General features: G+C 71.5%; 60 protein-coding genes. 20 read left to right on the top strand and 40 right to left on the bottom strand.

Going from position 1 to position 53,970, the window contains the following annotated elements:
• Window positions 1-101: 101 nt before the first annotated feature.
• Window positions 102-1,274, top strand: coding sequence for an ABC transporter ATP-binding protein (locus ACIQU6_RS21790; protein ID WP_403483307.1), 1,173 nt, complete (start codon window positions 102-104; stop codon window positions 1,272-1,274).
• Window positions 1,275-1,317: 43 nt separating this feature from the next.
• On the opposite strand, the gene ACIQU6_RS21785 is transcribed toward ACIQU6_RS21790, so the two are convergent.
• The 6 genes from ACIQU6_RS21785 to ACIQU6_RS21760 form a co-directional block, all read right to left on the bottom strand.
• Window positions 1,318-1,806, bottom strand: a complete 489-nt coding sequence (locus tag ACIQU6_RS21785) for a DUF3180 domain-containing protein (protein WP_403483306.1) — start codon at window positions 1,804-1,806, stop codon at window positions 1,318-1,320.
• Window positions 1,807-2,021: 215 nt separating this feature from the next.
• Window positions 2,022-2,663, bottom strand: a complete 642-nt coding sequence (gene folK, locus ACIQU6_RS21780) for a 2-amino-4-hydroxy-6-hydroxymethyldihydropteridine diphosphokinase (protein ID WP_403483305.1) — start codon at window positions 2,661-2,663, stop codon at window positions 2,022-2,024.
• On the bottom strand, window positions 2,660-3,019 hold the full coding sequence (gene folB, locus ACIQU6_RS21775) for a dihydroneopterin aldolase (RefSeq protein WP_016574864.1): 360 nt from the start codon (window positions 3,017-3,019) through the stop codon (window positions 2,660-2,662). Before folB ends, folK begins: the two co-directional genes overlap by 4 nt.
• 415 nt (window positions 3,020-3,434) lie before the next feature.
• On the bottom strand, window positions 3,435-3,914 hold the full coding sequence (locus ACIQU6_RS21770; protein ID WP_376565417.1) for a nuclear transport factor 2 family protein: 480 nt from the start codon (window positions 3,912-3,914) through the stop codon (window positions 3,435-3,437).
• Between the two features lie 5 nt (window positions 3,915-3,919).
• The gene (gene folP / locus ACIQU6_RS21765; protein ID WP_403483304.1) at window positions 3,920-4,816 is read right to left on the bottom strand and encodes a dihydropteroate synthase; all 897 of its coding nucleotides are present in this window, start codon (window positions 4,814-4,816) and stop codon (window positions 3,920-3,922) included.
• Between the two features lie 119 nt (window positions 4,817-4,935).
• Window positions 4,936-6,777, bottom strand: a complete 1,842-nt coding sequence (locus ACIQU6_RS21760; RefSeq protein WP_403483303.1) for a phosphatidylglycerol lysyltransferase domain-containing protein — start codon at window positions 6,775-6,777, stop codon at window positions 4,936-4,938.
• A gap of 141 nt (window positions 6,778-6,918) precedes the next feature.
• Here ACIQU6_RS21760 and ACIQU6_RS21755 point away from each other — a divergent pair, with 141 nt between their 5' ends.
• Entirely contained in the window at window positions 6,919-8,034 is a 1,116-nt protein-coding gene (locus tag ACIQU6_RS21755) for an alpha/beta hydrolase (protein WP_403483302.1), read from the top strand.
• A 123-nt stretch (window positions 8,035-8,157) separates the two neighbouring features.
• Here ACIQU6_RS21755 and folE read toward each other — a convergent pair whose 3' ends face one another.
• From folE to dacB, 6 genes are all read right to left on the bottom strand, one after another.
• Window positions 8,158-8,763 carry a GTP cyclohydrolase I FolE gene (gene folE, locus ACIQU6_RS21750; protein ID WP_403483301.1) on the bottom strand — a complete coding sequence of 202 codons (606 nt, stop codon included), beginning with the start codon at window positions 8,761-8,763 and terminating at the stop codon, window positions 8,158-8,160.
• Window positions 8,764-8,870: 107 nt separating this feature from the next.
• The gene (ftsH, locus tag ACIQU6_RS21745; protein WP_403483300.1) at window positions 8,871-10,889 is read right to left on the bottom strand and encodes an ATP-dependent zinc metalloprotease FtsH; all 2,019 of its coding nucleotides are present in this window, start codon (window positions 10,887-10,889) and stop codon (window positions 8,871-8,873) included.
• Between the two features lie 283 nt (window positions 10,890-11,172).
• A complete protein-coding gene (hpt, locus tag ACIQU6_RS21740; RefSeq protein ID WP_274919086.1) occupies window positions 11,173-11,712 on the bottom strand; it encodes a hypoxanthine phosphoribosyltransferase in 540 nt (179 codons plus the stop codon).
• Window positions 11,713-11,828: 116 nt separating this feature from the next.
• Window positions 11,829-12,836 carry a tRNA lysidine(34) synthetase TilS gene (gene tilS / locus ACIQU6_RS21735; RefSeq protein WP_403483299.1) on the bottom strand — a complete coding sequence of 336 codons (1,008 nt, stop codon included), beginning with the start codon at window positions 12,834-12,836 and terminating at the stop codon, window positions 11,829-11,831.
• 195 nt (window positions 12,837-13,031) lie between these two features.
• Window positions 13,032-14,204 carry a zinc-dependent metalloprotease gene (locus tag ACIQU6_RS21730; RefSeq protein WP_403483298.1) on the bottom strand — a complete coding sequence of 391 codons (1,173 nt, stop codon included), beginning with the start codon at window positions 14,202-14,204 and terminating at the stop codon, window positions 13,032-13,034.
• A gap of 188 nt (window positions 14,205-14,392) precedes the next feature.
• Window positions 14,393-15,991, bottom strand: coding sequence for a D-alanyl-D-alanine carboxypeptidase/D-alanyl-D-alanine-endopeptidase (dacB, locus tag ACIQU6_RS21725; protein ID WP_403483356.1), 1,599 nt, complete (start codon window positions 15,989-15,991; stop codon window positions 14,393-14,395).
• Between the two features lie 101 nt (window positions 15,992-16,092).
• Between dacB and ACIQU6_RS21720 the strand changes: the two genes are divergently transcribed.
• Window positions 16,093-16,584: an inorganic diphosphatase gene (locus ACIQU6_RS21720; RefSeq protein WP_016570635.1), complete on the top strand. Its 492-nt coding sequence runs from the start codon at window positions 16,093-16,095 to the stop codon at window positions 16,582-16,584.
• Between the two features lie 133 nt (window positions 16,585-16,717).
• On the opposite strand, the gene ACIQU6_RS21715 is transcribed toward ACIQU6_RS21720, so the two are convergent.
• Both ACIQU6_RS21715 and ACIQU6_RS21710 read right to left on the bottom strand, forming a co-directional pair.
• A complete protein-coding gene (locus ACIQU6_RS21715; protein ID WP_403483297.1) occupies window positions 16,718-18,403 on the bottom strand; it encodes a threonine/serine exporter ThrE family protein in 1,686 nt (561 codons plus the stop codon).
• Between the two features lie 476 nt (window positions 18,404-18,879).
• A complete protein-coding gene (locus ACIQU6_RS21710; protein WP_403483296.1) occupies window positions 18,880-19,581 on the bottom strand; it encodes a DedA family protein in 702 nt (233 codons plus the stop codon).
• A 298-nt stretch (window positions 19,582-19,879) separates the two neighbouring features.
• On the opposite strand from ACIQU6_RS21710, the gene ACIQU6_RS21705 reads away from it, so the two are divergent.
• Window positions 19,880-20,248: a YbjQ family protein gene (locus ACIQU6_RS21705; RefSeq protein WP_403483295.1), complete on the top strand. Its 369-nt coding sequence runs from the start codon at window positions 19,880-19,882 to the stop codon at window positions 20,246-20,248.
• Window positions 20,249-20,281: 33 nt separating this feature from the next.
• Here the strand turns inward: ACIQU6_RS21705 and ACIQU6_RS21700 are convergent, their stop codons facing one another.
• Window positions 20,282-21,040: a MerR family transcriptional regulator gene (locus ACIQU6_RS21700; RefSeq protein ID WP_403483294.1), complete on the bottom strand. Its 759-nt coding sequence runs from the start codon at window positions 21,038-21,040 to the stop codon at window positions 20,282-20,284.
• A gap of 121 nt (window positions 21,041-21,161) precedes the next feature.
• Between ACIQU6_RS21700 and leuE the strand changes: the two genes are divergently transcribed.
• The 3 genes from leuE to ACIQU6_RS21685 all read left to right on the top strand — a co-directional run bounded on the left by leuE (window position 21,162) and on the right by ACIQU6_RS21685 (window position 24,037).
• On the top strand, window positions 21,162-21,851 hold the full coding sequence (leuE, locus tag ACIQU6_RS21695) for a leucine efflux protein LeuE (RefSeq protein ID WP_403483293.1): 690 nt from the start codon (window positions 21,162-21,164) through the stop codon (window positions 21,849-21,851).
• Between the two features lie 133 nt (window positions 21,852-21,984).
• Entirely contained in the window at window positions 21,985-22,608 is a 624-nt protein-coding gene (gene wrbA, locus ACIQU6_RS21690) for an NAD(P)H:quinone oxidoreductase (RefSeq protein WP_403483292.1), read from the top strand.
• Window positions 22,609-22,624: 16 nt separating this feature from the next.
• Window positions 22,625-24,037, top strand: a complete 1,413-nt coding sequence (locus tag ACIQU6_RS21685) for a glutamate decarboxylase (RefSeq protein ID WP_403483291.1) — start codon at window positions 22,625-22,627, stop codon at window positions 24,035-24,037.
• 24 nt (window positions 24,038-24,061) lie between these two features.
• On the opposite strand, the gene ACIQU6_RS21680 is transcribed toward ACIQU6_RS21685, so the two are convergent.
• The 4 genes from ACIQU6_RS21680 to ACIQU6_RS21665 form a co-directional block, all read right to left on the bottom strand.
• Window positions 24,062-24,694, bottom strand: a complete 633-nt coding sequence (locus ACIQU6_RS21680; RefSeq protein WP_403483290.1) for a PadR family transcriptional regulator — start codon at window positions 24,692-24,694, stop codon at window positions 24,062-24,064.
• 75 nt (window positions 24,695-24,769) lie between these two features.
• Window positions 24,770-25,318, bottom strand: coding sequence for a DinB family protein (locus ACIQU6_RS21675; protein WP_403483289.1), 549 nt, complete (start codon window positions 25,316-25,318; stop codon window positions 24,770-24,772).
• Window positions 25,319-25,462: 144 nt separating this feature from the next.
• A complete protein-coding gene (locus ACIQU6_RS21670) occupies window positions 25,463-26,920 on the bottom strand; it encodes an aldehyde dehydrogenase family protein (protein WP_403483288.1) in 1,458 nt (485 codons plus the stop codon).
• Between the two features lie 65 nt (window positions 26,921-26,985).
• Window positions 26,986-27,849, bottom strand: a complete 864-nt coding sequence (locus ACIQU6_RS21665) for a helix-turn-helix domain-containing protein (RefSeq protein WP_403483287.1) — start codon at window positions 27,847-27,849, stop codon at window positions 26,986-26,988.
• A 316-nt stretch (window positions 27,850-28,165) separates the two neighbouring features.
• Here ACIQU6_RS21665 and ACIQU6_RS21660 point away from each other — a divergent pair, with 316 nt between their 5' ends.
• Window positions 28,166-28,675, top strand: a complete 510-nt coding sequence (locus ACIQU6_RS21660) for an ATP-binding protein (RefSeq protein WP_403483286.1) — start codon at window positions 28,166-28,168, stop codon at window positions 28,673-28,675.
• 83 nt (window positions 28,676-28,758) lie between these two features.
• On the opposite strand, the gene ACIQU6_RS21655 is transcribed toward ACIQU6_RS21660, so the two are convergent.
• From ACIQU6_RS21655 to rpmG, 7 genes are all read right to left on the bottom strand, one after another.
• Entirely contained in the window at window positions 28,759-28,998 is a 240-nt protein-coding gene (locus tag ACIQU6_RS21655; RefSeq protein WP_274914233.1) for a DUF397 domain-containing protein, read from the bottom strand.
• A gap of 116 nt (window positions 28,999-29,114) precedes the next feature.
• Complete coding sequence (locus ACIQU6_RS21650; RefSeq protein ID WP_403483285.1) at window positions 29,115-29,597, bottom strand: SRPBCC domain-containing protein; 483 nt, start codon at window positions 29,595-29,597, stop codon at window positions 29,115-29,117.
• Window positions 29,594-29,965 (bottom strand): metalloregulator ArsR/SmtB family transcription factor, encoded by a 372-nt coding sequence (locus tag ACIQU6_RS21645; RefSeq protein WP_274914236.1) that lies wholly within the window; start codon window positions 29,963-29,965, stop codon window positions 29,594-29,596. The genes ACIQU6_RS21650 and ACIQU6_RS21645 overlap by 4 nt, the downstream gene beginning before the upstream one ends.
• 109 nt (window positions 29,966-30,074) lie before the next feature.
• Entirely contained in the window at window positions 30,075-30,311 is a 237-nt protein-coding gene (gene rpsR, locus ACIQU6_RS21640; RefSeq protein ID WP_274914237.1) for a 30S ribosomal protein S18, read from the bottom strand.
• Between the two features lie 123 nt (window positions 30,312-30,434).
• Window positions 30,435-31,583 (bottom strand): GTP-binding protein, encoded by a 1,149-nt coding sequence (locus ACIQU6_RS21635; RefSeq protein ID WP_403483284.1) that lies wholly within the window; start codon window positions 31,581-31,583, stop codon window positions 30,435-30,437.
• Window positions 31,583-31,837, bottom strand: a complete 255-nt coding sequence (locus ACIQU6_RS21630; RefSeq protein ID WP_403483283.1) for a type B 50S ribosomal protein L31 — start codon at window positions 31,835-31,837, stop codon at window positions 31,583-31,585. The genes ACIQU6_RS21635 and ACIQU6_RS21630 overlap by 1 nt, the downstream gene beginning before the upstream one ends.
• Window positions 31,838-31,843: 6 nt before the next feature.
• On the bottom strand, window positions 31,844-32,008 hold the full coding sequence (rpmG, locus tag ACIQU6_RS21625; RefSeq protein ID WP_030414947.1) for a 50S ribosomal protein L33: 165 nt from the start codon (window positions 32,006-32,008) through the stop codon (window positions 31,844-31,846).
• Window positions 32,009-32,082: 74 nt separating this feature from the next.
• Between rpmG and rpmB the strand changes: the two genes are divergently transcribed.
• The 3 genes from rpmB to tatA all read left to right on the top strand — a co-directional run bounded on the left by rpmB (window position 32,083) and on the right by tatA (window position 32,955).
• Window positions 32,083-32,319, top strand: a complete 237-nt coding sequence (gene rpmB / locus ACIQU6_RS21620; protein WP_403483282.1) for a 50S ribosomal protein L28 — start codon at window positions 32,083-32,085, stop codon at window positions 32,317-32,319.
• Window positions 32,319-32,624, top strand: a complete 306-nt coding sequence (rpsN, locus tag ACIQU6_RS21615) for a 30S ribosomal protein S14 (RefSeq protein WP_403483281.1) — start codon at window positions 32,319-32,321, stop codon at window positions 32,622-32,624. Before rpmB ends, rpsN begins: the two co-directional genes overlap by 1 nt.
• Window positions 32,625-32,733: 109 nt before the next feature.
• The gene (gene tatA, locus ACIQU6_RS21610) at window positions 32,734-32,955 is read left to right on the top strand and encodes a Sec-independent protein translocase subunit TatA (RefSeq protein ID WP_403483280.1); all 222 of its coding nucleotides are present in this window, start codon (window positions 32,734-32,736) and stop codon (window positions 32,953-32,955) included.
• A gap of 19 nt (window positions 32,956-32,974) precedes the next feature.
• On the opposite strand, the gene ACIQU6_RS21605 is transcribed toward tatA, so the two are convergent.
• From ACIQU6_RS21605 to ACIQU6_RS21570, 8 genes are all read right to left on the bottom strand, one after another.
• Window positions 32,975-33,820, bottom strand: a complete 846-nt coding sequence (locus tag ACIQU6_RS21605; RefSeq protein ID WP_403483279.1) for a nitrilase-related carbon-nitrogen hydrolase — start codon at window positions 33,818-33,820, stop codon at window positions 32,975-32,977.
• Window positions 33,821-34,190: 370 nt separating this feature from the next.
• On the bottom strand, window positions 34,191-34,598 hold the full coding sequence (locus ACIQU6_RS21600) for a hypothetical protein (RefSeq protein ID WP_403483278.1): 408 nt from the start codon (window positions 34,596-34,598) through the stop codon (window positions 34,191-34,193).
• Between the two features lie 141 nt (window positions 34,599-34,739).
• Window positions 34,740-35,162, bottom strand: coding sequence for a rodlin (locus ACIQU6_RS21595; protein ID WP_403483277.1), 423 nt, complete (start codon window positions 35,160-35,162; stop codon window positions 34,740-34,742).
• A 387-nt stretch (window positions 35,163-35,549) separates the two neighbouring features.
• Window positions 35,550-35,963 (bottom strand): rodlin, encoded by a 414-nt coding sequence (locus ACIQU6_RS21590; RefSeq protein WP_403483276.1) that lies wholly within the window; start codon window positions 35,961-35,963, stop codon window positions 35,550-35,552.
• Between the two features lie 292 nt (window positions 35,964-36,255).
• Window positions 36,256-36,555 (bottom strand): hypothetical protein, encoded by a 300-nt coding sequence (locus tag ACIQU6_RS21585; RefSeq protein ID WP_403483275.1) that lies wholly within the window; start codon window positions 36,553-36,555, stop codon window positions 36,256-36,258.
• 270 nt (window positions 36,556-36,825) lie between these two features.
• On the bottom strand, window positions 36,826-37,059 hold the full coding sequence (locus ACIQU6_RS21580) for a chaplin (protein ID WP_403483274.1): 234 nt from the start codon (window positions 37,057-37,059) through the stop codon (window positions 36,826-36,828).
• A 361-nt stretch (window positions 37,060-37,420) separates the two neighbouring features.
• Complete coding sequence (locus tag ACIQU6_RS21575; protein WP_403483273.1) at window positions 37,421-37,837, bottom strand: rodlin; 417 nt, start codon at window positions 37,835-37,837, stop codon at window positions 37,421-37,423.
• Between the two features lie 249 nt (window positions 37,838-38,086).
• On the bottom strand, window positions 38,087-38,338 hold the full coding sequence (locus ACIQU6_RS21570) for a chaplin (RefSeq protein WP_403483272.1): 252 nt from the start codon (window positions 38,336-38,338) through the stop codon (window positions 38,087-38,089).
• Window positions 38,339-38,663: 325 nt separating this feature from the next.
• Here ACIQU6_RS21570 and ACIQU6_RS21565 point away from each other — a divergent pair, with 325 nt between their 5' ends.
• From ACIQU6_RS21565 to ACIQU6_RS21550, 4 genes are all read left to right on the top strand, one after another.
• A complete protein-coding gene (locus tag ACIQU6_RS21565; protein ID WP_403483271.1) occupies window positions 38,664-40,343 on the top strand; it encodes a bifunctional 3'-5' exonuclease/DNA polymerase in 1,680 nt (559 codons plus the stop codon).
• A gap of 139 nt (window positions 40,344-40,482) precedes the next feature.
• Entirely contained in the window at window positions 40,483-40,686 is a 204-nt protein-coding gene (locus ACIQU6_RS21560; protein WP_403483270.1) for a hypothetical protein, read from the top strand.
• 131 nt (window positions 40,687-40,817) lie between these two features.
• The gene (locus ACIQU6_RS21555; protein WP_403483269.1) at window positions 40,818-41,654 is read left to right on the top strand and encodes a DeoR/GlpR family DNA-binding transcription regulator; all 837 of its coding nucleotides are present in this window, start codon (window positions 40,818-40,820) and stop codon (window positions 41,652-41,654) included.
• Window positions 41,651-42,106: a RidA family protein gene (locus ACIQU6_RS21550; RefSeq protein WP_403483268.1), complete on the top strand. Its 456-nt coding sequence runs from the start codon at window positions 41,651-41,653 to the stop codon at window positions 42,104-42,106. The genes ACIQU6_RS21555 and ACIQU6_RS21550 overlap by 4 nt, the downstream gene beginning before the upstream one ends.
• Window positions 42,107-42,138: 32 nt before the next feature.
• On the opposite strand, the gene ACIQU6_RS21545 is transcribed toward ACIQU6_RS21550, so the two are convergent.
• The 5 genes from ACIQU6_RS21545 to ACIQU6_RS21525 all read right to left on the bottom strand — a co-directional run bounded on the left by ACIQU6_RS21545 (window position 42,139) and on the right by ACIQU6_RS21525 (window position 47,352).
• A complete protein-coding gene (locus ACIQU6_RS21545) occupies window positions 42,139-42,966 on the bottom strand; it encodes an arylamine N-acetyltransferase (protein WP_403483267.1) in 828 nt (275 codons plus the stop codon).
• A gap of 169 nt (window positions 42,967-43,135) precedes the next feature.
• Entirely contained in the window at window positions 43,136-44,383 is a 1,248-nt protein-coding gene (locus ACIQU6_RS21540; protein ID WP_403483266.1) for an acyltransferase family protein, read from the bottom strand.
• 340 nt (window positions 44,384-44,723) lie between these two features.
• Window positions 44,724-45,632: a glycerophosphodiester phosphodiesterase gene (locus ACIQU6_RS21535; RefSeq protein WP_403483265.1), complete on the bottom strand. Its 909-nt coding sequence runs from the start codon at window positions 45,630-45,632 to the stop codon at window positions 44,724-44,726.
• 205 nt (window positions 45,633-45,837) lie between these two features.
• Entirely contained in the window at window positions 45,838-46,449 is a 612-nt protein-coding gene (locus tag ACIQU6_RS21530; RefSeq protein ID WP_403483264.1) for an LmbU family transcriptional regulator, read from the bottom strand.
• 201 nt (window positions 46,450-46,650) lie between these two features.
• The gene (locus ACIQU6_RS21525; RefSeq protein ID WP_403483263.1) at window positions 46,651-47,352 is read right to left on the bottom strand and encodes a response regulator; all 702 of its coding nucleotides are present in this window, start codon (window positions 47,350-47,352) and stop codon (window positions 46,651-46,653) included.
• A 163-nt stretch (window positions 47,353-47,515) separates the two neighbouring features.
• Between ACIQU6_RS21525 and ACIQU6_RS21520 the strand changes: the two genes are divergently transcribed.
• Window positions 47,516-47,752 (top strand): hypothetical protein, encoded by a 237-nt coding sequence (locus ACIQU6_RS21520; protein WP_403483262.1) that lies wholly within the window; start codon window positions 47,516-47,518, stop codon window positions 47,750-47,752.
• On the opposite strand, the gene ACIQU6_RS21515 is transcribed toward ACIQU6_RS21520, so the two are convergent.
• Window positions 47,665-49,566, bottom strand: a complete 1,902-nt coding sequence (locus tag ACIQU6_RS21515; protein ID WP_403483261.1) for a BTAD domain-containing putative transcriptional regulator — start codon at window positions 49,564-49,566, stop codon at window positions 47,665-47,667. The genes ACIQU6_RS21520 and ACIQU6_RS21515 overlap by 88 nt on opposite strands.
• A gap of 409 nt (window positions 49,567-49,975) precedes the next feature.
• Here ACIQU6_RS21515 and ACIQU6_RS21510 point away from each other — a divergent pair, with 409 nt between their 5' ends.
• The 4 genes from ACIQU6_RS21510 to ACIQU6_RS21495 all read left to right on the top strand — a co-directional run bounded on the left by ACIQU6_RS21510 (window position 49,976) and on the right by ACIQU6_RS21495 (window position 53,879).
• Window positions 49,976-50,518, top strand: a complete 543-nt coding sequence (locus ACIQU6_RS21510; RefSeq protein ID WP_403483260.1) for an LmbU family transcriptional regulator — start codon at window positions 49,976-49,978, stop codon at window positions 50,516-50,518.
• Window positions 50,519-50,579: 61 nt separating this feature from the next.
• Complete coding sequence (locus ACIQU6_RS21505; RefSeq protein WP_403483259.1) at window positions 50,580-51,113, top strand: PH domain-containing protein; 534 nt, start codon at window positions 50,580-50,582, stop codon at window positions 51,111-51,113.
• A complete protein-coding gene (locus tag ACIQU6_RS21500; RefSeq protein WP_403483258.1) occupies window positions 51,110-52,678 on the top strand; it encodes a PH domain-containing protein in 1,569 nt (522 codons plus the stop codon). Before ACIQU6_RS21505 ends, ACIQU6_RS21500 begins: the two co-directional genes overlap by 4 nt.
• A gap of 181 nt (window positions 52,679-52,859) precedes the next feature.
• Window positions 52,860-53,879 (top strand): aldo/keto reductase, encoded by a 1,020-nt coding sequence (locus ACIQU6_RS21495; RefSeq protein WP_403483257.1) that lies wholly within the window; start codon window positions 52,860-52,862, stop codon window positions 53,877-53,879.
• Window positions 53,880-53,970: the final 91 nt, after the last annotated feature.

Raw genomic sequence — 53,970 nt, 5'->3', positions numbered from 1 at the left:
CCACTGACAAACGTTCGACCCGGCATCCACTCGCAACACCGCGTTCACGGCACCCGCGCAGGACGCGTACACAATGGGGGCCGTCCACACAGGGGGATTCCATGATCCGCTTCGAGCACGTCACCAAGCGCTACGCCGACGGCACCACGGCCGTCGACGACCTCTCCTTCGAGGTCGCCAAGGGGGAACTCATCACCCTCGTCGGCCCGTCGGGCTGCGGCAAGACGACGACCATGAAGATGGTGAACCGGCTCATCGAGCCCACCAGCGGCCGCATCCTCCTCGACGGCGAGGACATCGCCGACGCCGACCCGGTCGAACTCCGCCGCCACATCGGCTACGTCATCCAGCAGGTCGGCCTCTTCCCCCACAAGACCGTCCTCGACAACACCGCCACCGTCCCGCACCTGCTCGGTCGCCCGCGCAAGCAGGCCCGGGCCCGCGCCGCCGAACTCCTCGACCTGGTCGGCCTGGACCCGTCCGTCTACGGCGACCGCTACCCCGACCAGCTCTCCGGCGGCCAGCGCCAACGCGTCGGCGTGGCCCGCGCGCTCGCCGCCGACCCGCCGGTGCTGCTGATGGACGAGCCCTTCGGCGCGGTCGACCCGGTCGTCCGCGAGCACCTCCAGAACGAGTTCCTGCGGCTCCAGTCCACGCTCCACAAGACGGTGCTCTTCGTCACCCACGACATCGAGGAGGCGGTCCGGCTCGGCGACCGCATCGCCGTCTACGGCCACGGGCGGATCGAGCAACTCGACACCCCCGCAACGGTCCTGGGCGCCCCGGCCACCCCGTACACCGCGGAGTTCGTCGGCGCCGACCGCGGCCTGAAGCGGCTCGCGGTCACCCCCGTCGAGTCCGCCGACCTCGAAGAGCCGCCCGTGGTCCGACTGGACGACCCGGCCGCCCGGGCCGGCGAGGCGCTCGTCGACGCCCCCTGGGCCGTCGTCCTGGACGCCGACGGCGCGCCGTACGGCTGGCTGGCGGCCGACGCGCTCGGGGACCCCGACGGCCCCGCGGCCGACGCCCCGCGCACCGTCCGCGACCTGGCCCGCCCGATGCCCGCCACCGTGTCGCTCGGCGACCCGCTCCGACAGGCGCTCAGCACGCTGCTCCAGCACGACGCCGGCTGGCTCGCGGTCCTCGACGGCGACCGCTACCGGGGCGTCCTCACGCCCGCCGCGCTGCACAGCGCGCTCCGCCGGGCGACCACCGCCGACGCGGCCAACCTGCCCCGCGACGAGGTCGCCCTGGACACCGTCCCGAGCGCCTGAAGGAATCCACAAGGCCCGGCCGGACCGCTCCGGCCGGGCGTCGTCACGCCCGCGTCGCCCCGGGCCCGTCTTCCCCGTCGTCGCCCTCGGGCAGCTTGCAGACCCGCTCCAGGAAGATCGCCGCGGCGACCACGGCCGCACCGGTCAGCACCGAGAACCCGGCGTACACCGCCTGCGCGCGGCGCGCCCCGTCCACCCCCGACGTCAGCAGGAACACCCCGACGCCGCCGTAGAGCCCGGCCACCAGCGCCGCCACCAGGGCGCTCGCCTGCCCGAAGACCACCGCACGGGCGGCCACCAGCGGATCGACGCCCTTGGCGTCGGCGAGTCGCTCGCGCTGCGCCTTCAACCGGGACCGCAGGGAGAGGGCGGTGGCGCCCAGCACCGCGGCGATCAGCGCCAGCACGATCGGCGCCGCCACCGGCACGCTGGGGAGGGTGCCGAACGAGTCCCACAACCGGGCGCCCGCCCAGGCCAGGATCCCGGCCACCACGAACAGCCCGACCAGGACCTTGACCCGTAGCTGCTTCACCGAGCGATCGCCCCTCGCACCGTCCCGGTCACCCCTGCCGCGGTGACCGCATCTGCTCTTTTGACCGCACCGTGTGGTGCGGCCGCCGTGTGTCCGTCCGGTCCGCCCGCGCACCCGTGGCTGCGCGGCCGACGACGTCCACGCGCCAGTACATCAGCGCGCGCGGCGTCCACCGCGCATCGTCGCCGTGCACGACCGGCCCGCAACCCTAACGACTACTCGGGCAGCCGCAGTTCCAGGTCCGCCCGGAGACTCACGCCCTCGGTGCCGACCTCGGTCAACAGGGAGGCCACCTCGCCCCGCCCCGGAACCTCCGCCTCCGGGTCCACGTCGTGCCACGGCACCAGGACGAACGCCCGCTCATGGGCGCGCGGGTGCGGCAGCGTCAGCCGCGGGTCGTCGGAGACCACGTTCTGGTAGGTGAGGATGTCGACGTCGATGGTGCGCGGGCCCCAGCGCTCGTCCCGCACCCGCTCGAACGCCTCCTCGATGGCGTGCCCGCGCTCCAGCAGGGACTCCGGCGGCAGCGTCGTCTTGATCAGCACCACGGCGTTGAAGTACGCGGGCTGGGAGCCCGGTTCGACGCCCCACGGCTCGGTCTCGTACACCGGGGAGACCGCCTTGACGCGGACGCCCGGGGTGTCCTCCAGCGCGTCGATGGCGCCCTGGAGCGTCTCCAGGCGGTTGCCGAGGTTGCTGCCCAGCGAGATCACTGCGCGCTTGGGGTTGGAGAGCGTGACGTCCGCCGCGTCCACCTGCTGCACCACGGAGACGGGCACCGGCTGGACGGTCGGGTCGTTGACGGGGTTGGCGTGGGAGGTGCGAGAGGCGGGGGCCGGCTGCTGGGTGGTTTTCATACTCGGCTCCGAGTGATGGTGATGGTCACGTCATCGAAGGGGACGGTGATCGGTGCGTCCGGCTTGTGGACCACCACTTCCACCTCCTGCACCCCCTCGTGCTTCAGGCACTGGTCGGCGATCCGCTCCGCCAGGGTCTCGATGAGGTCGACGGGCTCGCCTTCCACGACGGCCACCACCTCCTCGGCGACGATGCCGTAGTGGACGGTCTTCGCCAGATCGTCGGAAGCCGCCGCCGGGCGGGTGTCCAGGCCGAGGACCAGGTCGACGATGAAGGTCTGGCCTTCCTCGCGTTCCCGGGGGAACACCCCGTGGTGTCCTCGGGCCTTCAGCCCACGCAGCGCGACACGATCCACGCGAATCACTCCCACTGGTCCGGCGGCGCCTCGGGGCGCCACTGTTCGTCGGATCCGGGCAGGCGCCTGAAGTCGGCCGGCGACACTGCCCCACTCGAATCTACCTGCGAGCACCGACAGCGCTCGCCCATGGGGGCTATGGACAAGGCCCCGTTCTGCTGCTAGGCCGTGTCGCGCGGGCAGCCTCGCAGAGCGCGGGAGATCGTCCGCGCGGCCTCTTACCCCCGCACGCCTCACCCACCCCTACCCAGGCCGCACTTGGCTCGAACGGGTGCGCCCCGCTCGGAAGGCTGACGCCGGGCGCACCGGCCCGCGCCCCCCGCTCGCCGGGCGGCTTGTGAAGCCACTCACACGTCCGCGGACTGGGACACCGGGGAACCCGCGCCAGGACACCGACCGGGCCGCACACCGGGGTTCACACCCGGCCGGCCGGCCCGTCCTCCTCGTCCTCGTCGGCGTCGTCGCCCTCGTCGTCCTCGCGGTCCGCGAGCACCGGCGAGCCGTGGTGCGACCAGACCCGCCAACCATCCTCGGTCCGCTTGAAGACATTGGTCGCCACGACCAACTGGCCGATCAACGGCCCCACGGAGCCGTCGTCCTCGGCCGGTCCCCCGCTGAGGATGTTCTCCGTGCACGTCACCAGCGCGGTGTCGCCGATGACGTCGATCTCCACGTCGGTCAGGAAGAACTGGATGTACTCGGTGTTGGCCATGATCAACGCGTACGAGCGGAGCACCTCCCCGCGCCCGCGCAGCACCGGCCACCCCGGGTGGACCACGCTCACCTGACCGTCCAACCACAGCTCGGACAGCGCCTCGTGGTCGCCGCGCTCGATGGTCTCGTACAGCGCCGTGTTCGCCTGCTCGACCAGCTCGATGTCCGTCCGCGGGCCCAAGCCGCTCACGTCGTCCCCGTCGTCTTCGCCGTCGCACCGCTCGCCTGCATCGCGCTCTCCACGGCGCGGGCCACCCGCACCGCGTCCGCGCTCGCCCTGACCTCATGCACCCGCACCGCCCAGGCCCCCTCTCGCGCCACGATCGCCGATACCGCCGCCGTCGCCGCGTCCCGCTCCCGGGCCGGCGGTGGGGCAGCGCCCTCGCCGCCTGCCAGCACCCTGCCCAGGAACCGTTTCCTCGAAGCCGCCACGAGCAGCGGCCGGCCAAGCGCCCGCAACCGGGACAGGTGGGCGACCAGCTCCAGGTCGTGCCCGGCGTCCTTGGCGAAGCCGAGCCCCGGGTCGATCACGATCCGCTCCGGATCCACCCCGCCGGCCACCGCCCGCTCCATGCTCAGCCGCAGCTCGTCGACCACCTCGCCGACGACGTCCGCGTAGACCGCCCGGTTGTTCATGTCGATGGACTGGCCGCGCCAGTGCATCACCACGAACGGGACGTGGTACGCGGCGACCACCGACACCATCGCCGGGTCGGCCAGGCCCCCGCTCACGTCGTTGACCAGCCGCGCCCCGGCCTCCACGGCCCGCTCGGCCACCGCGGCGCGCATGGTGTCGACGGACACCGCGACCCCCGCCGAGGCCAGCTCACGGACCACCGGGACGACCCGGCGCAGCTCCTCGGCCTCGTCGACCCGGGCCGCGCCGGGGCGGGTGGACTCGCCGCCGACGTCGACCATGTCGGCGCCCTGGGCCACCAGGTCCAAACCGTGTTTGACGGCGAGTTCGGGGTCGAACCACTCGCCGCCGTCGGAGAACGAATCGGGCGTCACGTTCACGACGCCCATCACCGCGCAGCGGTCCCAGTCCGGCAGTCCGGCCACCCGGCCGCGCAAGGTACTCATGGCACCAGCGTAGGCCGTGCACCGACCGGTCGAACCGCCCCGTCGGCGGCGCACGACGCCCGCCAACGGGCCGTCCGCACCGCCTTGGAAAGCACCCCGGTACACCCGCCGGACAGGCCCTAGGCCACCTTCTCCAGCGCCCCGGCCGCCAGCACCGACTCCTCCAGGTGCTCGCACGGCCGCGGCTGCGCCGCCCGCCGGCGCCGCAGCACCCGCGGCAGCTCCAGGTACCCCTCGGCCTGCAGCGTCGCCAGCCCGATCCGCGGGATGTCCCGGCTGTTGCGGAAGACCACGAACCGCGGCTCCCAGCGTGGCCGGAACTTGTCGTTGAACTTGTAGAGCGACTCGATCTGGTACCAGCGCGACAGGAAGATCAACGTCCCCCGCCAGCCCCGCAGCACCGGCCCCGCGCCCAGCTTCTCGCCGCGCTCCAGGGACGAGCGGAACACCGCGAAGTTCAGCGACACCTGCTTGATCGCCAGCTCCGGCGCCGCCTGCAGCGCCGCGACGATCAGCAGCTCGTTCATCCCCGGGTCGGCGCCCCGGTCCCGCCGCATCAGCTCCAACGAGATCCCGTCGAGCCCCCACGGGACGAAGTGCTGCATCGCCTTCAGGTCCCCGAACGGCCCGGGTTCCTCGCCCTCGGCCGGCGCCTGGTGCGCGGTGGCGATCACCGCGTCGCCGTCGGCCACCGCGTCGATCCGGCCCAGCGCCATGGAGAAACCGCGCTCGGTGTCGGTGTCCCGCCAGGCGTCCGCCGCCTTCTGGATCCGCGCCAGCTCCTCCGGCTCCAGGTCGCGGACCCGCCGGACCCGGGTGGTGTAGCCGTTGCGCTCGATCCGCTTGACCATCTGCCGCACGTTGCGCATCGCCCGCCCGGTCAGCGTGAAGTCGGCGACGTCCACGATCGCCTCGTCCCCCAGCTCCAGCGCGTCCATCCCGGTCTCCCGGGTCCAGACCTGGCCGCCGGTCTCGCTGCACCCGGTCACCGCCGGGGTCCACGAGTGCGCCCGCGCCTCCTCCATGAAGCGCTCGATGGCGCCCGGCCACGCCTCGACGTCCCCTATCGGGTCGCCGCTGGCCAGCATCACCCCGGAGACCACCCGGTAGCAGACCGCGGCCTTGCCGGACGGCGAGAACACCGCGCCCTTGTCCCGACGCAGCGCGAAGTAGCCCAGCGAGTCCCGGCTGCCGTGCTTGTCCAACAACTCCCGCAGCCGCTGCTCGTCCTCGTCCGTCAGCCGGGCCGCGGGGTGCTCCGGCCGGAAGGCGAGGTACGCGGTGGTGGCCACGGTCAGCAGGCCCAGCGCCCCGAGCGAGTAGCCCACGGTGTAGTCCACGCCGTGCGTGTAGGCCACCGGCCCCTCGAAGCCGAAGAGCCCCCACAGCACGTGCTCGGCGCGCGCCCCGAACGACGGCGAACCGACGGTCTTGTGCGGATGGGAGCTGACGATCACCATCCCGATCCCGAAGCTGACCCCGCCCAGGACGACGAGGTTGGCCACCGCCTTCCAACGGCTGCGCGGGTCGGGCAGCGCCGCGAACTCCCGCCGGTACCGGATCAGGCACCCCAGCAGCGCCAACGACAGCACGGCCCCGAAGATCGAGTGCCGGTAGACGAGCTGGGCGGCGATCCCCACCGGCAGCAGCGTCACCGCCGCGATCCAGGCCCGCCGCTTGCGCCGCTTGAGGCCGTGGGCCAGGAGCAGCAGCAGGATGCCGACGATGAGCGAGGCGGACGCCGCCAGCGGGCTGACCGCCCCCGGCAGCACCTCGGCCACCGCGTGCACCCGGCTGTGCCGGAAGCGCGGAAAGATCCCGGAGATCAGATTCAGCAGGCCGACGACGACTCCCGCCGTCCCCACCAGCCCCGGGACCGCTGTCGGGCGCGGGCCGCGGAGCCAGCGTGGCGCAGACCACGCAACCTTCCCCGACTTTTCCCCATCTAGCCTGTCAGACATCACTTTCCCGTCGCCCCGGTCGAGAGAACGTGCGAGCCTTAGTCGCAGCATCTGGACTTTTGCGCCCTGTATGACGGCGTCTCAGGGCTCGGGGTTCCACTTGCGGTCCGGATGGCCCGGCCGCCCGGAAGAAAGCACCACATGGGTCTCACCAGCAAGAAAGTGCTGCTTCTTACCGTGCTCGTCGCGGTGGCACTGTTCGTCCTCACCGTCTGGCTCTGGCCGCGCCTGTCGAAGGGCAACTGGCGCGCGGTCCTCGGACGGATCGGACTGCTCTTCGCCACCCAGGTAACGCTCTTCGCCGCCATCGGTCTGTTCGCCAACAACACCTTCGGCTTCTACGCCTCCTGGGCCGACCTCTTCGGTCAGGAGCAGCAGCCGGGCGTGGTCACGACGTACAAGACCGGCCCGAACGGCACCAACCTGAAGATGCTGGGCACCGAGCGCCTGAGCATCCAGGGCGCCTCGGTCCCGGCGACGGCCGGCCGGCTGGACAAGGTCCTGATCCGCGGCGCGAAGTCCGACATCGCCAGCCCGGCGTACGTCTACCTGCCGCCGCAGTACTTCCAGAAGAAGTACGCGCACAAGAAGTTCCCCGCGGCGGTGGTGCTCACCGGCTACCCGGGCACCGCCGAGGCGCTCTTCAAGAAGCTGCACTACCCGCAGACGCAGTTCCGCCTGCTGGAGGAGGGTCGCATCCAGCCGACCGTCCTGGTGATGATGCGCCCGACGGTCGCGCCGCCCCGCGACACCGAGTGCGTGGACATACCCCGCGGCCCGCAGACCGAGACGTTCTTCGCGCACGACCTGCGCCACGACATCAGCGGCCAGTACCGCGTGGGCAGGGACGCCAAGAGCTGGGGGATCATGGGTGACTCCACCGGCGGCTACTGCGCCCTGAAGCTGACCATGCGCAACCCGGAGTCGTACTCCACCGCCGTCTCGCTCTCCGGCGACTACAAGGCGCCGATCGACGCCACCACCGGCGACCTCTTCGGCGGCAGCGCCCAGCTCAAGCGCGAGAACGACCTGCTGTGGCGGCAGAAGCACCTGCCCGCCCCCAAGGTGAACCTGCTGGTCACCAGCAGCCGAGTCGGCGAGGGCAACTACAAGAACACCCTGAGGTTCATCGAGGGGACCAAGTCGCCGTCCACCGTCGCGTCGATCATCCTCGACAGCGGCGGACACAACTTCAACACCTGGAGCCGGGAGATCCCGGCCGCGATGGAGTGGATGGGCGGCCACCTCCAGGCCTGACCCGCCCCGCGCCTCTCGGGAGAGCGGCCCGGGGCCCCGGCAACATCTGCCGGGGCCCCGGGCCGCTCTCGTCGTTCAGGAGCCCGGGCGCACCACGGTGCCCCGAGCCGGCGCGCGCCTCGGCTAGCGCGCCAGTATCAGGCTCATCGCCTCGGCCCGCGTCGCGGGGTCGCGCAGCTGCCCGCGCACCGCGGAGGTCGTCGTCTTCGCGCCCGGCTTACGCACCCCGCGCATGGTCATGCACATGTGCTCGCACTCGACGACCACGATGACCCCGCGCGGCTCCAGGATCTCCATCAGCGAGTCCGCGATCTGGGTGGTCATCCGCTCCTGGACCTGCGGGCGCCGGGCGAACACGTCGACCAGCCGGGCCAGCTTGGACAGCCCGGTGATCTTCCCGTCGGTGGACGGGATGTAGCCGACGTGGGCCACGCCGACGAACGGCACCAGGTGGTGCTCGCAGTTCGAGACCACCTCGATGTCCTTGACCAGCACCATCTCGTCGTGGCCGAGGTCGAAGGTGGTGGTCAGCACGTCCTCGGGCTTCTGCCACAGGCCGGCGAAGAGCTCCTTGTACGCCCGTGCCACCCGCGCCGGCGTCTCCAGCAGCCCCTCGCGGTCGGGGTCCTCACCCACCGCGATGAGCAGCTCGCGCACGGCGTTCTCGGCACGCTTCTCGTCAAACGTGCCGATCACGCCCTCGACGTCCAGCGTCACAGGGTCCGTCATTGGTGCCTCGTTCCTTCCGGGCCCGCTCGGAAACGCGGAAAAGCCGCGCCCCCCAGGCTAGAACCTGGGGGGCGCGGCAGGTATTCCGGGGCCGAAGTGGCGCCCGGTCAGCTCTCGGTGCGCGGGTCCTCGGAGGCGTCCGGCTTCTTCTCCGTGGAGACGGTGCCGGGCGCCGCCGTCACGGAGCCGTTGGCCGGGGCCAGCTCGCGCGGCGAGAGCACCGGCGGGCGGGTCGAGGGCGTACGACGCGAGGAGCCGGTCCACGCCGGGCGGGCCGGGCGCTTGACCACGTGCTTGAAGAGCTCGGCGATCTCCTCCTTGTTGAGCGTCTCCTTCTCCAGGAGCGTCAACACGAGGTTGTCGAGCACGTCGCGGTTCTCGACCAGGATCTCCCACGCCTCGTTGTGCGCGGTCTCGATCAGCTTCTTGACTTCCTCGTCGACCAGCGCGGCGACCTCTTCCGAGTAGTCGCGCTGGTGACCCATCTCACGACCCAGGAACGGCTCGGAGTTGTCCGTGCCGAACTTGATCGCGCCGAGCCGCTCGGTCATGCCGTACTGCGTGACCATCGCGCGGGCCGTCGCGGTCGCCTTCTCGATGTCGTTCGCGGCGCCCGTGGTCGGGTCGTGGAAGACCAGCTCCTCCGCGGCGCGGCCGCCCAGCATGTACGCGAGCTGGTCGAGCATCTCGTTGCGGGTGGTGGAGTACTTGTCCTCGTCGGGCAGGACCATGGTGTAGCCCAGGGCCCGACCGCGGGACAGGATCGTGATCTTGTGCACCGGGTCGGAGTTCGGCGAAGCCGCCGCGACCAGGGCGTGTCCGCCCTCGTGGTACGCGGTGATCTTCTTCTCCTTCTCGGACATGATCCGGGTCCGCTTCTGCGGTCCGGCCACGACGCGGTCGATCGCCTCGTCCAGGAAGTGGTTGTTGATCAGCTTCTCGTCGCTCCGGGCCGTCAGCAGCGCGGCCTCGTTGAGGACGTTGGACAGATCGGCACCGGTGAAGCCGGGGGTGCGCTTGGCGACGGCCGAGAGGTCGACGTCCGGCGCGACCGGCTTGCCCTTCTGGTGGACCTTGAGGATCTCCAGCCGGCCCTGCAGGTCCGGACGGTCGACGGCGATCTGCCGGTCGAAACGGCCGGGGCGCAGCAGCGCCGGGTCGAGGATGTCCGGGCGGTTCGTGGCGGCGATCAGGATCACGCCGCCCTTCACGTCGAAGCCGTCCATCTCGACGAGGAGCTGGTTCAGCGTCTGCTCGCGCTCGTCGTGACCACCGCCGAGGCCCGCACCGCGGTGCCGGCCGACGGCGTCGATCTCGTCGACGAAGACGATCGCCGGGGCGTTCGCCTTGGCCTGCTCGAAGAGGTCACGGACCCGGGAGGCACCGACACCGACGAACATCTCGACGAAGTCGGAGCCGGAGATCGAGTAGAACGGCACGCCCGCCTCGCCCGCGACGGCACGCGCGAGCAGCGTCTTACCCGTACCGGGCGGGCCGTACAGCAGCACACCCTTGGGGATCTTGGCGCCGACGGCCTGGAACTTCGCCGGCTCCTGGAGGAACTCCTTGATCTCGTGGAGCTCCTCGACGGCTTCATCGGCACCCGCGACGTCCACGAAGGTCGTCTTCGGGGTGTCCTTGGTGATCAGCTTCGCCTTCGACTTGCCGAAGTTCATCACCCGGGAGCCGCCGCCCTGCATCTGATTCATCAGGAACAGGAAGACGACCACGATGAGCACGAACGGCAGCAGTGACAGCAGCACGCCGACGAACGGGTTCTGCTTCGACGGCGAGACGGTGTAGCCGTCCTTGATCTCGCCGGTCTGGTACTTGGCCTGCAGGTTCTTCGCCAGGTCAACGCCCTGGTCGCCGATGTAGCTGGCCTGGATCTTGTTGGAACCGGAGATCTTGTAGTCCCCGGTCAGCTCGATCTTGATCTTGTTCTCGTCGCCGGTCGTCAGCTCGGCGGACTTCACCTTGTTGTCAGCGATCGCCTTGACGACCTGACCGGTGTCCACCGTTTTGTAGCCGCCGGACGAGCCGACGACCTGCATCAACACGACCACGGCGAGGACGGCCAGCACGATCCACATGACTGGCCCACGGAAGTATCGCTTCACGTCCATCCACACGGAGCCGCCTAAGGCCCCGTCCCTCCTGCCACAGTGAGGCACAACGCCCTCGGGAGGGCTGGTCGTGCGTACGGTGTCGTATTACTCGCCCGAAAACAGATTGCCTTCGGACGGTACCCCAGCATTGTCACCCGGCGCCTGCGCCGACAGTGAACAATGAAGCCGGGGATTCCCCTCTCCCTGCTCCAACGGCGGGGAACCCCGAAGGGTTCCCGCCGGACGACAGGGGCCATCCGAGCGCTCGTCCGGCACGGTGACCGGCGAGCGCGGGACGCTCTCAGCCGCCGTACACGTGGGGCGAGAGGGTACCGACGAACGGCAGATTGCGGTACTTCTCCGCAAAGTCCAGGCCATAGCCCACGACGAACTCGTTCGGGATGTCGAAGCCGATCCACTTCACGTCGATGGCGACCTTGGCCGCGTCGGGCTTGCGCAGCAGCGTGCACACCTCCAGCGAGGCGGGCTCGCGCGAGCCGAGGTTGGACAGCAGCCAGGACAGCGTCAGCCCCGAGTCGATGATGTCCTCGACGATCAGGACGTGCCTGCCCTTGATGTCGGTGTCCAGGTCCTTCAGGATGCGGACCACGCCGGAGGACTGGGTGCCCGCGCCGTAGGAGGACACGGCCATCCAGTCCATCGTGACGGGGGTGGACAGCGCACGCGCCAGGTCCGCCATCACCATCACCGCGCCCTTGAGGACGCCGACGATGAGCAGGTCCTTGCCCGCGTACTCCGCGTCGATCTTCGCAGCCAGCTCGGCCAGCTTGGCGTCGATCTCTTCCTTAGTGATGAGCACCGACTGAAGGTCGGCGCCCATGTCCTTGTCGTCCACCCGTGCCACTCTCGCTCGGTTCGGTATGCAGATCTGCCGCGTGAGCTCACGCGGCGGGAACCGGTCGCGAGATCACAAGGCAGGGCTCGATCTCCTGCGGCTCAGCCCTGCCGAATGACCAGTCTGCCACCCTGCCGTCGCACACCCACGCGCCCGGGGAGGTTGATGGCACCCTGCCCCCGCCAAGCCGTGATCAGCCGGTCGACTTCCTCGATGTGCCGGGCGAAGAGCGAACCGGCCGGCGAACCGGCCGCGATGACCGCCCGGCGCAGCACCCGGCGGCGCACCGCGGCGGGCAGCGCGAAGAGCCCGGCGATGTCGAGGGTGCCGGCCTCGTCGACCACCGCGGCCTCGGCCTCGGCGGCCCAGCCGTCCAGCGCGTCGGCGTCGTCGCGGGAGAGCTGGGCGGTCCGCGCCAGGGCCTCCACGACGCCCTTGCCGAGGCACTTCTCCAGGGCGGGCAGCCCCTCGTGCCGCAGTCGTGAACGGGTGTAGGCGGGGTCGGTGTTGTGGGGGTCGTCCCAGACGGGCAGCGCCTGGATGAGGCATGCCGTACGGGCGGTCTGTCGGTCGACGTCCAGGAACGGGCGGCGGTAGCGGCCATCGGTCCCGGTGGTCGCGGCCATCCCGGAGAGCGAGCGGATCCCGGAGCCGCGGGCCAGCCCCAACAGGACGGTCTCCGCCTGGTCGTCGCGAGTGTGGCCGAGGAGGACCGCGCTGGCGCCGTGGCGGTCGGCGGCGGCGTCCAGGGCGGCGTAGCGGGCGTCCCGGGCGGCCGCCTCGGGGCCGCCCGTCCGACCCACCTCGACGCCGACGACGTCGACGGGGTCCAGCTTGAGGGCCCGCAGCCGCAGGGCGACCTCGGCGGCACGGAGGTCGGAGCCTTCCTGGAGGCCGTGATCGATCGTCACGCCCCCGGCGCGGACGCCCAGTTTGGGGGCTTCGAAGGCGAGGGCGGAGGCCAGCGCCATGGAATCGGCGCCGCCGGAGCAGGCGACGAGCACGAGCGGCGCCTCGGGCCGGTCCTGCGCGCAGTGGTGGTTGAGCACGTCGTGGAGTACGCGGCGGACCGCCAGGCGTATCGCGGCGACCGCTGGATGGGGACCCATGTCCGTTTCCAATCGTTCAGCTGGGGGACGAGCCTCGGGCCGTGGACGGCACTTCGTCACACAGAGTGCCTAGATGGTGACAGAGGCGAGCAGTTCCCCGAGCATTGCACGCCTATCCATCGGTCACGGTCCCTCAGACGGGTGATTGAAGGGGCGCTCTTCTGCCGCACGGCGTGCCCAGCACGCGCCGTGCGCTTACGGTGCCCCGTCCGCCTTCCGGTGCACCCGCGCGACCCAGTCCGCCGGTTTGGCGATCTCCTGTTTGGTGGGGAGGGTGTTCGGCGACGTCCAGATGCGGTTGAAGCCGTCCATGCCGACCTCCTCGACGACCGAGCGCACGAAACGCTCGCCGTCACGGTACTGCCGCAGCTTGGCATCCAGCCCCAGCAGCCTCCGCAGCGCCTGGTCCAGCCGGCCCGCGCCGCTGGCCCGCCGCTTCTGGAACTTCTCCCGGATCTCCGCCACCGAGGGCACCACCTCCGGCCCCACCCCGTCCATGACGAAGTCGGCGTGCCCCTCCAGCAGCGACATCACGGCCGTCAGCCGGCCGAGGATCTCCCGCTGCGCGGGCGTCTGCACCAGGTCCACCAGCGACCGGCCCTCGTCGCCCTCCTCGCCCTCCGGCTTGGCGCCGGCCAGCGACTGGGCGGCCTCCCGCAGCCGCTCCAGCAGCGTCCCCGGGTCGATGTCGGTCTCCGCGAGGAAGGACTGGATCTCCCCCTCGACGTGGTCCCGCAGCCACGGCACGGCGCTGAACTGGGTCCGGTGGGTCTCCTCGTGCAGGCAGACCCACAGCCGGAAGTCGTGCGGCGCCACGTCGAGTTCGCGCTCCACGTGGACGATGTTCGGCGCCACCAGCAGCAGCCGGCCGCCCTGCGACCCGGCCGGCAGACTGCGCGAGGCCGGGGCGAACGTCTCGTACTGCCCCAGCACGCGGGAGGACAGGAACGACAGCAGCATGCCCAGCTCGACGCCGGTGACCTTGCCGCCGACCGCGCCGAGCACCGCGCCACCGGGCGTCGAGGACCGCCGGTCCTCCATCTTGGCGAGCAGCGGCTTCAGCACCGCCCGGAACCCGGCGACGTTGGCCCGGATCCAGCCGGGCCGGTCCACCACCAGGACCGGGGTGTCGTGCGGGGACGGCTCGGTCGTGGCCGCGTCGCCGTCCGGCGCCGCCTCCACCCCCGGCGGGGCCATCCGGGTGAAGCCACGGACGTGCGCCTCGGACGACTTGGCGTGCCGGCGCAGCTCGGCGACGATCGCCCGCGCCTCGTCCCGACTGACGTCCGGCCCCGGCCGCACGAAGCGGGTCGCGGTCGCCACCGCGAGGTTCCAGTCGACCATCTCGGTTCCACCGATGCTCGTCATGGGTTCACCGTACGGGGGTGGGGGGCTACGGGGTAGCCGATCGCCTGCGGCGGGCGACGTCCCACGTCGTGGAGTGCTTCCCACGTGGTCGGCTGTCCCGCCGTGGGGGTTGCTGTCTTTGCGCCTTGCGGCGCGGGGCTGTCGGGGTGCGGTGGGGTGGGGGCTGGTGTTGACGGGGTGCTGGCGGGTCAGCGGCAGCCGCAGTTGGCGATGGTGGAGGCCATGCGGTCCAGGGCCTTCTGGGCGGATTGGGGGTCGGTGGTGCCGGTGGTCATGAAGGCGAAGGCCAGGAGGCGGCCGTCGGCGTCGACGACGGTGCCGGCGAGGGAGTTGACGCCGGTGAGGGTGCCGGTCTTGGCGCGCACGGTGCCGGCGCCGGCGGTGTCGCCGACGTAGCGGCCACTGAGCGTGCCGGTGAAGGCGGCCACCGGGAGGCCGGTGACGACGGAGCGGAGCTCGGGCTTGGCGGGGGCGGCGGCGAGCAGCAGGAGGTGGGAGAGGAGGTTCGCGGAGACCTTGTCGTCGCGGTTCAGGCCGCTGCCGTCCTCGAAGACCGCGCCGGCGAGCGGGAGGTGCTGGGCGGCCAGCGCGTTGCGCACCGCCTTGGCCGCGCCGTCGAAGCTGGCCGGCTGGTGCGCGCCGAGCGCGGCCTGGCGGGCCAGCGCCTCGGCGATGTCGTTGTCGCTGTAGGTCAGCATCCGCTCGACGAGGGCGGAGAGCGGGAGGGAGTGGACGGCGGCGATCCGGCCGGCGTTCTTGGGGGCGCGGGCCTCCTCGGGGTCGCCGCTGACGGTGATGCCGCGCTCCTTGAGGAGGCCCGCGAAGGCGTGGGCGGCGTCGGCGGCCGGGTCGGTGGAGCGCGGCGCGGGGCCGTGGTCGCTGTCGTCGAGGCGGGCCTCGTCGGTCATCAGGGCGGTGACCGGGGCGATGTTCTCGTTGGGGCCGATGGGGTGCTGGACGGGGCCCGCGTAGGCGCCGGTGTCGTAGCCGAGGCCGACGGTGGTGAGCTTGCGCTGCTTGAGCGCGCGGGCGGTGGCGTCGGCGAGGTCGCGCAGGCTGGCCGGCCGCTCGCCGGGGCCGGGGCGGGACGGCCGGGCGGTGAGCGTCGGGTCGCCGCCGCCGACCAGGACGATCCGGTCCCTGCCGGCCAACACCACGCCGGTGTCGATGCGGTGCTCGGCGCCGCGCAGCGAGAGCGCGGCCACCGCGGTGGCCAGCTTGACCGTCGAGGCAGGGGTGGCCGGGGCGTCCGGCTGCTCGCCGAAGACCTGCCGGCCGGCCGCGACGTCCACGACGGACGCGCTCCGCAGCGGGCCCAGCGCCGGGTCCGTCAGCAGCGGCGCCAGCGCGTCGGCCAGCCCGGCGTCGGTGGGCACCGGCGCCGCGCCGCGGCCCACCGCGCCCCGCGCCGGCCCGCCGAGCGCGGTCAGCACGGCCGGCGCGCTGGGCGCCGGCCCGGGCGCCCGGTCGTCATCGTGATGCTCGCCACCTGTTGCCGGACCGGAGGCCGCGGTCGCCCGCTCGGCCGTACGCTGACCGGAGTCCCACGGCCCGGCCGCCGCCACCGCGGCGACCGCGACCGCCAGACCGGTGGCAGCGGACACCGCGGTCAACTGCCAGGTCTGCCGCGTGTGCCGCGGTGCGGCCAGCCACGCCCGCCGGGCGGCGTCCGACGTCGCGTGCGCGGTGCGCTGTGCGGACCGCGCCGCGCTGCGCGCGCAGCCCCCGGCCCGGCGTGCCGCCAGCCGCGCGGAACGCTGCGCCGATTGCCATCTGACCTGCCACATTCGGGTCTCGGGCACTTCGGACCAGCCCCTTTCGCCACCACACACCTGCGTGGGGGACACTTAATCACCAGACGTATGTGTTGATCATGGAGGAGCCACCCGTGGAGTTCGACGTCACCATCGAGATCCCGAAGGGTTCGCGGAACAAGTACGAGGTGGACCACGAGACCGGTCGGATCCGCCTGGACCGTCGACTCTTCACCTCGACCAGCTACCCGGCCGACTACGGCTTCGTCGAGGACACCCTCGGCGAGGACGGCGACCCGTTGGACGCGCTGGTCATCCTGGACGAGCCGACCTTCCCCGGCTGCCTCATCAAGTGCCGCGCCATCGGCATGTTCCGCATGACGGACGAGGCCGGCGGCGACGACAAGCTGCTGTGCGTCCCCGCCTCGGACCCGCGCGTCGAGCACCTCCGGGACATCCACCACGTCTCGGAGTTCGACCGCCTGGAGATCCAGCACTTCTTCGAGGTCTACAAGGACCTGGAGCCCGGCAAGTCCGTCGAGGGCGCCAACTGGGTCGGTCGCACCGACGCCGAGGCCGAGATCGAGCGCTCCTACAAGCGCTTCGAGGCGCAGGGCGGGCACTGACCCGACCGGAGCCGATCCGGCGGGCGGGCGGGGTTCTCCGGAGCCCCGCGCACCCGCGGGCGCGCTCTGATTTTCGTACGCGAACGGGCGGCCCCCAGATGGGGGCCGCCCGTCGTGCGTGTCGCGGGTCGGGCTAGAACCCTCGGGTCCGTTTGGCCGCGCGGCGCCCGCCGGCCGCCTCGGTGATCCCGGGCGCCCGCAGGAACAGCCGGGCGACCTCACCACCGAGGTTGACCCCGACGGCGATCGCCAGCGCCAGCGAGGCGGCCTTGATCAGCGACGAGAAGCCCTCCAGCAGGTTGCCCTGGGCGAAATTGAGCAGCCCGAAGTAGGTCGCGCTACCGGGGAGCAGCGGCCCGATCGCCGCCGTCACGTAGGGCAGCGCCGAGGCGTAGCGGTACCGGGAGAGCAACTGGCCGAAGAGGCCGACGAGTCCGGCGGCGATGGCGGTGGAGGGCACCGCGTTGAAGCCGGCCCGGAAGGTCAGCACCCCGTACACCACCCATGCGACCCCGCCGTTTATGGTCGCGAACGCCACGGTGTGGCGCTCCTGTTGGAGCAGCACGCAGAACGCCAGCGCCAGCAGCATCGACGCCACGATCTGCACCACCGGCTCGTTGTAGACCTGCAACGCCTGCTGCGGGTGGAGCCGTTGGAGGCCGGGGTCGGCCTGGAGCCCGACGTAGAGCACGGACAGCACGCCGACGACGATGCCGACGATCAGGTAGCCGACCTCCAGCAGTCGCGCGGAGGCGGTGATGTAGTAGCCGGTCAGCCCGTCCTGGACGCTGGCGACCAGCGCCCGCCCCGGGATCAGCGCGAACAGCCCACCGGTGATGACCGCGGAGAACTGCACGTTGGAGTGGGCCAGCCCGAAGGCCAGCCCGATCGCGGCCGGCGGCATCGCCGCGACCACGAACTGGTAGAACTCCGGCAGCCCGCGCCCCGACGCCAACCAGGCCAGCCGGTCGCCGAGCATCGAGCCGATCGCCGCCGCGACGAACACCAGCAGCCCACCGCCGACCAGCATGGAGGCCGCGCCGGACAGCAGCCCCGAGGCCACCGTCAGCGCCCAGCTCGGATACGGGTGCCGATTGCGGCGTATCTCCGCCAGCCCGCGGTACGCCTCCTCCAGGCTGATCCCTTCCGACGTGATCTCGTCGACCAGTCGGAAGACCGCCGAGAGCCGGGTGTAGTCCACCCCGCGCCGCCGCACCGTCCGGCTGGCGGTGAGCGGATCGTCGATCAGCGACGGCTGGTACGAGATCGACAGCAGGGTGAAGGTGACGGTCGGTTCGACCCGCTCCAGCCCGTAGGCGTGCGCGACGCCGAACATCGCCGCCTCGACGTCCTCGGCGCCCTCGCCGCCGGCCAGCAGGATCTCGCCGATACGCAGCGTCAGGTCCAGGACGCGGGGGACGGCGGGGCCGCCGCCCTCCTCCTCGACGCGTTCGACGCGCTCGGGGACCGGCCGCTCGTGGATCGGCATCCGCAGCATGGTGCGCATCCGGTCCTGCCAGGGCGCTTCCTTGGTCAGGCTGAGCACCGGGATGCCGTGCGGCGGCGTGAACGCCGGCAACAGCGTCTGCCCGGTGGTGCTCCCCGGCCGCGCGAACGCCGACCCCTCGGGTTCGACCGGCGCCTCCGGCAGCAGCCCCTCCGGCAGCGCGAACTCCGAAGTGGGGTGCTCCTCCTCCGGCGGCGGTGGCAACGGAACGCCCAGCGGCGGGGTGAAGGCGCTGCGCACCTCGTCCGGTTGCGGCTTGCGCTCCTCCTCCGAGGTGCCGTTGCCGTTGCTGCGTGGTGAGTCCGACGCCACGTCTCTCCGCTCCTCGTTCCTACGCCTCCTGCCGACGGGTCATGCACACGATGCCGTATCCCGGGACACCGCGCTCCCCCGGGGCCCCTCCCCCGTTTCCGGCTCCCCCGCAGAGCCGTCCGCCCGGGCCCCCACAGCCATCGCCCCGCCCAAAGTCCTTCTATCGATGGACACTCGCCGAACGGCCTCCGCGTACCCCGAGACGTACGGGACATGTAGCCGGAGCGCATACGAACTCGACGGACGGCCCACGACGGGAAGCCGGCAACGGCGCACGCCGACAGTCAGCAGACGGCTGGACCGGACCCACCGGCGGGAGTCGAAAACGGAGCGGGCCGGAGGGGAACCCGCAGCACGCCCGCCCCCACCAAGTCGCAGGCAAACAACCAAGCCGGACGCCCCGCCCACGCCCCGGCGTCGGGAAGTTCAGAAAAGAAAGAACGCCGGGCCCACATCCTCACGGGCCCGGCGCAGCGTCACCGCTTGGCGTGCCGCCCCCGGCCCTGCGGCCGTGCCGCGCCCGCCGGCGCCTCGGCCGCCGCACCCGCCGGCGTCTTCTTCGCCTTGTTCCGCGCCCGCAGGAACTCGATGACCACCGGCACCACGGAGATCAGCACGATCGCCACGAGGATCAACTCGATGTTCTTGTGCACGAACTCGACGTTGCCCAGCGCGGCGCCGAGCAGCGTCACCCCGGCCCCCCACAACGTCCCCCCGATGATGTTGAAGGTGATGAAGGAGCGGTAGTTCATCCCGCTCACGCCCGCGATGATCGGCGTGAACGTCCGCACGATCGGCACGAAACGGGCCAGGATCAACGACTTGGGGCCGTGCTTCTCGAAGAAGGCGTGCGCCTTCTCCACGTTCTCCTGCTTGAACAACCGGGAGTCGGGCCGCTTGAAGAGCGACGGCCCGACCTTCCGCCCGAAGAGATAGCCGGCCTGGTCACCCAGCACGGCCGCCAGCACGATCAGCACGCACACCAGCCACAGCGGCTTGTCGAGCTTGTTCGCCGTCACCATCAGCCCGGTGGTGAACAGCAGCGAGTCGCCCGGCAGGAAGAAGCCGATCAGCAGCCCGGACTCCGCGAAGACGATGAGCAGGACGCCGATCAGGCCGAAATTCGCGATCAAGAAGTCCGAGTTCAGCCACTGGGGACCGAGCGCGAGAGTATCCACGGGGTGAAGGCTCCTGGGTCGAGGGCGCCCGGCTCGCGCGGTGCGACGAGCGGAAGCAGGGGCAGGCGCAGTGTGCGGCCCAAAGCTATCAACGCACTATGACGTGTCGTGGTTCCAGCCGCGCCTCCGGGCACCGGCCCCATGCCCCGGGCCCGACACCGGCCCGGGCCACCCCCACCGCCCCTACCCCGGCCACTCCCGACCACCCCGCACCGGCGCCCCACCCGACCGCTCCCGACCGCTGGCCGCCCCCACCACCCCGGGTGATCCTGGCCGCAACGACAGGAAGGTACGGGCCATGGGCATCGAGGAGTACGGCGGCGGACAACTGGCGCAGTCGGACGTCCTGGTCGTGACGACCAACGACGTACCGGGTTTTCACGTGAAGCAGGTGGTCGGCGAGGTCTTCGGCCTCACCGTCCGCTCCCGGCACCTCGGCAGCCAGATCGGCGCGGGCCTGAAGTCGATGATCGGCGGTGAGCTGCGCGGGCTCACCAAGACCCTCGTCCAGACCCGCAACCAGGCCATGGAGCGGCTGGTGGAACAGGCCCGCTCGCGCGGCGCCAACGCGGTCCTGATGTTCCGCTTCGACGTCACCGAGGCCGCGGACGTCGGCACGGAGGTCTGCGCCTACGGCACGGCTGTGGTCCTGGAACCCCAGGGCTGACCCCCGACGCCCCCGCCGCCACGCTGCGCGCCGTCACGCGTTCCGCATGGCGTTCGCCAGCATCGCGTCCCGCAGGTAGACCGCCAGCCCCGGCCGGATCGCCTCGTAGGTGGCGGTGAACCGCTCGTCCGCGACGTACATCTCGCCGAGCCCGGTGTGGATCTCGTAGCTGCACTCGTAGTAGCCGCGGCCGATGAACCGCCGGTGTTCCTCGGCGACGTCCATCGCCGCCTCGGACTCCGCCGGGACGCCCCGCGCGAGCAGCTCCGCCATCTTCCGGTGGATGGCGTCGAACTCCGCCTTCAGCCGCTGCCAGTCCTCCTTGGTGTACGCGGCGGTCCGGCGCTGCGACTCCTTGTAGGGGTCGGTGCCGCCCCAGCGCCGCTCCGCCTCCGCGGCGTGCGCGTCGGGGTCGAAGTCGCCGAAGACCTCGAACTTCTCCTCCGGGGTGAGCCGTACGTTCATCCTGCCTGCCTCCATTGCGTGTTCGACGGCGGCGGCCATCCGCCGGAGCTTCTCGATCCGCGTGCTCAGCAGCTCGTGCTGGCGCCGCAGGTGTTCCTGCGGGTCCGCGCCCGGGTCGTCGAGGAGGGCCGCCACCTCGTCGAGCGGAAAGCCCAGTTCCCGGTAGAACAGGATCTGTTGGAGCCGGTCCAGGTCGGCGTCGCCGTAGCGCCGGTGACCGGCGCGGCTGCGTTCGCCGGGGACCAACAGCCCGATCTCGTCGTAGTGGTGCAGGGTGCGCACCGTGACTCCGGCGACATCGGCGACCTGGCCCACCGAATAACTCACTTCCGCTCCCTCGTCGGTCGTCGGTACGCGCTTCACGATGGGTCCTCACGCCGCGTGAGGTGCAAGTCCGGATGGTGAAAAGCCGATGAGGCGGTCGATCGGCGGGTGAGATCCTCCGCGCATGCTCGGAATAACGGATCTGCCCACGTATCTGGCGGGCCTCGCCCTGATCATCCTGCTGCCGGGACCGAATTCGCTGTACGTCGTCTCGGTGGCCGCCCGGCGCGGCCGCCGGGTCGCGTACCGGGCCGCGGCGGGCGTGGTGTGCGGCGACACGGTGCTGATGACGCTGTCCGCGGGCGGCGTGGCCTCGCTGCTGAAGGCCAGCCCGGTGCTGTTCGACGTCGTGAAGTTCGCCGGCGCGGGCTATCTGACCTGGCTGGCCGTCGGGATGCTGCGCGGCGCCTGGTCGCTGTGGCGCGGCGGCCGGGCGTCCCGCAAGGCCCTGCGGGAGCAGGCCACCGGGCCGGCGGACGGGGCGACGGACGCGGCGCCCAAGGCGGCCGCCGAACGGCCGTTCCGCCGGGCGCTGGTGGTCAGTCTGCTCAACCCGAAGGCGATCCTGTTCTTCATCTCCTTCTTCGTGCAGTTCGTCGACCCCTCCTACCCGCACCCGGTGCTGTCGTTCCTGGCGCTGGGCGCCTGGGCGCAGTTGTTCAGCCTCAGCTATCTGTCGCTGCTGATCTTCGGCGGGACGTACCTGGCGGCGACCTTCCGCCGCCGCAAGCGGCTGACGGCCGGGCTGTCCGCGGGCGCCGGCGCCGCCTTCCTCGGCTTCGCCGCGAAGCTGTCGCTGGCCAGCGCGGGCTGACGGGACGAAAGCGGCGTCGACGCCCCGAGCGGGCCGGGTCCGAGGGGCCCGGCCCGCTCGCGCTTCCACTGGACGAACCCTGGAGGCCGGCCACCCCTTATACCCCTATTGTCGGGTTCCAGGAGGTGCGCCCATGCCCGTGCACGACGTCAACGTCGCCGTCATCTACTACTCGTCGACCGGCACCGTCGCCGAGTTGGCCCGACTGCTCGCCGACGCCGCCGAGCACGCCGGCGCCGACGTGCGGCTGCGCCGGGTCGCCGAACTCGCCCCGCAGTCCGCCATCGACGCCAACCCCGCCTGGGCGGCCAACGTCACCGCCACCGCGGACATCCTGGAGGCGACCCACGACGACGTGCTCTGGGCGGACGCGGTGCTGCTGGGCTCCCCCACCCGCTTCGGCAACGTGGCCTCCCAGCTCAAGCAGTTCCTGGACACCCTGGGCGGCCTCTGGCAGCAGGGCCGGCTGGCCGACAAGGTCTACAGCGGCTTCACCGCCTCCGCCACCCGGCACGGCGGCCAGGAGTCCACCCTCCTGGCGCTCTACCACACCGTCCACCACTTCGGCGGCATCCTCATCGCCCCCGGTTACACGGACCCGGCGAAGTTCACCGACGGCAATCCGTACGGCACTTCGCACGTCGGCGGCCCGGACACCGCCGTCGACGCCCCCGCCCGCACCGCCGCCCGCGTCCAGGCGGAGCGCGTGGTGAAGTTCGCCAAGGCCGTCAAAGCCGGCCTGCACGCCGCGAGTTGAGAGAGGGCCGCAGCAGATGACGCTCCACAAAGGCGCCTTGGACCGCGACCGCCGGCGCACCCACGCCGTCAACCCCTTCTACGGGGAGGCCGACCCGGTCGCCGGGATGGACACCGAGCCGCCGCGGCGCACCCTCCCCGACGGCCCGCTCTCGCCGCGCGCCGCCTACCAGTTCGTCCACGACGAGCTGATGCTGGACGGCAACGCCCGGCTCAACCTCGCGACCTTCGTCACCACGTGGATGGAGCCGCAGGCCGACGTCCTGCTGGCGGAGTGCCGGGACAAGAACATGATCGACAAGGACGAGTACCCGCGCACCGCCGAACTGGAGCGGCGCTGCGTGGCGATGCTCGCCGACCTGTGGCACGCGCCCGACCCGAGCAGCGCCATCGGCTGCTCCACCACCGGCTCCAGCGAGGCGTGCATGCTCGCCGGCCTGGCCCTCAAGCGCCGCTGGGCCGCCCGCAACCGGGACCGCTATCCCGCCGCCGCCCGCCCCAACCTCGTCATGGGCGCCAACGTCCAGGTCTGCTGGGAGAAGTTCTGCAACTTCTGGGAGGTGGAGGCGCGCCAGGTCCCCATGGAGGGCGAGCGGTTCCACCTCGACGCGGAGCGGGCGGTCGCGCTCTGCGACGAGAACACCATCGGCGTCGTCGCCGTCCTCGGGTCCACCTTCGACGGCTCCTACGAGCCGGTGGCGGAGATCTGCGGGGCGCTCGACGCGCTTCGGGAGCGCACCGGCCTGGACGTCCCGGTCCACGTGGACGGCGCGTCCGGCGCCATGATCGCCCCGTTCCTCGACCCCGAGCTGGTGTGGGACTTCCGGCTGCCCCGGGTGGCCTCGATCAACACCTCCGGCCACAAGTACGGCCTGGTCTACCCCGGCGTCGGCTGGGCCCTGTGGCGCGACCAGGACGCACTCCCCGAGGAGTTGATCTTCCGGGTCAACTACCTGGGCGGCGAGATGCCCACCTTCGCCCTCAACTTCTCCCGCCCCGGCGCCCAGGTCGCCGCCCAGTACTACACCTTCCTGCGGCTGGGCCGGGAGGGCTACCGCGCCGTCCAGCAGGCCACCCGCGACGTGGCCCGCTCGCTGGCCGAACGGATCGCGGCGCTGGGCGACTTCCGGCTGCTGACCCGCGGCGACCAGTTGCCGGTCTTCGCCTTCACCACCGCCGACGGCGTCACCGCCTTCGACGTCTTCGACGTGTCCCGGCGGATGAAGGAGCGCGGCTGGCTGATCCCCGCCTACACCTTCCCGCCCGACCGCCAGGACCTGTCGGTGCTCCGGGTGGTCTGCCGCAACGGCTTCTCCATGGACCTCGCCGACCTCTTCATGGCCGACCTGGAGCAACTGCTCACCGAACTCCGCCGCCAGAGCAGCCCGTTGGGCCGCCCCGAGAACATCGCCACGGCCTTCCACCACTGACGCCCCGCGGGCCCCCGCCGGCCCTCAGTCCCCGTCCGTGTCCCCCGTCGCGTACGGGTTGTGCTGACCCTCCGCGAGCACGCCGACGAACGGCTCCCCCTCGCCCGCGAAGACGTACGCCCCGCCCTCGATCCGCTCGATCAGCCCGCGCGTCCAGGCCGCGCCGCTGTCCGAGCCGTGCACCCACATCCGCATGATCTCGCCGATGTGACCGAGCTGTCCGGGCCCCTCCTCGGGCAGGTAGGACGAGGTGACGGTGGCCCGCCACTCCGTCAGGGCCCGCACCCGCTCCTTGAGCAGCGCCACCGCCTCGTCCCGCGGCAGGTCCACCATGAAGCCGATCCCGGCGCTCATCAGGTCGGTCCTCGGGTCACGCTGGGACAGCGCCGCGCGCAGCAGCGCGAAGTACTCCGCCTCGCCCTCGGGCGTCAGCTCGTACTCGGTGCGCGGCGGGCCGCCGGCGGTGCTGGGCGCCACGTCGTGGGCGTGCAGCAGTCCCTGCTTCGCCAGTTGCTTCAGCGCGTGGTAGATCGACCCGGGCTTGGCGTTGGACCACTCGTGCGCGCCCCAGAACTCCAGGTCGTTGCGGATCTGATAGCCGTGCGCCCGACCGTGCTGCCGCACGGCCCCCAGCACCAGCAGCCGGATCGCCGACATCGTCACCCCAATCCGGGAGCGCCTCGCGCACGCGCCCTGCCGCCAGCCTAGGCCGCCGGCCGCCGGGGCCGCCGGTCACCCCTCCCGGGCCGCCCGCTCCCGGTCCACCAGCGCGAAGGCCGTCGCGCCGTCCAGGGATTCCCGGACGACGTCGGCGTGGCCCGCGTGCCGGGCGGTCTCCTCGATCAGGTGCAGCAGCAGCCAACGCATCGACTGCCGGGCGTCCTTGGGGTACCACGGGGCCTCGGGCAGCGCGAAGGTGTCGTCGAGGCTCGGCACGGAGCGGACGAACTTCTCGGTGGCGACCGCGACCTCGTCCCAGAACGCCAGCATCCCCGCGACGGTCTCGCCGTCCCGGAGCTGGAAGCTCAGGTGCCAGTTGCCCTGATCGCGCGGGATGGCGGGTTCCCGCCCCTGCGCCATCTCCACCCAGCGCTGCTCGACCTCCGCGAGGTGCTTGACCAGCCCGCCCACCGACAACTCGCTGGCGCTGGGCCGCTGCCTGGCCTGCTCGTCGGTCAGCCCGAGGGCCGCCCGCCGCACCCCGCCGCGCTGCGCCTCCAGGAAGGCCAGCAGCGCGCCGCGCTCGTCGCCGGGGGTCTCGGCGGGGACAAAAGTGGGCATGGGATCACCTTTCGTAGCGTCGGCCGCTCGGACGTCGCGGTGGGCCGGTACCGAAGTACCCGGCCGCCTTCCGACACCCGGCACGCTACGGACCGCCTAGGACGGAAGGTGTCCTAGATCCACGGGTCCCCCATTCCGGGCCGGCTACAGCGGGAACTCCGACCGCCCGTGCTGGATCGACAGCCACTTCTGGGTCGTGAACGCCTCGACCGTGGACTCGCCGTTCAGCCGCCCGATCCCGGAGAACTTCTCGCCGCCGAAGGCCACTTGCGGCTCGTCGTGCACCGTCCCGTCGTTGACGTGGATCATCCCGGTCTCTATCCGCTGGGCGATCCGCGCCCCGCGCTCCACATCGGCGGTGTGCACCGCCCCGCTGAGCCCGTAGGGGGTGTCGTTGGCTATCCGCACCGCCTCGTCCTCGCCGTCGAACGGCACCAGCAGCGCCACCGGCCCGAACAGCTCCTGGCCGTGCAGGGCGGAGTCCGTCGGCAGCCCGGCCAGCACGGTCGGCTCGACGAGATTGCCCTCCGTACGGCCGCGCAGCAGCGCGGTGGCCCCCTCGGCGACGGCCCGGTCGACCAGCGAGGTCAGCGACTCCGCCTGGAAGGTGTTGATGAGCGGGCCGATCTGGGTGCGCGGATCGCGCGGATCGCCGGTCCGCAGCGCCGCCACCCTGGCCACGAACTTCTCGGTGAACTCGGCCTCCACCGCGCGGTCCAGCAGCACCTTGTTGGCGGCCATGCAGACCTGGCCCTGGTAGACGAAGCGGCTGAAGACCGCGGCGTCCACCGCGTAGTCGACGTCGGCGTCGTCCATCACGATCAGCGCGCTGTTGCCGCTGAGTTCGAGGATCACCCGCTTGAAGTGCCCGGCGCTGACCGCCGCGACGTGCCGGCCGACCTTGTCCGACCCCGCGAACGAGATCACCCGGGGCACCGGGTGCTCGATCAGCGCGTCCCCGATCTCCGCGATGTCGGTGACCAGGACGTTGAGCAGCCCGGCCGGCAGCCCCGCGTCCTGGAACAGCTTGGCGATCAACCCGCCGCCGGTGATGGGGGTGTTCTGGTTGGGCTTGACGACCACGGCGTTGCCCAGCGCCAGCGCCGGCGCCACGGACTTCATCGAGATCAGGAACGGGAAGTTGAACGGGCTGATCACCCCGATCACCCCGACCGGCCGGGTGTAGACGCGGTTCTCCTTGCCGTCCACCGGCGAGGGGAGGATCCGGCCCTGCGGCCGCAGCGCGAGCTGGATCGCCTCGCGGACGAACTCCTTGGCGAGCCCGACCTCGTACTGCGCCTTGACCCGGGTGCCGCCCAGCTCCAGGACGAGCGCCTCGACGATCTCGTCCTCGTGCTCCTCGATCAGGCGCAGCAGCCGCTCGGTGACCTGCCGCCGGTCGTAGGGGCTCCGCAACGCCCAGTCCCGCTGCGCCCGTTGGGCAGCGCGGTAGGCCGCATCGACCTGGTCCACGCCGGCGACCGTGATCGACGCCAGCTTCTCCTGGTCGTAGGGGTTGAAATCGATGATGTCCCACGAGCCACTGCCGGCCCGCCACTCACCGTCGATGAACTGGTAGGCCAGGTCTGCGAAGAAGGACATGGCATCCCTACTCTGTGCGGCACTGCTCTGCGGGGGGGCTGATCCAGCGTCATCCTACTGCCGGGTCACGTGAGTTGGAGGAGTCCCCGCAGGAGATCCCGCGTCTCCGAGGGGTTCGGACTGTCCTCCTGAAGCTGCTCCATCGCCCGCTCGTACTGGGCGACCTCCTCCGCCTTGTCCACATAGAGGGCGCTGGTGAGCTGCTCCAGATAGACCACGTCGGACAGGTCGGACTCCGGGAAGCGCAGCATGGTGAACGACCCGCTCTCCCCCGCGTGCCCGCCGAAGTTGAACGGCATCACCTGGAGCCGCACGTTGGGCTGCTCCGAGACGTCGATCAGATGCTTCAACTGCCCCCGCATCACGGCCCGTCCGCCGTACGGGCGGCGCAACGCGGCCTCGTCGAGGACGCAGTGCAGCTGGGGCGCCCGCTCCGATATCAGCAGCTTCTGCCGCTCCTGGCGCAGCGCCACCCGGCGCTGGACGTCGGCCGCCGACGCGCCCTGCATGCCGCGCGAGACCACCGCGTGCGCGTACTCCTCGGTCTGCAGCAGCCCGTGGACGAACTGCACCTCGTAGACGCGGATTTGGGACGCGGCCCCCTCCAGGCCCACATACGTCTGGAACCATCCGGGGAGCACGTCGCTGTAACTGTGCCACCAGCCCGCGACGTTCGCCTCCTTGGCCAGTGCGAGCAGCGCCTCCCGCTCCCGCTCGTCGTTCACGCCGTAGAGCGTGAGGAGATCTGCGACATCGCGTGCCTTGAAGCTCACCCTGCCCAACTCCATGCGGCTGATCTTCGATTCGGACGCACGGATCGAGTAGCCGGCCGCTTCACGGGTTATCCCGCGCGACTCACGCAGCCGACGGAGCTGGGATCCGAGCAGGATCCGCCGCACCACCGACCCGCCCGACTCACTTGCGGACACCTCTCTGACCCTCCTGTGACCCCACCCCGTCCAACAGTGGGGCGCAGTCTGCCATGTCCAGGCTTCATTCAGTGCTCATGTGGTTACTGATATGTGCGGCTCCCGCAAGCCCTCCACAAGAAAACACAGGAAGAATACGGCGCTTATGCGGCCAGCCCCACACAATCACGTCAGCTGCACGTGCATCTGCCCTTGCATCTGACCTACGCATTGGGAACCATGGGCGTCGCACGCATGCACGCTCGTGAAAGATCCGCCAGATCCCCCGGCTGACCGGCCTGGGTCATGACGTCCGCGAACGCCAGGAGTGCCTCGCATGGGGACCAAGGTTTCGACCATGCTCGATTTCGAGCCGTTATGGCAGGGCTTCCCTCCCGTCGACCCCTTGGCCGCCTCCGGTTCCGCGTCCTGCCCGCTCCCGCCCCGCTACGAATCCGTCGGCGGCGCCCGGAAGTTCACCCGCGAGACGCTCACCGGCTGGGGCCTGGGGGAGCTCTTCGACGGCGTCGGCCTGGTGGTCTCCGAACTCGTCACCAACGCCCTGCGGCACGCGGTCCTCGCCGCCCCGGAACACCCCGGGTTCGGCACCGGCTTCGCGGAGGTCGGCCTGCCCGCCCGGCTCCACCTGATGCGCTGGTCCTCCCGGCTCGTCTGTGCGGTGCGGGACCCCAGCGACGCCTCGCCGGAGGCCGGCGAGGCGGACTCCGCCGACGAATCGGGCCGCGGGCTCTACCTGGTGGACTCCTTCAGCGACAGTTGGGGGTGGCACCGGCTCCCCGGAGGCCGCCCCGGCAAGATCGTGTGGGCCCTCTTCCGGCTGCCGTGACACCGGCCCGGCGCGGACCGCGCCGGACCCCGCCCCCGACACAACGGGCGCCCGCCACACGGCGGGCGCCCGTTCTCGCGCGCTCAGTCGCGCACCAGGTGGTCGAACTCCCCGTCCTTCACGCCCAGTAGCATCGCCTCGACCTCGGCCGGCGTGTAGACCAGCGCCGGGCCGTCCGGGAAGCGGGAGTTGCGGACCGCGATGTCGCCGCCGGGCAGCTTCGCGAACTCCACGCAGGACCCCTGGGAGTTGCTGTGCTGGCTCTTCTGCCAGCGCACGTCCCGGAGATCCGTTGCGGCCATGCCGTTGTATGCGTGGGGCACAGGGCTCTCCCGGTGGTGTACGCGGCGGTAACGGTGTCAACTGCCCGGGATCATAGCTGCGTTCACATGCCGATGCATGCGCAGATGCACGTGCACGACAGCGGGTGCCGGGTCGGTCACATTTTGTTGAGCACCTTCCCCAAAGCATCCGTCACAATCGACCGCCAGCCGCCGCCCATGATGCGGTGCGCCTGCACCTGGTACGGGTCGTCGGGGTCGAAGCCCTCGTGGACGAGGAAGAGACGCGTGCCGCGTCCTTCGGGTTCCAAGGTCCAGGTGAGGGTCCAGTCGGCGAGGTTGCCCTGCCCCTCGTCGGCGTCCCGCCAGCGCAGCCGCAGCATCCGCTCGGCCTCGAAGTCGACGACCTCGGCGACGACCGTGCCGGAGAAGTTGCTGTTCGGTCGGGGCAGCGTCCGCATCTCGTAGCGGTGGCCGATCGCCAGCCGGAAATCGCCGGGCATCATCCACTGGGCGAGCAACTCCGGCTCGGTCAGCGCCCGCCAGACCTTGGCGGGAGGGTGCGGCAGGAAGTGGTCGACGCGAAGTGTCGTCGCGTCCGCCGGGTCGTCGTCGGGGGCCGGGAAGCCGTGGGTGTTCATTGCGCCTCTTCGTGGGGGATGCGGTCGAGCAGCTCGGCCAGGCCCGCCAACTTCGCGCGCCAGAACCGCTCGTAGGGTCCGAGCCAGTCCTGCACCTCGCTCAGCGGCGCCGCCTCCAGGCGGTAGATCCGCTGCCGGCCGGCCCGCTGCTCGCTCACCAGACCGGCCTGCCGCAACACCTTCAGGTGCTCGGACAGGCTCGGCCGGCTCATCGCGAAGTGCTCGGCCAGCCGCTGGACGGGTTGCGGTCCGTCGTCGCGCAGCAGGCGGAGCACCTCGCGCCGGGTGGCGTTGGCGAGCGCCGCGAAGACCCGGTCCTGGTCCGGTTCGGACAGGACGGCGCGCGGCGGTACGGGAGTGGCGTTCACACCCGCAAAAATAGGTAGGAGTTTCCCTACATGTCAAACGTAGGGAAACTCCTACTGGTCGCGAGGGGTGACGCCGGCTGCCGGGGGCGCCCCCTCGCGAGGCTTCAGCTCACCGCGAGGAGTACGGCAGCAGCGCCATCTCGCGGGCGTTCTTGATCGCGCGGGCCAACTGCCGCTGCTGCTGCGAGGTCACCCGGGTCACCCGGCGGCTGCGGATCTTGCCGCGGTCCGAGATGAACTTCCGCAGCAGGTCGGTGTCCTTGTAATCGATGTAGGTGATGCCGGCCGCGTCCAGCGGGTTGGGACGCGGCCCGGCCTTGCGGCGCGGGTCGTGGCGACGGGGCATGACGGGCTTCCTTCTACGGGTACTACGGGAGGGGAAGGGCCGGTTCCGGGCGGGAAGTCGGCCGGTTCACGGGGGAGTTGGCGCGCAACGGCGGGCCAGCGGGTGGCGGCCCGGGGTGGGGCGTCAGGACACGGGGTCGAGCAGCTCGTCGAAGGCGGGTGGCAGGCTCTTCCAGGCCACCGGCCCGCCGGCGTACTCGGCGTCGGTGAGCAGGCAGGACTCCAACAGGTCGCGCAGCCCGTCGCGGTCCAGTCCGGGCGAGGTGAAGACCAGGTGCTGGCCGCGGTCCCCGTGCTCGGGGTGCCAGTCCAGCGCGGCGGCGGCCCGGCGCATCGGCGGCACCATCTCCCAGGCCGCGTCCGGCAGCGCGGCCAGCCACGGCCCGGCGTTCTCCACGCACAGCGCCCCGCCCGCGGCGTCCCAGGACAGCAGCGTGTCCGGCCGGTCGGCCAGCCAGAAGCGGCCCCGGCTGCGCGCCGCCGCACAGGTCAGGTCCTCCAGGGCCGCGTAGAGCCGCCCGGGATGGAAGGGCCGGCCGCCGCGCCAGACGTAGGTGGCCACGCCGGCCGCGTCGGCCTCCTGCGGCAGCAGCGCGCAGGCCGGGTGCTGCCGCAGCGCGGCCGCCTCCACGTCGAAGCCGGCCCTCGCGACGGCGGCCAACTCCGGGGAGTCCACGGCCACTTGGCGGGCCATCGGGTGGAGCTGCGCCAGCAGCGCGCGGTCGGCCTCGTCCGCGGCCTCCTCCCCCGCCGCCAGCGCCAGCACCGAGGGGTACTCCAGTTGGCGCGCCCAGGTGTCGGCGACCGTGCGCTGGTCGGAGGCGGCGGCCGCCAGGCCGGCCTCGGCCAGGTCGTCGCCGTTGGCGAGGTAGGGGAGCAGCAGCGCCGGATCGACCGCCGTCAGCACCCCGGTCAGCGCCAGCCGCGCGCTCCCGCACGCCGTGACCACCTCGGCCATCGCCTTCGGCTCGACCGAGTCCCACAGCTCGACGATCGCCAGCCGGCAGGTCCGTCCCGCGGCCAGCCGCTCCAGCTCGGGGACGAGGTCCTCGCGCAGCGCACAGCAGGCGCAGTCGTTGACCAGCGGCGCCTCGCCGGTGTCCAGCATGCCGCCGGCGTCCCGGACGGTGCGGCGCACCGTGCCGTCGGCCGCCGGGGCCAGGTCGTGGTGGAGGGCGACGCTGCCGGGGACGGTCCGCAGCAGCCGCTCGACGACGGCCCGCCGGGCGTCCGCGTGCAACCCGCCCACCAGCACGACGCTCAGCCGCTCCATCAGCGGGCCCCGCGCTTGCCGTACCGGCGCTCGAACCGCTCGACCCGGCCGGCGGTGTCCAGCACCCGGGCGGTGCCCGTGTAGAAGGGGTGACTCGCCGAGGAGATCTCGACGTCGACGACGGGATAGGTGTTGCCGTCCTCCCACTCGATCGTCCTGTCGCTCGTCATCGTCGAGCGGGTCAGGAAGGCGAAGTCCCCGGCCCGGTCGCGGAAGACGACGGGCCCGTACGGGGGGTGGATTCCGTGCTGCATCGGACCTCAGCGCTCCTCTCGGAAGGTGACGTGCCGACCGGCGACCGGGTCGTACTTGCGCAGTTGCAGGCGGTCGGGGTCGTTACGGCGGTTCTTGCGGGTCACGTAGGTGTAGCCGGTGCCGGCGGTGGACCGGAGCTTGACGACCGGGCGTAGTTCGTTGCGGGCCATGCCGGGTAGTATACGTAAATGGTTTCCATTTTCAATAAGGCCCCAGAGGCCCCGACCACCGGAGGCACCGCACCGTGTCCGCCCACTGCCAACTGACCGGCCGCAAGCCGGGCTTCGGCAAGACCGTCTCCCACTCGCACCGGCGCACCCCGCGCCGCTTCGACCCCAACGTCCACCGCAAGCGCTACTGGCTCCCGAGCGAGGGCCGCCACGTCCGGCTGACCCTGAGCGCCAAGGCGATCAAGACCGTCGACGCGATCGGCATCGAGGCCGCCGTCGCCCGCATCCGCGCCCGAGGAGAGAAGGTCTGATGGCAAAGAAGAGCAAGATCGCCAAGAACGAGCGGCGCCGCGCCACGGTCGCCCGCTACGCCGCCCGCCGGGCCGCCCTCAAGGCCGTCATCCGCGACCCGCGCGCCTCCGACGAGGAGCGCGTCGCGGCCCAACAGGAGCTCGCCCGCCAGCCGCGGGACGCCAGCGCCACCCGGGTCCGCAACCGCGACAGCGTCGACGGCCGCCCGCGCGGCTACTTCCGCGCCTTCGGCCTCTCCCGGGTCAACCTGCGCGACCAGGCCCACAAGGGCTATCTGCCGGGCGTCACCAAGTCGAGCTGGTAGCCGTCGCCCGGCCGCCCGCCCCGGGCGCGACCCCTGGGGCGGGCGGCCGGGAGGCTCGGGTCATACTGGACGGACCTCCGCAGGCACCCCGACGAAAGCGAGAGCGCCCATGCTGCGCAACGCCCTGGAGCCTTGGCACCTCATCCTGATCGTGGTCGCCCTCGTCCTGGTCTTCGGATCCAAGAAGCTCCCCGACATGGCGCGCGGCCTCGGCCGCTCGATGCGCATCCTCAAGTCGGAGGCCAAGGCCCTCAAGGACGAGCGCACCGCCGAGGCCACCGCCCCGGCCGCCGCTCCCGCCACCCCCAACGAGCAGCCCGCCGGCCGCTGACCCGGCCGGCCCCGGCCGCTCAGCTGTCGCCGCCCTCGTCGATCAGCCGCCGCACCTCGCGGTCGACCAACCCCAGCCGGGCCTCCGCGACCAGCGGCACCGCGCGCCGCTGCCGGCGCGCCTCGGACGGATCGATCTCCACGGTGACCAGCGCCGGCTCCCACTTGGGCGCCTGCGCCACCACCGCACCCCGCGGGTCCACCACCCGCGAGCCGCCCCAGAACGCGGCCCCGTGCTCGTTGCCGACCCTGTTGACGAAGACCACCCAGCACTGCAGCATCCGCGCCGTGTAGGACAGCAGGGTGTCCCAGTACAGCCCGGTGTCCATCGCCTCCGGGTCCAGGCTCGCCGCACTGTTGGTCGGCACGAACAGCACCTCGGCCCCGTCCTGCACCGCCAACCACGGCAGCACCGGCTGCCAGGCGTCGTTGCACACCAGCGTCGCCCCCCGCCCCCGGTTCGGGGACTTCGACAGGTCGTACGCGCGCAGCGACTGCCCCGGGCTGACGTGCTTGCGCTCCTCCCAGGCCAGGTAGTTGGGCAGGTAGAGCTTGCGGTGCGCATGCAGCAGCGCACCGTCCCCGTAGTACGCGGACGTGTTGTACGCGCGCAGACTGGTGTGCTCGTGGAAGCCCACCAGCACGTCCGGCCCCAAGGTGCTCAACTCCCGCAACCGGGGATCGCTCACCTCGATAGACTCGTCCCGCTTCAACGCCCCCAAGTGGTAGCCGTGCAGGCTGAGTTCGGGGAACACCACGAGATCCGCGCCGTGCGCCGCCGCCTGCTCGATCTGCTCCCGAGCGATCCGGAGGTTCTCCGGCACGTCCCCCAGCACGCAGTCCGTCTGTGCCAGCGCGATGAGCATGGCCCCACTCCCCCTAGATTACTTACGCCTCATAGGCTTTACGGCCTTTCTCCAGATTCTTCCCCAAAGATCCCGTTAAGACCCATCCCACCAACGAGCGAAAGAACGATCCTCCCCGTGCCGAGCGCCATCATCACGCGTTGATCCGCACGATCCGTCGTGCCCCCGGGCTGCTCCCAGCCGCAGCGCCGCCCGGCCGTGCCGCACGACGGCCACGGTCGGGCCGCCGGCGCGCACGGCGCCGCCCCGACCGGGAGGCCGGCCGAGCGGCCCACCGCATCCGCTCGGCCGGCCACCACCCCTTAGGGCGCCTCTGACGGATCGGGGGCGAGCAGTCCGCAAGGACACCGCCGGCCCTCGGGGCCGGCGGTCACACCCGACGCTTACGGGCCCGGCGCAACAGCACCGCTCCGCCGAGCAGCAGCCCGCCACCCACGCCGGCCACCAGCCCCAGCCGCTCCGCCCCGCTGGACGCCAGCAGCGCCTCCCCCGCCGACTTCCCGGCCCGCGCCACCTCCCTCATCCGCGGCTCGCGCCCGGGACGCGCCTGCGCGCCCTGCTGGGCGCCCCGCGCGGGCGGGGCCGGCCGCGGCTTCCGACGCGGCTCCGCAGCGGCCCGGTGCGGCGCCGCGGGGGCCCCGCGCTCCGCGACCTGCAGCGGGGCGGCCAACGGCGGCCGGGCCACCGCGCCGGCGTCCGCGAACACCGGACCGGCGCCCACCCCCAGCACGGTTGACGTCGCCGCCACGAGCACGCAGGTCTTCAGGCTCTGTCGCATGTCTCCTCGCTCCGCAGTCATCAAGCGACGGGCGTTGGGCCCGCGCCCCCCGTGGCGCTCGCACGACCGGGCGGCCGGCAGCGCAAGCGCGCGCCGGCCGCCCGGTACCGCAAGCGGTGAATCGGCCGAGGCCGATGGCCGTCAGCGGCGGTTCTTGACGCCGTTGGCCGAGACGATCGGGATGTGGGACAGGATGTGCGACAGCGCCTCGTCGCCCTTGGCCTGCGTCGAGTTCTTGGCGCACTGCTGGTTCTGCAGCGAGGACAGGACCGGGATGTCCTGGACGCCGACGTTGACCCCGGCGAACACGGACTGGAGGTCACCCTTCGCCGGAAGCCCGACGCAGAAGTCGTTCAGGGTGCCGCTGGTCAGCCCGAGCTGGGTGCTGAGCTTGCCGTGCGTGGTGGAGTTGCCGTACACGGACTTCGAACCGTTGCCGTTGACGCTGCTGGTGCCGGTGCCGGTGCCGTGCCTGTTGCCGGTCGCCAGGGCCTCTGGAGCCGCCGCGGCCGAAATCCCGACGAGCGAAACCGCGACCGTCGCAGCCGCCATCATCTTCTTCATCGCGCTAAACCCTTCAGGAGAAGGAACTCCCGGACACGGGAGCCCTATTTGAACAACAGGCCACAGGCACCCGAGTTCCGCACCATCACCCAAATAGATGGCGATCCGATCCCGAAGGAGCCCACAGCACGCCACGCGGCCCGGGAAACCACGAAAAGGCTTCCCGGGCCCTGTGCTCATTTCCGGCCGTCATGCCAATGCCCTGGCAACCCCATCAATCTCGCGAAGGCATTGGCATGCGTCCCTCCACACGCCATGCCCAACGATTGCCCAGGACCAACAACGGTCACGGGCGAATAACAATTCACGAGCCGGACGGACGGCGAAAATGAAAAACCGGGCCGTCCGGAAAGAAATTCCGGGCGGCCCGGTGCACCACTGGCCGGGTCAGCGGTTGTGCTTGCCGTTCCCGGAGAAGATCGGGATGTCGTCCAGGATGTGCGACAGCGCCTCGTCACCCTTGGCCTGGGTGGAGTTCTCGGTGCACTGCTGGTTCTGCGGCGAGGACAGGATCGGAATGTCCTGGACACCGACATTGACCAGCGCGACCAGGGACTGGACGTCGCCCTTCACCGGAAGAGCGATGCAGGGCTTGTTGAGCGAGCCCTGGATCAGACCGATCTGCGGGCTCATGTAACCGTAGGTGGTGGAGTTCCCGTAGACCTGCTTGGAACCATTTCCGTTGACAGTCGACGTGCCGTGGTGATGGTTACCCGTGGCCATCGCCTGGGGAGCGGCGGCTGCGGCCACCCCGACAATGGACGCAGCCGCGGCTGCGGTTGCCAGAGCCTTCTTGATCATTGTCGATCCTTCGTGTTTCGGGATGCCCTTGGATCGGGCAATCTGACCCAACCCGCAAGGGCGCATTTGGTTGTGCTCATTCACTCAAATGAGCTGGCACCCTGATCTTTCTTTTTCCGATCAGGTATCCCGTCCGGAAGACGCGCGGCCGTGATCCACCATCCGGACCGCCCAACCGACCGCCGACAACGGTCAGTTGGCACGTTTACGATCCGGCGGCTGAGGCTTCACACGGCCGCACCGAACTCCGCGGGCGATCCCGCGGGACAGAAGAAGACGCCGCCCCGACCCGTTACTTGCCGAGCGGCCGACCGCCCAGCAGCGGGACCTCCTTGGTGGCCCCCGTGGCGCCACGAAGAAGCTGCTTGGGGTGCCCGACGGTCTTCTCCGCGCCCCGGACCGTGTTGACCAGCGGCGTGACCTGGCGGCTGTCCAACTGCTTGTTGTGCAACGCGTCCACCAGCCCGCCGTTGAGGCTCATGTTCGGGGAGGTCGTGTTGGGCGAACCGGCTTCGACAGCGAAAGCGGGCACCGCCGCGCCCAGCGCCATGACGGAACCGGCAACAGCCGCGGCAGACTTCGCGTACTTCACTTCCAACTGTCCCTTCTGGTGCGGTGCTCGATGGGATCGCGGCACCAGTGCCGCGCGAGCAATCACTTCGCTGCTCGGATCACCGCTTTCCCTCTGCCTAACGAGCACCACCGCCCGGAGAAACTCATGCGTTCCGATTCTTCGGATACGCCGCCGGAAAAAGGCCGGACCGTCGAAGGCACGGCCACAAAGGGCCGGAAGCCGTCGGCCCCGACGCGCGACGAAGGCGAGCCGGGGCCGGCCACAACGACACGGCTCGAATTTCTCCGGTCAGTGGTTGAGGCAGTGGTTACCGAACGCCGGGTTCAGCAGACCGATGACGTTGACGGAGTTGCCGCACAGGTTGATCGGGACGTGGATCGGGACCTGGACGGCGTTGCCCGAGATGACGCCCGGGGAGCCCTTGGTCCCGCCCTTGGCGCCCGCGTCGGCGAATGCCGGCGCAGCGGCACCCACCACCATGAGCGTTCCTGCAGTGACGGCTGCGACCTTTGCGTACTTCACTTTCAGCCCTTCCTGCAGCGGGGTCCGAAGCGCACACGACCGTCGTGTCGCACGGGCGCGGATCTGCCGCCCGTAACTCCGCCATCGATATTGGTAACGATTTCTCCTCGCCGGCGAAACTCTCACGGAGAAGTTTTCGGAGGAATCGCCCGAATGCCGCAGAGGTATTCCTGGAGACCCGCCGCACATATAAGGCGGAAACAACACCGTCGTTCGAGCGGGCGCGGCGCCCGTCGAATACGAATTCCCGCCGACAAGGGAAACGAGAATTACCGGCCCTGCGATTCGTCAGGCAGTGCCGCAGGCCCGGGGCCGTCCGGGCGCGACGGCCGGCGGTCCGGGCCTGCGGCAGGTGACCGGCTCAGCGGTTGTGGACGCCGTTGGCCGAGAGGAGCGGGATGTCGTCCAGGATGTGCGACAGCGCCTCGTCGCCCTTGGCCTGGGTGGAGTTCTCGGCGCACTGCTGGTTCTGCGGCGAGGACAGGACCGGGATGTCCTGGACACCGACGTTGAGCAGAGCGACCAGGGACTGGACGTCGGCCTTCGCCGGAATGCCGACGCAGAGCTTGTTCAGCGACCCGGAGACGAGCTCCAGCTGCGGGCTCATCTTGCCGCGCGTGGTGGAGTTGCCGAACGCGGCCTTGGAGCCGTTGCCGTTGACCGTGGAGGTGCCGTGGTGGTGATGGTTGCCGACCGCCATCGCCTGAGGGGCGACCATCGCGGAGACGCCCACCATGGAAGCGGCCACTGTCGTCGTGGCCAGGACCTTCTTGAACACTGTTGACCCTTCTGGAAGCAGAGTGCCCGTATCCGGAGCGCACTGGTCAACTCGCTTATGGGGGTGCGGTTTCGCGGGTTCACCCCAATGCCGCGCAACCATAGACACATATCACCGCATCCGGACGACGGCGCGCGTGCGAAAGGAGGTGCGGTACGCAGGAATGCGTAACGTCGTTGTGCGGTACGGGAATTAGACATATGAAAGGCCCGCCCCTTTCCGGGACGGGCCTCAAGCGCCTTTGGGTGCTTACTTGTTGACGCAGATGTTGCCGAAGGCCGGGTTGAGCAGTCCGACGACGTCGACGGTGTTGCCGCACACGTTGACCGGGACCTGGATCGGCACCTGGATCAGGTTGCCGGAGATCACACCGGGCGAACCCACGGCACCGCCGGCGGCCCTGGCGCCCCCGTGGTCATGGGCGCTGGCCATGGCGGCCCCTCCCACGACGGCGATGCCCGCGGCGGCGGACAGAACGACGGCCTTGGAGACAAACTTCACGGTGAACCTCTTTACTGAGCAGCATTCAGGTTTCTGTGCGCGCCGCCTGGAGCGACAAGCAGTTCAACGCCACAAAGCGGGCAAAAGTAGCGGGCCAAACGGGTGATGGTTGATCACAACTGCCATACGGGGCGCCCGTGGTGGCCGCGGCGGGCTCCGTGGGTGCGGGGCGGCCGGCCGTTGGGGCCGGCGGTCCTCGTCCCGTCATCGTGGCACGTCGGGGCGCGTCCGCCGGCGATTGTCCGTGCCCGGGCGCGCACGGAACGTCGCGGCGGGGGGGGCGCGGGGCGGGGCGTTGTCAGACCCTCCTGGGAGACTCGGAAGCATGAGATGGGCGGTGGCGGAGACGGGCGACGGGGGTGCGCGTCTCTGCCCGCTCGCCCAGGACGGGCGGCCGGCGGGGCCGGTGGTGCGGGAGCCCTCGCTGGCCGAGGCGGTGCGGTCGCGGCCCGAGGTCGAGCGGTGGGTGTGGCGGTCGACGGGCGAGATCTACCGGCGGCTGCTGGCGGCCGGCGTCCGGGTCGAGCGGTGCTACGACGTGGAGGCCGCCGAGGCGCTGCTGATCGGCCATGAGGAGGGACAGTCGGGCCAGCCGCGCTCGCTGGCGGCCGCCTGGGCGCGGCTGCACGGCCTGCCGGTACCGGCGGACGCGCCCGCGCGGGCCGCGGAGACCCAGCCGTCCCTGTTCGAGCCGGGTCCGGTTCCGCTGCCGTCCGGCACCGACGAGTTCGGCGCGCTCCTGGAGGTCTACGCCGGCCAGTTGGCCCGTACGGCGCGGGCCGAACACCCGGACCGGATGCGGCTGCTGCTGGCCTCCGAGTCGGCGGGCATGCTGGTCGCCACCGAGATGTCCCGGACCGGGATCCCCTGGCGGGCCGACGTGCACCGCGCGCTGCTGGACGAGCTGCTCGGCGAGCGGTTTCCCGGTGGGCTGGAGCCGCGCCGCATGGCGGAGCTGGCCGACGAGGTGTCGCGGGCCTTCGGGGAGGGCGTGCGGGTCCGGCCCGACCTGGCGGGCGACATCATCCGCGCCTTCGCCGGCGCCGGGATCCCGCTTTCGTCGACCCGGAAGTGGGAGCTCCAGCGGATCGACCACCCGGCCGTGGCCCCGTTGCTGGCGTACAAATCGCTCTACCGCCTCTACACCGCCCACGGCTGGTCCTGGCTCCAACAGTGGGTGCACGACGGCCGGTTCCGCCCCGAGTACCTCCCCGGCGGCACGGTCTCCGGGCGCTGGACGACCAACGGCGGCGGCGCCCTCCAGATCCCCAAGGTGGTCCGGCGGGCGGTGCGCGCCGACCCGGGGTGGCGCCTGGTGGTCGCCGACGTGGACCAGATGGAGCCGCGGGTGCTGGCCGCGGTCTCCCGCGACCGGGGCCTGATGGAGGTGGCCGGCACCGGCGCGGACCTCTACGCGGATCTGGCCGCCCGCGCCTTCGGCGGCGACCGCGAACAGGCCAAGTTGGCGCTGCTGGGCGCCATTTACGGCCAGACGTCCGGCGACGCCCTCCAGCACCTGGCCGATCTGCGCCGCCGCTACCCGGCCGCGGTGGCCTACGTCGACGACGCGGCCCGGGCCGGCGAGGAGGGCCGCCTGGTGCGCACCTGGCTGGGCCGCACCTGCCCGCCCGTCTCGATGGCACCGCCCGACGAGGCCGGCCTGCCCCAGGAGGAGGAGCGGCCCGGCGGCCACGGCGGCACCTCGGCGACCCGTGCCCGCGGCCGCTTCACCCGCAACTTCGTGGTGCAGGGCAGCGCCGCCGACTGGGCGCTGCTGGTGCTGGGTGCGCTGCGCCATGCGATGGCCCGCGCGGGCCTCCGTGCTGAACTGGTGTTCTTCCAGCACGACGAGGTGATCGTGCACTGCCCCGAGGACGAGGCCGCCACGGTCGCCGAGGCCATCGCGACGGCGGCCGCCACCGCGGGCCGGATCGCCTTCGGCCCGACGCCGGTGCGGTTCCCGTTCACCACGGCGGTGGTGGAGTGCTATGCGGATGCCAAGTGAGGTCCGGGTGACGCCTGTTGTCGTGTGTGGGGTGGTGGGGCGTGCGGTGCGCACGGGGCGGCGGGCGGTGTATCGGCGTGGTCCGGCGCGGTCCCGTGCCCCGGCGCGTCAGCGGGTCGACAGAGGGGAGGCGGCCACCGTGCCGGTCCCGCCCGGAGTGGACGGGCATCCCGAACTCGGCCCGTATGTCGGCACGTTGCCACCGTTCACCGATCCGTATCGGGACATCGCGGCCACCGGGAGCGGTTCCGTGCCCTGCCGCGAACCGCCCGCCGTCACCGTGGCCGTCGCGTACCGGGGCGCCGACGAGTCGGACCGGGCGGACGCCGAGCCGGGCGCGTAGCGGCTCGGCGCGGGCACGGGGCACGGGGAGCCGGAGACCGCGGTCGCCGCGGCGCGGTGACGCCCTAAACTCGCCGGGTAGGGAGCCGTCCGCAGGCGGACGGCCGCCATCCGAGTCGCGAAGGGACAGCGTTGACCGACACCGAAGGGGCCGACGCCCCGGTCGCGGGCGAGGCGCCGGTCACCAAGTTGAGCCCCAAGGACCGCCGCAAGCGGATCACCGACCGGGTGCTGGCCGAGGGCCAGGTGACCATCGAGGACCTGGTCCAGGAGCTCGGCGTCAGCCAGATGACGGTGCACCGCGACCTGGACGCGCTGGAGCACCAGGGCTGGCTGCGCAAGGTGCGCGGCGGGGCCACGGCTACCCCCAGCGCGCTCTTCGAGTCCACCGCGCGCTGGCGCGGCAACGAGCAGGTGGCGGCGAAGGAGGCGATCTGCGCGGCCGCGCTGGCGATGGCCGAGCCGGGTCAGGCGGTGATCATCGACGACTCCAGTACGGCGCTGCCGCTGGCCCGTTCGCTCTCCGCGCGCGGCGCGTTCACCGTGATCACCAACTCCCTCCAGGTCATCAACGAGCTGGCGGAGGAGCCGGACATCCGGGTCATCGCGCTGGGCGGCGAGTACCACGCGGCGTTCAACGCCTTCCTGGGCATGTCCACCGCCGACATCGCCCGCAGCTTCCGCGCGGACATCGCCTTCCTGTCCACCTCGGCGGTCGACAACGGCCACTGCTACCACCAGGCGCAGGAGAACGTCCTGGTCAAGCGCGCGCTGATGGCCGCCGCCCGGCGCAAGGTGCTGCTCGTGGACCACTCCAAGTTCGGCCGTCAGGCGCTCTACGAGCTGGCGCCGCTGGCCGACTTCGATCTCGTCATCTCCGATGAACGCCTTCCCCAGGAGGAGCGGGACGCGCTTCAATCCCTGGGAGTGCGGTACGAGTTGGCGGCGGAGGGGAGTCGGCGGGGATGAGCGCGGACGAGGAGCGGGGCAGCGCCGAGGGGATTGGGGGCGCGGGGAGCCGCGACCTGGAGCGGGTCAATCCGCCGCATCTCGCGCCACCGACCGGATTCAGCCACGCCGTCCGCGTCACCGCCCCCGGCACCCTGGTCTTCCTCGCCGGGCAGACCGCCCTCGACGGCGCCGGCCGGATCGTCGGGGACGGCATCGTCGAGCAGTTCGAGCGGGCGCTGGGCAACCTCCTCGACGTGGCGGCCGCCGCCGGCGCCGGCCCGTCCGACCTGGTCAAGCTCACCGTCTTCGCGGTCGACGTGGCCGACTACCGCCGGCACGCCAGGGAGCTCGGCCGGGTGTGGAAGCGCCTGGTCGGCACGGACTTCCCGGCCATGGCCGTGATCGGCGCCGCCCGGCTGTGGGACGAGCCGGCCCTGGTGGAGATCGAGGGCATCGCGGTGGTGCGCTAGGGCGCCTCCGGCGGACCAGGCCCCGGCCCCGCTCATTCCTGGTACGTCGCCACCAGCGCCTCGGCGTCCGCCGGGGTGAGCGTGATCCCGAAGTCGCTGGCCAGCAGGCCCGGGATCTCCTCGGGGGCGACCTCGCGCGCCTCGCGCGACCAGTCGGCGCCGACCCGGGACAGTTCCCGGCCGACCAGCGTCCGGCGCTCCGCGAGCCCCGGCTTCTGCACCACGATCCTGCCGGTGAACGGGGACCGCGGGTGGGTCGAGATGTAGTGGTTGAAGACGGCGTAGTCGACCGCGAAGCGCGGTTCGGTCCCGAAGGAGTACAGGTCGAACCAGCCGTCCTCGTGGCGCGAGCGCAGCACCCAGGACGCGGTCTCCTTCTCGTAGGCCAGGCCGAAGGTCCAGGCGCCCTGCCGTTCCTCGACGCCGTCCCGCAACGGGAGCGGCGCGAGCAGCGCCTCGCCGCCGAAGCCGACGTCGGTGATCCAGTCCTCGCCGTCCAGCTCCACCCGCAGCAGGGCGTGGGTGACCGCCCGCACCTTGTCCTCGCCCATCCGGATCCGGGCGCCGAGCCCGGACACCCGGAAGCCGAGCCGCTCCAGCGCGGCCGCGTAGAGGAGGTTCTGCTCGTAGCAGTAGCCACCGCGCCGCTGCCGGACCATCTTGGCCTGGAGGGAGTCCAGGTCGAGCAGGATCGGGCGGCCCAGCACGATCTCCAGGTTCTCGAAGCCGATGGCGGCGCCGTGCGCGGCGTGCAGCTGCCGCAGCGTCGTCAGGTTCGGCCGGCGGTCGCCGTCGTAGCCGACGCGCGCCAGGTAGGCGTCCAGATCGAGCTGTTCGCCGCCCCAGGTGGTTGCGGTCATGGTGCGCTCCCCGTTCGTCGTGGCCCGCCGGTGCAGGGCCGTCAAGGAGCATAGGAGGCGGCCGCGACGGGGCGGATCGGCTGTCGGGACCAGGCCCGGCGGCGAGGGGACCTAGGACCCGCGACCGACCCGGGGGCCGGCGCCGCGCCGCGGGTCGGCCCGCCGTCCGTCACCGTCGCCCGCGCGCCCCGTCCGCCGGATCGGGCTTGAAGGCCCAGCTCATCCTGGGCTCCACGGCGAACCGGAAGATCCGCTGCACCGGTGGGGTGCACAGCAGCGTGACGATCGTGCCGGCGAGCAGCGTCACCAGCGCCTGGCCCCACGGCGTGTGGATCCAGTGGTGGTGGTACCAGCCCCAGAAGCGCGACCCCTTGGCCAGGAAGCCGTGCAGCAGATAGCCGTAGAGGGTGCCGGCGCCCAGCACCGTGAACCACGTCCGGCGGCCCGGCACCCAGGCGAAGAAGCAGACCACCAGCACCAGCGAGCAGCCGAACATGGCGAACGTCATCACCGGGCCGCTCCACCAGGGGGCGCCCAACTCCTGTGCGCTGTCCCGGTGGTAGAACCAGGCGGCGTTCATCCGCGGCGCGGCCCAGTAGGCGAAGGCCAGCGCGCCCGCGGCGATCGGCAGCGCGGCGATCCGCACCGGGCGGCGGCGGACCCATGCGAAGTGCTCCGACCGCAGGTTGAGCCCCAGCACGAAGAACGGCAGGAACTGGAGCACCCGTTGGAGGTTGAGGTCGTCGCCGATCTCCGGCGAGAAGGACGCCAGGACCGCGACGGTCAGCGCAAGCGGCAGCGGCCAGCGCACGATCCGCCACAGCGGGGTGGTCAGCCGCCAGATGAACAGCGCAATCAGGAACCACGTCAGGTACCAGGGCGACAGCAGGCTGATCGGATGCCCCGGGTCGTCGTCCGCCCAGCGTTTGAAGAAGGCGTAGGCCACCTCGAAGAGCACGTACGGGACCGCGACGCCGGTGATCAGCCGCTGCAACCGGTCCCTGCGCAGGTCGAAACTGCGCGAGAAGTAGCCGGAGATGATGATGAACGCCGGCATGTGGAAGGCGTAGACGGTGAGGTAGAGCGCCGCCGCGGACCGGCTGCCGTGGCGCAACGGCTCCCAGGAGTGGCCCATCGCCACCAACACGATGGCCAGGTACTTGGCGTTGTCGAAGAAGGCGTCGCGGGACGCGGCCCCGCCGCCGGTCGCCGCCGTGTCCGCGCGCCGCTCGGCCCGTTCGCGACCGCTCCCGTCCGTCGCCTCCGGGGACGCCCCGGCGGGCGGTGCGGTCACCGCGGAGAGCGTGGCCGTCGAGGTGCCCGGGCCCTCCGCGCCCGCTGCGCGGTCCGCGTCCTTGGGCAGTTGCCGGGGCAGCGGGACCCGCCGCTCGCCGTACGCCGGAATCTCGTCGGTCAACGGTCCTCCCGGATCGCGTCTGCCGGAGGAGCCGGACGCCGAGACGCACCGGGCCCCGCAACGGAACCCAAAAGCCGGATCCGGCGTCTTACTTGATTTACGGGGGTCGTGGCGTCGAACATCCCAGGCACCATAGCCGCGGCGGCGGAATCCCGTAAATCCCGCCCCGCCGCGCCCGCGCTTCGCGCCGAAATACCGCATCACTCCGCCGTCGACCCGGGCAAAATGCCGCAAAATACGAGCAGAAGACGACACCCGAAAGACAGGGACGAACAGCCCCAACTCCGGTACGGAGCAGCGGATCCGACAGGCCGTCAGCCGTGTCGACCGCGCGCGGCGGTCAGTCGATGACGCCTTCCACGGCCCGGGTCCGGACCGCCCGCACGCTGGCGTCCGCGCCCACGTCCCACGCGTAGATCTCCAACCGTTGGCCGTGCGGCCCGCGCAGCCGGTGCACGGCGCGCGCCCATCGCGAACTGACCTGGGACATCCGGGGGTTGATCTCGTCGGCGAAGCGCGCGTAGCGCCGTAGCTTGCCGATCGACGGCCGTCCCAGGATCCCCGTCCGCACCTGCGGCATCAGCTTGTGCACCCGCTTCACGCAGCGCACGCAGAAGCTCTGGATCACCAGCCGCTGACGGAGGTGGGTGTGGTCCAGCCAGCCCCGCGCGCGCAGTTCGCTCAGGGCCTGCGCCTCGATTCCCGGATACTGCTCGGGCACCTTGAGTTCCAGCAACAACCCCTGGTGGTTGTGGTCGAGCCGGCGCAGATAGTCGGTCAGCGTGGGCACCCGCACGCCGGCGAACCGCTTCCCGAACCACCTGCCGGCGTCCAGCCGCGCGATCTCGGCCGCGGTGAAGTCCCGCACCCGCCACGGCGCCCGGTGCGGGAAGACCTCGGCGGCGTTGGTGGTGCGGTTCAGCGTGGTGTCGTGCATCACGATCAGGCGGCCGTCCTTGGTCCGCTGCACGTCGTTCTCGACCCAGACCAGCCCCCGGCGGTGCGCCGCGTCGACGGCGGCGAGGGTGTTCTCCGGCGCGTACCGGGAGGCGCCCCGGTGGGCGATCACGAACGGGGTGCGGTGCCCGGCCCGGATGCTCACCACCGATCCGCCCCGGGTGGCCAGTTGCTGACGGCCCTCCGGGCCCGACGCCAGCGCGGACGACGCGATCGTCGCCGTCACCAGGAACGCCAACCCGCCCGAGGCGAGCTGCCACCGCCGCCGGATACGCAACGCTCTCCGCACCACCGGGAGCCTCCTGTCGCTCGGCCACAGACGCCGCCACTGCCTCTGCGTCGGGCCGCTCGACACAGCCCTGCCCACCGACCCTGCCCCCGTCCGGGCGCCCCCGCCAGGCGGAACCGGCCCCCGACGCCGCACGGCACCGCCCCCGTTCTGCCGTACGGGCAGTTCAGGGACGGTGCCGTGGAGGTCGGGCGGGCCCTTGGCGGCGTTACTCCTTCAGGGCCGCGGCGGCGGCGTAGTCGAGGATCGACATCGCCCAGCCCTGAAGGTCCTGGTCGGCGTCGGCCGCGGCCTGGGCCCAGCGCAGGCGGCGGTCCCGCGAGACGTTCACCTGGATCCGCAGGGTGATGCGCTCGGCGTCCTGGGCGACCAGGTCGTCGGGGCGGCCCTCGCGGGCCGCCCTGACGCGGGCGCGCAGGAAGTTCCTCGACCAACTGAGCCGCTCCGCGCGGTCCAGCCAGTAGTCCTGCTCGCTTTCCGGCAGGCTGGCCAGTTCGGCGTGGTGCTGGAAACTCAGTCCCGAACGGCGGCGCAGCGGCGAAAAGCGCCGGGCCACCCAGGCGTAGTTGCGCAGCGTCTGGTAATCGAGCTGGGTTTCCTCGACGGCCCGCTGATAGCGGTCCGGATAGGCGGACCGGCCGTAGATGAGCCAGTCACCGAGCCACCAGGCCGAGGAATCCGCGGCCACATAGAGCTGTTTGCCTATTCTTTGCCAATCGTCCAACGAAATACCGGACGGCAATTCAAGCGTCGTGCGGCGCGCGGTGGCCTTCTCCGCGGACCTTGACAGCTTGCCCGCGCCTTTCGGCGCGGCCGGCATCGTTGCACGGGAACGAGCCCGTACATGCATTTCCCCCATGATGAACTGCCTCTGTCGTGCTTAGTCAGTTGACGACTGATCGCAGGCACCACTATCCAGCCACGGCCGAGCCCTGTCTATACCCGTTCTTTAACTTCCGGGTTTCCTTGACGCGTTCTGTAGGGCGCCTTCCCGGCCTCCGTGCCGAAGGCGTCATTCCGCTCAGCGGTGGTCGTCCAACTCGCCGGCGTCCTGCACCAACAGCGCCACCTGGACGCGGTTGTTGAGGCCGAGTTTGGTGAGGACGGCGGAGACATGCGTTTTGACCGTGGAAACGCCGAGATAGAGCGCGGCGCCGATCTCGGCGTTGGACTTTCCCTGGCCGACGCCGAGCGCCACCGCGCGCTCGCGGTCGTTGAGCAGCGCCAGCCGCTCGGCGGCCGCCCGGCGGCGCCGCGAGTGGTCCGGCGCCGAGACCACCTGGTCGATCAGCCGCTGGGTGACCGCCGGCGAGAGCACCGGCTGGCCCTGGGCCACCCGCCGGATGGCCGCGACGATCTCCGGTGGCGGGGTGTCCTTCAGCGCGAACCCCGCGGCGCCGGCGCGCAGCGCGCGCAGCACGTACTCGTCGGCGTCGAACGTCGTCAGGACGAGGACCTCGGGGGCGTCGTCCAGGGCCCGCAGCGCCTCCGTGGCGGCCAGCCCGTCCATGACCGGCATCCGCACGTCCATCAGGACCACGTGCGGACGGTGCTGCCGGACCAGTCCGATCGCCTCGGCCCCGTCGCCGGCCTCGGCGACGACGCGGAGGTCCGGAGCGCCGCCCAGCATCACCGACAGGCCCGCGCGAACCAGCGGATCGTCATCGACGATCAGCACGTCGACCGTGGAGGAAGCCACCGTGGCGGACTCGGCTGGGGTCATGCGGTCAGGGTAACCGGTGCCCCCTGAGCGGCCGGTCGGGACCGAAGTCGGCCGCAGGTGGGTACTTTGGTCGGCCGCGGCGCCCGGACGGTGGCACTTCGGTCGCCGCCCGGGGTACCGATGGCCGATCCGCCCGCCGGCCGCGGCCGCCTAGCGTGGCCGCATGGCAAAGCTGGTGCAGCTCCTCGGGCTCTTCCTGGTCGTCGCCGGAATCAGCGGCACCGTCGACCAGTTGGCCACCCAACCCTTCCTGAGTCCGGTGCTCAACTTCGTCAACCGCTACGTCATCCCGCACGTCGCGCCGCTCCAAGGCTACGAGATCATCTGCAACCTCTCGCTCTCGGTGCTCGGGTCGATCCTGGTGATCGTGGCTAATCGCGCGCAGACGGCGGTGCGTTGACGGGGAACCAGGCCCTTCGGCTTCCCCAGCCACTGCGCGTAGGCGAGAATCAGGTTGTCCAAACGGAAGCGGTCGGCGGCCACTTCGTGCAGCAGGCCGGCGTCGACGAGGGCGTGCAGGGCGTAGTGGCACTCCGCCCGGTCCAGACCGCTGAGCGCGGTGGCCAGCGGCACCGTGACGACGTGCGCGTCCTGCATGCCGAGCGCGATCAGGACGTGCGCGGCCTCGGGCGGGAGCGCGGCGTAGGACCAGCCGATGACGGTGCTCAGCGAGGACTCGCGGTCGCCGGGCAGCTCCAGGAAGTCGACCGGGTCGCCGTCCTCGAAGCAGGCGAGCGCGTCGTCGGGCGAGGGCGCGACCTTGATCCGCGTCGCGGCGATGCGCAGCGCCAGCGGCATGCCGCCGCAGGCGGCCACGAGCCGTTGCACGGCGGGGCGGTGGCGGGCGGTGAACGGCTCGCCCACGATCCGGCTGAACAGCCGGAGGCCGTCCTCCTCGCCGATCCCCCGCAGCACGATCCGGCGCGCGCCGTCCCTGGCGATCAGCCCCGCGAGGCCGTTTCGGCTGGTGACGACCACCAGGGAGGACGGCGTGCCCGGGAGCAGCGCGCGGACCTGCTCGGCGCTGGCCGCGTTGTCCAGGACGATCAGCAGCCGACGGTCGGCGACCAGGCTGCGGTAGGCCGCCCGGGCGTCGATGCTCTCGGACGGCGGGGGCTGGCCCATGGCCGCGACCAGGTGGCGGATGGCGGCCTCGGGCGTCTTGCGCGCGCGGGTGCCGACCGCGTGCAGATCGACGTGGAGTTGGCCGTCCGGGTAGCGGTGGGCGCTGGCGTGGGCGAAGCGGGTGGCCAGCGCGGTCTTGCCCACTCCGGGGCCGCCGGTGACCAACAGCAGCGTGGGTTCGGCGGCCGCCTCCTCCGCCAGCCGGTCGAGCCGCGCGAGCTCGGCGGTCCGGCCGGTGAAACCCGGGACGTCCCGGACGAGTTGGGAGAGCGCTCCCGGCGGCCGGCGGTCCGCGGCGGGCGCCGGGGGCTCGGGCGCCGGCGCGGTGCCGGCCTCGCCGCGCAGCACCCGCTCGTACAACGTCCGCAACTGGGCGCCCGGTTCCATGCCCTGCTCCTCGACCAGCAGCTTGCGCAGGGCGTGGTACTCCCTGATCGCGTCGGCGTGCCAACCGAGTTCGACGTAGGCGCGCATCAACAGGTAGCGCAGGCGCTCCCGTAGGGGGTGGTGGTGGACCAGGGCGGAGAGCTCGCCGACCAGGGCGACCGGGCGGCCCAGTTCCATCATCAGCTCGGCGCGGTCCTCCAGCGCCAACAGGCGGGCCTCGGCCAGCCGGGCGCGCTCGGCGTGCACGAAGGGGCCGATCGCGCCCTCGTACGGGGTGCCGCGCCACAGGGCCAACGCCCCCTGGAGCTCCCGGACCGCCCGGGGCGCGGCCTGTTCGGCGCGCAGCGCCCGCGCGGTGGCGAGGGCGGCGCCGAACCGCTGGACGTCCACCCCCTCGGGTGCGACGCGCAGCGTGTAGCCGGAGCGGTCCGAGACCAGTAACTCCGCCTGGTCGCCGCGACCCTTGGGCCGCAGGGAGTTCCGCAGTCGCGAGACATAGGTGTAGACGCTGTTGACGGCCGTCGCCGGGGCGTTGTCGCCCCAGATCGCCTCCACCAACTCGTCCCGGCTGACGGTGCGGTTGGCGTGCGTGGCGAGCACGGCGAAGATCGTCCGCTGGGTCGGCGACCCGAGCTCCAGACGGCTTCCGTCCCGTATCGCCAATACGGGGCCGAGAAGTGTTGCGGTCAGAGAGGCAGGCATGCGTTTCCCCCTCCTACTCCCCTCCGGCGTGATCATAGCCCAGCAATAGACGCGCTCCGGTGCACGCCCTTATCTACCGGCAGGACTTGGCACAAGCCGCGCGAATGGTGCGGGTTCGGTTGCCGGATCCGGCCCGCGATCCGGTTTCCGTCCCGCCGGCGGGACGCCGAACGCCGCGCCCCGCCCCTACCCACCGCCGTGCACAGCGGACCCAACCTGGGCGTTTGGAGGGCGTCCAGATCCCATCAAGGAGGGAGTGGCGCCCGCCGTGTTCTATTAACGAAATGCCACGCAGCGAGAGGCGGTGAGGGGAGTGCTCGATGGTGCTCTGCGTAAATCGGTGAGCCCGGTCGTCGCGACCAAGGGGGACGACTCGCGAACCAACCTGACGGCGGCGCCGGGACGGGCGATGCGGAGGCGAACCGCCCTCTGCATCCCACGGGGGATGTCCATCGATTCCTGGCGGAGCCTGGGCCGACAGCTCCAGGAGATTTCCAGCTCCTCCGCCTGGTGGCTCGGCGACTGGCTGCTCTACGGTCAGGCCGAATTCCCCAACCGCTACAAACACGCCATCGCGCAGACCTCGCTCGACTATCAGACGCTGCGCAACTACGCCTGGGTCGCCCGCCGTTTCGAACCGCACGAACGGCACGAGCGGTTGAGTTTCCAACACCACGCCGAGGTCGCCGGACTGCCGCAGGAGGAGCGCGGGCAGTGGCTGTCCCGGGCCGCCGAACACGGCTGGTCCCGAAACGAACTGCGGCGCCAGGTAAGGGCCCGGAAGGAAATCAACGGCACCTCGCGCGCGGCGCAGTTGAAGATGAAACCGGACGACGGGCAGCGCGAACTCTGGCAGGCCGCCGCCCTGCACACCGGAAAAGACCTGCTGACCTGGATCACCGCGGTTCTCGACGACGCCTCGAAATCCGCCCCGGCCATCAACAGCGGCTGATACCGCGGTAATTCGCCCGACATCATCGCGTTTCCCGAGAAAGCCGGGGCACCATGGCGGCATGACTGGACTCAAGGTGCCGCCCCTGGCGCTTTCGGCCGGCGCCGGCGACCCCCAACTCCGCCCGCCCCGCCACCGCGTGGAGCGGCGGGCGGTGTGGTGGTGGACGATCCGGGTCGCCCTGTCGATGGTCGTGGTGGTCGGTGGCCTGGGGATCACCTACTGGCTGTGGGAGGCGTCCCGGACCTGGGTCGGTCCGGTGCTCGTCGCGGTGGCGGCCGCGCACGTGGTGACCGGCGCGGTGATGCCGGGTTGGCGTTACCGCGTGCACCGCTGGGAGTGCACCGACCTCGCCGTCTACGAGCTCAAGGGCTGGCTGGTGCGGGAGTGGCGGATCGTCCCGATCTCCCGCATCCAGAGCGTCGACGTGGCGCGCGGCCCCGTCCAGCAGTGGCTGGGCCTGGCCACCCTCCGGGTCGTCACCGCGTCGCACGAGGGCCACGTCAAGATCGTCGGCCTGGACGCCGACGTGGTGGCGGCCGCCGCCGCGGAGCTCACCGCGCTCACCCAGGCCACCCCGGGGGACGCGACATGACGACCGTGGACGCCCCGGAGCACGCCGCTCCCGCGCCCGGGCCGCCCGACGCCGACGTGCCCTGGCAGCGCCTCGACGGCCGGCTGATCTGGGTCAATCTGGCGCGGCTGGTGCTCTCCACGCTGCCGACCGTGCTCTCGATGGTCTTCTTCGGCACCGGGCGGCACCTGTCGGACCTGTGGCCGGCGATGGTGGCGACCGGCATCGGCATGTTCCTCAGCGTCGCCGACGTGGTGCGGTGGCTGCGCACCCGTTACCGCATCACCGACGAGCTGGTGGAGATCAAGACGGGCCGGCTGATGCGGGTCTACCGCCAGGTCCCGCGCGAGCGGATCCGGGCGGTGGACCACAAGGCGAAGCTGCGGCACCGGCTCGCCGGGCTGCGGGTGGTCGTCATCAGCTCGGGACGGACCCGGCCCGCGCTCCGGCTGGACGCCGTCTCCACGCAGAAGGCGGGCGCGCTGCGCCGCGAGCTGATGCCCGGCGGCGCGCCGGACGAGGCCGGGGCCCGGGAGGGCGCGGCGCGGGAGACCGTCATCGCCCGGGCGCGCTGGTACTGGATCTTCTACAACGTCATCAACATCTGGGGGATGCTCGTCGGCGGGCTGCTGCTGTGGAGCCTGGACGGGCTGCTGGCCCTGGTCAACGTCGACCTCACCGGCGCCCTCGGGCACCTCATCGACCGGCTCGCCACGGGCCGCGCCGGCCGCTGGGCGCTGTGGGCCGCGGTGGTCGCCGTGCTCGGCTTCGCCGCCCTGGCCAGCGGCTTCGTCAAGGACAACTGGCACTTCCAACTCGTCCGCCGGGCAAAGGAGGACGGCACCTCGCTGGTCACCCGGCAGGGCCTGCTGTCGACCCGGGAGGTGCACCGCGACGACCGGCGGCTGCGCGGCATCCACCTGAGCGAACCGCTGTTCTGGCGCTGGATCGGGCTCACCGAGACCGCCGTGATCGCCACCGGCCTGGCGAGCTGGTCGCTCACCAGCGAGCCGGCCAGCAGCATCCTGCCGCGCGGCCCGATCGCCGAGGCCCGGCGGGTGGCCTCCCTCGTACTGCCGGGCCCGGTACGGCCGTTGGAGGAGCCGCTGCGCCGCCATCCGCGCGCCGCGCTGTACCGGCGGCTGCTGTGGGCGGCGGTCTGCTGCGCCGCGCTCGGCGGCCTGTTGGCCTGGCTCGGCGCCACGCACGTGGTGCCCGGGTGGCTCTGGACCCTCCCGCTGGGGGCCGCGCCGCTGGCGGCCGTGCTGGCGGTGGTCGCCTACCGGACGCTGGGGCACACCTGCGCCGGCCGGTACCTCGTGCTGCGGCACGGCCTCATGCGGCGGGAGACCGCGGCGCTGTCGCGGGAGGCCGTACTGGGCCTGAAGGTCCGCCAGTCGCTGGTGCAGCGTTGGTGGGGGCTGGTGAGCCTGGGCGTGCCGACCGCGGCCGGGCTGCGCTTCTACCAGGCGCCGGACATGACGGTGGAACAGTTCATGACGCTCGCCGACGAGGCCGCCCCGGAGCTGCTCGCCGAGTTTCTCCAGCCGGCGCCGGAGCGCAATTCCGCGGGGCCCGTCGAGTAATTCCCCGGCGACAACTCCCGTATCGCCGGCGGGATACGGAAAGATGCCAGGCGGCGTGGCAATCCCGGACCTAAAGCGATGTGCGCCTAATCGATGCGCGCCCTATCGATGTGCGCCGCGGAAATCCCTCGTTTCCCGGCCGCCCGAATCGTCGACACCGGATATTTGGAGTACGCAGAAGATGTGGGAGATCAAACTGGCGGACGGGTTTTCCGTGAGCGCCCTCGGCCTCGGCTGCAGTTCGATGTCCTACGGCTATGAGACCGGTCCGCGGGACGACGCCGAATCCGTCCGGGTCATCCACCGGGCGCTGGATCTGGGCGTCACCCTCTTCGACACCGCCGATGTCTACGGGCCGTTCACCAACGAGGAGTTGATCGGTCGGGCGCTGCACGGGCGCCGGGACCGGGCGGTGGTGGCGACCAAGTGCGGGATGGTCACCCGGCCCGACGGCCGGTTCATGCGCGACGGCCGGCCGGAGCACCTGCGGCGGGCCTGCGACGCCTCGCTGCGGCGGCTGCGCACCGACACCATCGACCTGTACCAACTGCACCGCGTGGACCCGGCGGTGCCGCTCGCCGAGACCTGGGGCGCGCTGGGCGAACTGGTCACCGCGGGCAAGGTCCGCGCGCTGGGCATCTCGCACGCCACCCGTGCCGAACTCGACGAGATCCACGCCGTGTTCCCGCTCACCACGGTGCAGTACGAGCTGTCGGTGTGGGCGCCGGGGAGCAAGCGGGAGATCCTGCCGTGGTGCCGGCGCAACGGCGTGGGCTTCCTCGCCTTCGCGCCCATAGGACGCGGTTTCCTCTCCGGCCGGGTCTCCCCCGAGCAGTTGGACGCGGGCGACTCCCGGGTCCGGGACCCGCGCTTCGGGGCCGAGGCGATGCGCGCCAACGAGGCGATCCTGGAGGGCCTGCGCGAGATCGCCGCCCACCACGACGGTGCCACGCCCTCCCAAGTGGCCATCGCCTGGGCGCTCGCGCAGGGCCCGGACGTCGTGCCGATCCCCGGCACCCGGCACCTGCGCTGGCTGGAGGAGAACGTGGCCGCGGCCCAACTGCGGCTCACCGCCGAGGAGCTGGACCGGCTCGACACCCTGCCGACGGCCGTCGGCGAGATGCACTGGGACCGGCTCCGGGAGGACCGCACGGGCCCCGCCGACGCCCCGGACGCCGCCGACGCCCGGCCGGCCGACTAGGAGTTGTCTTCAAATGTCACGCCCACATCAGGAGCGCTGCGAGGGTGATGGCTGCTTGGTAGGACTCGGCTGTCTTGTCGTAGCGGGTGGC

The organism is Streptomyces sp. NPDC090442, from assembly GCF_044769405.1.
GTDB lineage: Bacteria > Actinomycetota > Actinomycetes > Streptomycetales > Streptomycetaceae > Streptomyces.
The sequence above is the reverse complement of the archived record's forward strand: the minus strand, read 5'-3'. Positions and strand labels throughout refer to the sequence as shown.

What these genes read in the sequence shown, in the direction of transcription:
- ftsH (WP_403483300.1), bottom strand. Translation starts at nt 10,889, where the DNA reads ATGGACGTGAAGCGATACTTCCGTGGGCCAGTCATGTGGATCGTGCTG.
- ACIQU6_RS21675 (WP_403483289.1), bottom strand. Translation starts at nt 25,318, where the DNA reads ATGCCCACTTTTGTCCCCGCCGAGACCCCCGGCGACGAGCGCGGCGCG.
- rpsN (WP_403483281.1), top strand. Translation starts at nt 32,319, where the DNA reads ATGGCAAAGAAGAGCAAGATCGCCAAGAACGAGCGGCGCCGCGCCACG.
- ACIQU6_RS21515 (WP_403483261.1), bottom strand. Translation starts at nt 49,566, where the DNA reads ATGCCTGCCTCTCTGACCGCAACACTTCTCGGCCCCGTATTGGCGATA.
- ACIQU6_RS21510 (WP_403483260.1), top strand. Translation starts at nt 49,976, where the DNA reads ATGCGGAGGCGAACCGCCCTCTGCATCCCACGGGGGATGTCCATCGAT.
- ACIQU6_RS21565 (WP_403483271.1), top strand. Translation starts at nt 38,664, where the DNA reads ATGAGATGGGCGGTGGCGGAGACGGGCGACGGGGGTGCGCGTCTCTGC.
- ACIQU6_RS21670 (WP_403483288.1), bottom strand. Translation starts at nt 26,920, where the DNA reads ATGTCCTTCTTCGCAGACCTGGCCTACCAGTTCATCGACGGTGAGTGG.
- tilS (WP_403483299.1), bottom strand. Translation starts at nt 12,836, where the DNA reads ATGGGTCCCCATCCAGCGGTCGCCGCGATACGCCTGGCGGTCCGCCGC.
- ACIQU6_RS21525 (WP_403483263.1), bottom strand. Translation starts at nt 47,352, where the DNA reads ATGACCCCAGCCGAGTCCGCCACGGTGGCTTCCTCCACGGTCGACGTG.
- ACIQU6_RS21600 (WP_403483278.1), bottom strand. Translation starts at nt 34,598, where the DNA reads ATGCGACAGAGCCTGAAGACCTGCGTGCTCGTGGCGGCGACGTCAACC.
- ACIQU6_RS21730 (WP_403483298.1), bottom strand. Translation starts at nt 14,204, where the DNA reads ATGACGAGCATCGGTGGAACCGAGATGGTCGACTGGAACCTCGCGGTG.
- rpsR (WP_274914237.1), bottom strand. Translation starts at nt 30,311, where the DNA reads ATGCCCCGTCGCCACGACCCGCGCCGCAAGGCCGGGCCGCGTCCCAAC.
- ACIQU6_RS21500 (WP_403483258.1), top strand. Translation starts at nt 51,110, where the DNA reads ATGACGACCGTGGACGCCCCGGAGCACGCCGCTCCCGCGCCCGGGCCG.
- ACIQU6_RS21635 (WP_403483284.1), bottom strand. Translation starts at nt 31,583, where the DNA reads ATGGAGCGGCTGAGCGTCGTGCTGGTGGGCGGGTTGCACGCGGACGCC.
- hpt (WP_274919086.1), bottom strand. Translation starts at nt 11,712, where the DNA reads ATGGGCGCCGACCTTCAGTCGGTGCTCATCACTAAGGAAGAGATCGAC.
- ACIQU6_RS21550 (WP_403483268.1), top strand. Translation starts at nt 41,651, where the DNA reads ATGAGCGCGGACGAGGAGCGGGGCAGCGCCGAGGGGATTGGGGGCGCG.
- ACIQU6_RS21630 (WP_403483283.1), bottom strand. Translation starts at nt 31,837, where the DNA reads ATGCAGCACGGAATCCACCCCCCGTACGGGCCCGTCGTCTTCCGCGAC.
- ACIQU6_RS21605 (WP_403483279.1), bottom strand. Translation starts at nt 33,820, where the DNA reads ATGCTCATCGCGCTGGCACAGACGGACTGCGTGCTGGGGGACGTGCCG.
- dacB (WP_403483356.1), bottom strand. Translation starts at nt 15,991, where the DNA reads ATGTGGCAGGTCAGATGGCAATCGGCGCAGCGTTCCGCGCGGCTGGCG.
- ACIQU6_RS21755 (WP_403483302.1), top strand. Translation starts at nt 6,919, where the DNA reads ATGGGTCTCACCAGCAAGAAAGTGCTGCTTCTTACCGTGCTCGTCGCG.
- folK (WP_403483305.1), bottom strand. Translation starts at nt 2,663, where the DNA reads ATGAAAACCACCCAGCAGCCGGCCCCCGCCTCTCGCACCTCCCACGCC.
- ACIQU6_RS21680 (WP_403483290.1), bottom strand. Translation starts at nt 24,694, where the DNA reads ATGTCGGCGATCCGGCTGCTGGTGCTGGGGGCCGTGCGGCAGCACGGT.
- ACIQU6_RS21595 (WP_403483277.1), bottom strand. Translation starts at nt 35,162, where the DNA reads ATGAAGAAGATGATGGCGGCTGCGACGGTCGCGGTTTCGCTCGTCGGG.
- folE (WP_403483301.1), bottom strand. Translation starts at nt 8,763, where the DNA reads ATGACGGACCCTGTGACGCTGGACGTCGAGGGCGTGATCGGCACGTTT.
- ACIQU6_RS21545 (WP_403483267.1), bottom strand. Translation starts at nt 42,966, where the DNA reads ATGACCGCAACCACCTGGGGCGGCGAACAGCTCGATCTGGACGCCTAC.
- wrbA (WP_403483292.1), top strand. Translation starts at nt 21,985, where the DNA reads ATGCCCGTGCACGACGTCAACGTCGCCGTCATCTACTACTCGTCGACC.
- tatA (WP_403483280.1), top strand. Translation starts at nt 32,734, where the DNA reads ATGCTGCGCAACGCCCTGGAGCCTTGGCACCTCATCCTGATCGTGGTC.
- rpmG (WP_030414947.1), bottom strand. Translation starts at nt 32,008, where the DNA reads ATGGCCCGCAACGAACTACGCCCGGTCGTCAAGCTCCGGTCCACCGCC.
- leuE (WP_403483293.1), top strand. Translation starts at nt 21,162, where the DNA reads ATGCTCGGAATAACGGATCTGCCCACGTATCTGGCGGGCCTCGCCCTG.
- ACIQU6_RS21590 (WP_403483276.1), bottom strand. Translation starts at nt 35,963, where the DNA reads ATGATCAAGAAGGCTCTGGCAACCGCAGCCGCGGCTGCGTCCATTGTC.
- ACIQU6_RS21660 (WP_403483286.1), top strand. Translation starts at nt 28,166, where the DNA reads ATGGGGACCAAGGTTTCGACCATGCTCGATTTCGAGCCGTTATGGCAG.
- ACIQU6_RS21505 (WP_403483259.1), top strand. Translation starts at nt 50,580, where the DNA reads ATGACTGGACTCAAGGTGCCGCCCCTGGCGCTTTCGGCCGGCGCCGGC.
- ACIQU6_RS21495 (WP_403483257.1), top strand. Translation starts at nt 52,860, where the DNA reads ATGTGGGAGATCAAACTGGCGGACGGGTTTTCCGTGAGCGCCCTCGGC.
- ACIQU6_RS21530 (WP_403483264.1), bottom strand. Translation starts at nt 46,449, where the DNA reads ATGCCGGCCGCGCCGAAAGGCGCGGGCAAGCTGTCAAGGTCCGCGGAG.
- ACIQU6_RS21705 (WP_403483295.1), top strand. Translation starts at nt 19,880, where the DNA reads ATGGGCATCGAGGAGTACGGCGGCGGACAACTGGCGCAGTCGGACGTC.
- ACIQU6_RS21650 (WP_403483285.1), bottom strand. Translation starts at nt 29,597, where the DNA reads ATGAACACCCACGGCTTCCCGGCCCCCGACGACGACCCGGCGGACGCG.
- ACIQU6_RS21520 (WP_403483262.1), top strand. Translation starts at nt 47,516, where the DNA reads ATGGCAAAGCTGGTGCAGCTCCTCGGGCTCTTCCTGGTCGTCGCCGGA.
- folP (WP_403483304.1), bottom strand. Translation starts at nt 4,816, where the DNA reads ATGAGTACCTTGCGCGGCCGGGTGGCCGGACTGCCGGACTGGGACCGC.
- ACIQU6_RS21790 (WP_403483307.1), top strand. Translation starts at nt 102, where the DNA reads ATGATCCGCTTCGAGCACGTCACCAAGCGCTACGCCGACGGCACCACG.
- ACIQU6_RS21760 (WP_403483303.1), bottom strand. Translation starts at nt 6,777, where the DNA reads ATGTCTGACAGGCTAGATGGGGAAAAGTCGGGGAAGGTTGCGTGGTCT.
- ACIQU6_RS21685 (WP_403483291.1), top strand. Translation starts at nt 22,625, where the DNA reads ATGACGCTCCACAAAGGCGCCTTGGACCGCGACCGCCGGCGCACCCAC.